Here is a 57,671-nt window from a genome sequence, read left to right as displayed (position 1 = left end):
GTGGTGCAGCAGGGTCGCGGCGGTGCCGACCTCGGCGAGGGCGGCGTGCGCGGCTGCGACCAGGGCGGTGCCGACGCCACCGCCACGACGGCCGCCGGCGACGTGGAGGTCCTCGAGGTAGGCCACCGGGCCGTCCTCGGCGACCGCGCCCGTGACCCAGTCGGCGTGACCGGGCGGCTGCACCTCGCAGCTGCCGACGACCTCGCCGTCGCGCTCGGCCAGCCACGACCAGCCCGGACGCTCGCGCAGCTGCTCGGCGACGGCGTCGCGCAGCAGCGGCTCGGGGTCGGGGTGCGCCGGCACCACCGACGAGGTGGTCTCGAAGCGCTGCAGCCGCACCCGGTGCTCGACCAGCGCCGCGGCGTCGGCCCGGGAGCCGGGGTCGGCCGGTCGCACGACGAGCCCGGGGCAGGGGGCGGCGGGAGACGCCGGGGCAGGGCGACGTACGGCGAGCACGGTCGCGGCCGCGAACCCGGTGTCGAGCAGCGGCCGCACCAGCGGCAGGTCGCGCGACGGGGCCGTCAGGTGCACCTGGACCCCGTCGGGGGCCTCGTCGACGGCCCGGCGCAGCAGCGGCCCCGCCGCTGCCGCGGCGGCGTCGGTGCGGGCCCGCAGCCGCACGCGCAGCACCCGGGGCGCCACCCACAGCGCCATCGTGGTCGTCTGGTCGGCCTCGGCGACGTCGAGCAGCGCGACCGCGTCGCCGTCGTCGGACGTCAGCACCCGGGTGCCGGGCTGCAGGTCAGCGGGCTGGATCCGCGTCACCGGGTCGTGCCGGCCGACCCGTCGCTGGTGCTCGTCGAGCCACGGGGGCAGGGCCGCTGCGGGGTGGTCCACGGCCGCGACGCTACTGCCGCCCGTTAGGACCACGACACCCGTGGAGGTATGGTTGCGGGCGGTGGTCACACAGCCGAGCGCTCGTCCTGCGCCCACGCGGACGTGCGTCGGGTGCCGGCAGAAGGCCACCGTAGGAGAGCTGTTGCGGGTGGTCGCTCGCTCGGGGGAGTCGCCCCAGGATTCCTGGTACGCCGCCCCCGACCCGCGCCGCCGTGCTCCAGGCCGTGGGGCGCACCTGCACCCCACGGAGGCGTGCCTGGCTCGGGCCGAGAAGTCCCGGGCCGTGCCGCGCGCGCTGCGTCACGACGCGGCGACGTACGGCCCGCTCGACCTGGAGCCGCTGCGCCAGCACGTCCTGACCGCACCGCACACCGCACCACCCACCACACCCCGACCGGACGACACAGGGAGCACCAGCTCATGAGCCTGCGATGAGAACTTCGCGATGAGCCTGCACTTCAACTAACGGTTCGGCCCTCCTGGGCTCGGACCAGGAGGACACACACACGTGGCAAACACTCGAGTCAGCGACCTCGCCAAGAAGTACGGCGTCCCCAGCAAGGAAGTCATCTCCCTGCTGAACGACCTCGGCGAGTTCGTCAAGGCGCCGTCGTCGGGCATCAACCCGCTCGTCGAGAAGCGCTTCAACGACACCTACGGCTCCGACCTCACGGCCAAGGCCGAGGCCGCCGCCGCCAAGAAGGCCGCCAAGAAGGCGCCGGCCAAGAAGGCCGCCGCCGAGGCCGCCGCGACCCCCGCCGAGGCTCCGGCCGCAGCGGGAGCACCGGCCCCCGCCGAGGCCCCGGCCCAGCCCGAGGCCCCGGCCGTGCCCGAGGCTCCCGCTGCACGTTCCGACGAGGACGGTGACCGTCCCGGGCCCCGTCCTGCTGCTCCCGGCGGCGCCGGCCAGCCCACCCCCGGTGGTGCCGGCTTCAAGCCCGGCCCGCGACCGCGCGCCGGCGCTCCGCGACCCGGCAACAACCCGTTCAGCTCCTCGCAGGGCATGGGTCGGCGTCCCGCCGCGCCCCGTCCCGGCGGCGCCCCGGCCGGTGACGACCAGCGTCCGCCGCGTCCGGGCGGCGGCGGCGGCATGCCGCGGCCCAACCCGGCGATGATGCCCAAGTCCCCGGCCGCCTTCGGCCAGGGTCCCGGCGGTCGTGGCCCCGGCGGCCCCGGCGGTCGTCCCGGTGGTCCCGGCGCCCGTCCGGGCGGCCCCGGTGGTCGTCCTGGTGGCGGCGCCCCGGGCCGCGGCGGCTTCGGCGGCGGCCCCGGTGGCCCCGGTGGTGCGCCCGGTCGTCCCGGCGGTGGCCCCGCCGGACGCGGTCGTCCCGGCCAGCGCGGCACCACGCAGGGCGCCTTCGGTCGCCCCGGTGGTCCCTCGCGCCGCGGTCGCAAGTCCAAGCGGGCGCGTCGTCAGGAGTTCGAGGCCATGCAGGCCCCGACCATCGGCGGCGTCCGCGTCCGCAAGGGCGACGGCGAGACCGTGCGCCTGGCGCGCGGTGCGTCGCTGACCGACTTCGCCGAGAAGATCGGCGTCGACCCGGCCTCGCTGGTGCAGATGCTCTTCCACCTCGGTGAGATGGTCACCGCGACCGAGTCGGTCAACGAGGCCACCCTCGAGCTGCTCGGCGAGGAGCTCAACTACGTCGTGCAGGTCGTCTCGCCCGAGGACGAGGACCGCGAGCTGCTCGAGTCGTTCGACCTCGAGTTCGGCGCCGACGAGGGCGGCGAGGCCGCCCTGGTCTCCCGGCCCCCGGTCGTCACCGTCATGGGTCACGTCGACCACGGAAAGACCAAGCTGCTCGACGCCCTGCGCAGCGCCAACGTCGTCGACAAGGAGGCCGGCGGCATCACGCAGCACATCGGTGCCTACCAGGTCGCGACCGAGGTCGACGGCGACGACCGTCGCATCACCCTGATCGACACCCCCGGTCACGAGGCGTTCACCGCCATGCGTGCCCGCGGTGCGCAGGCCACCGACATCGCGGTGCTGGTGGTCGCGGCCGACGACGGCGTGATGCCGCAGACGATCGAGGCGCTGAACCACGCGAAGGCCGCCGAGGTCCCGATCGTGGTCGCGGTCAACAAGATCGACGTGCCGGCCGCCGACCCGACCAAGGTCCGCGGACAGCTCAGCGAGTACGGCCTCGTGCCCGAGGAGTACGGCGGCGACACCATGTTCGTCGACGTCTCCGCCAAGGCGCAGACCAACCTCGACGGTCTCCTCGAGGCCGTCGTGCTGACCGCCGACGCCTCGCTCGACCTGCGCGCCAACCCGGGGCAGGACGCCCAGGGCCTCGTCGTCGAGGCGCACCTCGACCGCGGTCGCGGTCCGGTCGCCACGATCCTGGTCCAGCGCGGCACGCTGCGCGTGGGCGACTCGATCGTCGCCGGTCCGGCCCACGGTCGTGTCCGCGCGATGCTCGACGAGCACGGCGACAACATCGAGGAGGCCTCGCCGGCCCGTCCCGCGATGGTGCTCGGTCTGTCCGGAGTCCCCGGCGCGGGCCAGAACTTCATCGTGGTCGAGGACGACCGCATGGCCCGTCAGATCGCCGAGAAGCGCGAGGCCCGCGAGCGGGCGGCCATGCAGGCCAAGCGCCGCGTGCGCCGCAGCCTCGAGGACTTCATGGCCTCCATGGAGAAGGGCGAGAGCCAGGAGCTCAACCTCATCCTCAAGGGCGACGTGTCCGGCTCGGTCGAGGCCCTCGAGGACTCGCTGGCCCAGATCGACGTCGGCGACGAGGTGTCGCTGCGCGTCATCGACCGCGGTGTCGGTGCCATCACCGAGACCAACGTCGACCTGGCCGCCGCCTCCGACGCCATCATCATCGGCTTCAACGTCCGCCCGCAGGGCAAGGCGACCGAGATGGCCGAGAAGGAGGGCGTGGAGATCCGCTACTACTCGGTGATCTACCAGGCCATCGAGGAGATCGAGGCCGCCCTCAAGGGCATGCTCAAGCCGGAGTACGAGGAGCAGGTCCTGGGCCAGGCGGAGATCCGCGCGATCTTCCGCAGCTCCAAGATCGGCAACATCGCCGGCTGCATGGTCACCAGCGGCCTGATCCGACGCAACGCCAAGGTCCGCCTGATCCGCGACGGCGCCGTCGTCCAGGACAACATGGACCTCGCCTCGCTGCGTCGCGAGAAGGACGACGCCGCCGAGGTCCGCGAGGGCTTCGAGTGCGGTCTGGTGCTCCGCGGCTTCAACGACATCAAGGAAGGCGATGTCGTCGAGGCCTTCGAGCTCAAGGAGATCCCGCGCGGCTGAGCTGACGGTCTCGACGGGCTCGACCGACGGTCGAGCCCGTCGAGACCTCGTCTCCGTGCACGGGCCCGTCGCCTGACGGGTGAGGAGAGACAAGATGAGCAGTCCACGCGTCCGCAAGATCGCCGACCGCGTCAAGGTGCTGGTGGCCGAGCTGCTGGAGCGGCGGGTCAAGGACCCCCGGCTGGGGTTCGTCACCGTCACCGACGTGCGCGTCACCGGCGACACCCAGCACGCCACGGTCTTCTACACGGTGCTCGGCCAGGACGCCGACCTCGAGGGCACGGCTGCCGCGCTCGCCTCGTCGCGCGGCATGATCCGCTCGGAGGTCGGCAAGCAGCTCGGCATGCGACACGTGCCGACCCTGGAGTTCGTCCACGACGCGCTGCCCGAGACGGCGCGGCACATGGAGGACCTGCTCGAGAAGGTGCGTCAGGCCGACGCGGAGCGGTCCGCCCAGGCGGCGGCCGGGGCGGCGTACGCCGGCGACCCCGACCCCTACCGCAAGCCGCGCGAGGACGACGAGCTGCACGACGAGCTCGACGACCTCGACCAGACGCGCGGGGCGCGACCGGAGTGAGCGCGCGACCGGCCGGTCCCGACGGGCTGGTCGTGGTCGACAAGCCCGGCGGCATCACCAGCCACGACGTGGTCTCGCGGGCGCGGCGCGCCCTCGGCACCCGCAAGGTCGGCCACGCCGGCACGCTCGACCCGATGGCGACCGGCGTCCTGGTGCTCGGCGTCGGCCGCGCCACCCGACTGCTGGGCCACCTCAGCCTGACCGAGAAGGCGTACGACGCCACGGTGCGGCTCGGTGCCGCGACCACCACCGACGACGCCGAGGGCGACGTCGTCTCGATGGCCGCCGTCGACCACCTCGACGAGGCGCGTGTCCGTGAGGCGCTCGCGACGCAGGTCGGCGAGCGTGACCAGGTGCCGAGCGCGGTCAGCGCGGTCAAGGTCGACGGCCGACGTGCCTACGAGCGGGTGCGCGCGGGCGAGCAGGTCGAGCTGGCCGCCCGCCGGGTGCGCATCGACGCCCTCGACGTGACGCGCGTCGAGCTGCCCGACCTCGACGTCGCGGTGCGCTGCTCGAGCGGCACCTACGTGCGCGCGGTCGCGCGTGACCTCGGCGCCGACCTCGGCGTCGGCGGCCACCTGGTGGCGCTGCGGCGTACCTCGGTCGGGCCGTTCGGGCTCGACGTCGCCTGCCCGCTCGACGACCTCGAGCCGGGTCGGCTGCTCACGATGGAGCAGGCCGTGCGGCTGGCGTTCCCGGTGCTCGAGCTCGACGAGCAGCAGGCCACCGATGTCGGGTTCGGCCGCCGCATCGAGGTCGACCTGGGCGCCGACGGCCCCGTCGCCCTGCTCGCCCCCGACGGCCCCTTCCTCGCGCTCTACCGCCAGGACGGCCCCCTCGCCCGCGCCGTCGCCGTCTTCACCGGCTGACCGTCATCCGCTCGATGTCAGGTCTCGGTCGTCCGGGGCCGGCTTCGCCGACCCGATCCTGACAGCGAGCGGCGGATTACCCGGTCAGGCGGGTAATCCGTGCGTCGCCGTCAGGAACGGGTCGCTGCGGTCACGGTCGGGCGACCCGATCCTGACAGCGAGCTCGCCCCTCGACGTACGACGACGCCCCCCGGCCCGGGGTGACCGGGACGGGGGGCGTCAGGGGTGGTGCGGGGTCAGACCTTCGCGACCGCGGGGGTGCCCGGGGCCGCGGTGGCCGTGCGGTTGGCGCCGATCTGCTTCAGGGCGATGACCGCGGCGGTGGAGACGAGCACACCGGCGACCAGGCTGATCAGGAAGCCGATGATGTTGCCGACCGCGAACAGCACGAAGATGCCGCCGTGGGGCGCCCGCAGGGTGACGTCGAGCGCCATCGAGAGGCCGCCGGTGACGGCGCTGCCGAGCATGATCGAGGGGATCACGCGCAGCGGGTCGGCCGCGGCGAACGGGATGGCGCCCTCGGTGATGAAGGACAGGCCGAGCGGGAGCGCCGCCTTGCCGTTCTCGCGCTCGACGGGGGTGAAGAGCCGGGAGCGGACCAGCGTGGCCAGGCCGAGCGCCAGCGGCGGCACCATGCCGGAGAGCATGACGGCCGCCATGATGCGCAGCTCGGGGGAGTCGCCGCCCGTGACGGCGGCCGCGGTACCGACGCCGGCGGCGGCGAAGGAATAGGCCGTCTTGTTGAGCGGGCCACCCATGTCGAAGGCCATCATCAGGCCGAGGATGACACCGAGGATGATCGCGGAGCCGCCCTCGAGGCTGTTGAGGCCGTTGGTCAGCGCGGACTGCAGGTTCGACAGCGGCCGGGCCAGGACGACGACCATGAGGAAGCCTGCGATCAGGGTCGCGAACAGCGGGATCACCACCACCGGCATCAGGCCGCGGGCCCAGACCGGCACCTTGATGCGCGAGATGTAGAGCGCGACGACACCGGCGAGCACGCCGCCGACGATGCCGCCGAGGAAGCCGGAGTTGATGACGCCGGCGATCGCACCCATGACGAAGCCGGGGGCGATGCCCGGACGGTCGGCGATGGCGAAGGCGATGTAGCCCGCCAGGGCCGGCACCAGGAACGAGAACGCCGTGCCGCCCAGGGTCAGCAGCAGCGCGCCGAGGTAGACGAGCAGCGGGCCGCGGGTGAACTCCGCGCCGTTGGCGAACTCGTACGCCGAGACGTCGGGCAGGTTGAACAGCGTGGAGTTGGTCGCGATGTGCTGCGCGGTGTTGACCGCGGCACCGTCGAAGGTCGAGCCCAGCGCGATCTCGTAGCCGCCCAGCAGGAACGACAGCGCGATCAGCAGACCGCCGGCCGCGACGAACGGGATCATGTAGGAGACACCGGTCATCAGCACGCGACGGGTGCGCGCGCCCCACGACTCGGTGTCGCCGCTCGTCGTGGTGGCGCTGTCGCCACCGTCGCCGTCGGCGGCCACGCGGGGGGCGTTGGGGTCGCCGGCGTACGCCAGGGCTTGCGCGACGAGGGCGTCGCCGTCCTCGATCGCCTTCTTGACGCCGGTCGAGACGACGGGCTTGCCCGCGAAGCGGTGCTTCTCGCGCACCCCGACGTCGACGGAGAAGATCACCGCGTCGGCGCGCTCGATGACCTCACGGGGCAGCGGGGTCGAGCCCGCGGAGCCCTGGGTCTCGACCTGGATCTCGACGCCGGCCTTCGTGGCCGCCGCCTCCAGGGCCTCGGCGGCCATGTAGGTGTGGGCGATGCCGGTGGGGCACGCCGTGACCGCGACCAGGCTGCGGGTCCGCGACTCGGCCGCGGGGGCGGCAGCGGCGGGGGCGGCAGCGACAGCGGGGGCGGACGCCGTCGGGGCCGGGGCCTCCGCGGCGGGGGCCGGCTTGTCCTCGACCACCGAGCTCACCAGCTCGGCGGCCTCCTCGGGGGTCTGCGCCGCACGCAGGGCCGCGGTGAAGTCGGGCTTGACCAGCGAGCGGGCCAGCTTGGTCAGCACCTGGAGGTGCGTCTGCCCACCGCCCTCGGGGGCCGCGATGAGGAAGACGAGGTCGGCCGGGCCGTCCTTGGCGCCGAAGGCGACCGGCGTGGCCGGCCGGCAGAAGACGAGCGTCGGGACCTCGACGGCCGCGGTGCGGCAGTGGGGGATCGCGATGCCGCCGGGCAGGCCGGTGGCGGCGGTCTTCTCCCGGTTGAGGGCGTCGGTGGTGAGCCGCTCGGGGTCGGCGGTGCGCCCCCCCTCCGCGGCGTACGACGCCAGCGTGCGGATCGCCGTCTCCTTGTCGGGGCCGAGGTCGGCGCCGAGGCGGACGAGCTGCGGGGTGAGCAGGGGCTCGGACATGGTGTTCTCCGGTGTCGTGAAGAGGTGGATCAGGCGTCGAGGTCGCGCTCGACGAGCTCGGCGATCGTGGCGACGGCGGCCTCGTCGTCGCCTGAGACCTCGACGGTGGCGCCGTTGCCCGCGCCGAGGGTCATGATGAGCAGGGCGGACGAGGCGTCGACGGGCTCGTCACCGGGCAGGCCGATGGTGACCTCGGAGTCGAGCTCGGCCGCGGCCTCGCTGATGATGGCGGCGGGGCGGGCGTGGAGACCGACGGCGGATCCGACGACGACGCTCTTGGTGGCCATGTGGGGTGTCCTCTCAGGGGGTGGGGGGAGTGCAGACCTTGCCGTGCTCAGACGGCGCTGGCCAGGGGGCCGACCGTGACGCGGTCGACGTGGACCTGCGAGGGGTCCGGGATCGTGGTGCCGGGCAGGGTGACCGCGGCGTTGCCGTAGGCGACGGCGAGCACGAGCCGCTCGGGTGCGGCGAGTCCGCGGGCGTGGCCGAGCAGGTAGCCGAACAGGCTGGAGTCGCCGGCGCCGACGGTGCTGACGACCTCGACCGGCGGGGCGGTCGCGTGCCAGGCGTCGTCGGCGGTGACGAGCACCGCGCCGAGCCCGCCGAGCGTGACGAGCACCGACTCGACGCCGCGCGCGCACAGGTCGCGGGCGGCGTCGGTGGCGGCGACGGGGTCGGAGTCGACGGGCCGCAGCGAGCCGGTCACGGCCGCCAGCTCCTCGCCGTTGGGCTTCATCAGGTGCGGGGCCGCGCCGGGAGCCAGGCCCTCGACGAGTGCGCGCAGGGGGGCGTCGCTGGTGTCGACGGCCACGCGGGCCGGGGTGCTCGCCAGCTCGCGGACGAGGCCGGCGTACCAGTCGTCGGGCGTGCCGGGCGGCACCGAGCCGGCCAGCACCACCCAGTCGTCGGTCGAGCACCGGGCCGCCTGCTCGAGTAGGGCGTCGGCGAGGCGGCGCAGGTCGTCGCCGCCGACGGGGTGGCCGGGGGAGTTGAGCTTGGTGGTGGTGCCGTCGGGCTCGGTGATCGACAGGTTGATGCGGACGTCGCCCGCTGGCGCCACCGCCACGACCGGCACGGACGCCGCCCGCAGCTCCTCGGCGTACGGGTCGTGGTCGCGGACCGGCAGCACGGCGGCGGTCTCGACGCCGGCGGACACCGCCGCCCGGCTGATGTTGACGCCCTTGCCGGCCGCCTGCATGGTCACCGACTCGAGGCGGTGCACGGCGCCGCGCACGAGGGGGGACCCGGCGGCGCCGAGGGCGACCGTGCGGTCGAGGCTCGGGTTGGCGGTGAGGGTGACGATCACGCGACCACCACCGAGACCCCGGCCGCCTCGAGGGCGGTGACGTCGCGGTCGCGCACGCGGTCGTCGGTGACGACGGTGTCGACCTCGCTGACATCTGCGAACCGCACGGTGTGCTCCTCTCCGATCTTGTCCGCGTCGGCCAGCAGGACGACGCGCTCCGCGGCGCGGACGACCGCGCGCTTGGCGGCGGCCTCCTCGACGTCGGGGGTGCTGAGGCCGTGGGCCACGGTGAGCCCGTTGGTGCCGAGGAAGGCGATCTCGACCCGCAGCTGCGAGAGCGCCGCGACCGTGTCGGCGCCGACGGCGGCCTGCGTGCTCTGCCGCACGCGGCCCGGCAGCAGGTGCAGCTCGACGTTGCCGGACTGGCCCAGCCGGGTGGCGGCCGGGAGGGCGTGGGTGAAGACCACCAGGCGGCGGTCGACGGGCAGGTGGGCGGCGAGCCGGCCGACGGTGCTGCCGGCGTCGAGCACCATCGAGACCTCGGTCGGGGGGAGCAGCCGCACGGCGGCCCGGGCGATGCGGGTCTTCTCCTCGGTGCGCGACTCGTCGCGCTCGGCGAGGCGGGGCTCGGTGATGGTGCGGCTCGGCACGGCCCCGCCGTGGACGCGTCGCACGAGCCCGACCTGCTCGAGGGAGGAGAGGTCGCGGCGCACGGTCTCGGTGGTGACCTCGAACGTCGCCGCGAGCTCGGTCACCGAGACGCGACCGCGACGCATCACCGACTCGGCGATGGCCTGCTGGCGCTCCTCGGCGTACACGTCCGCTCGCCTCCTCGGGGGCTCGGGCCACGACTGGTGTGGCTTCGGTTGGCTTCGGACCTGTTTTTATGTCCGAACGTGTTGACTTGTCAAGGGCGACACCCGTTAGGTTGTGGTCATGGTCACCTCCACCCCTGTCTCGAGCTCCACCGACGTGCTGCGTGGCACCCCCGTCGTCGCGGGCGTGGTGCACGCGCCGGTCGTGGTGGTGCGCACCGACCTCGACCCCGACGCCGTCGCTGCGTTCCGTGCGCGCACCGACCTCGACGCCGACGCCGCGCTGGCGGCGTACGACGAGGCGGTCGCGGCCGTCGCCGACGGCTTCTCGCGTCGCGCCGACAAGGCCGAGGACGCCGCCGCCGAGGTGCTGACCGCGAGCGCCGGGCTGGCCCGCGACAAGGGGCTGCGCACGATGGTCCGCAAGAACCTCTCGGCCGGGGCGTCGCTGCTCGACGCGCTCGACGACGCCGTCGAGCACTTCGCCAGCATGTTCACCACCATGGGCGGGCTGATGGCCGAGCGCGTCACCGACCTGCGCGACATCGGGCGTCGTACGACGGCCCACCTCGTGGGCCTGCCCGAGCCCGGCGTGCCGCAGCCCGAGCGCCCGTCGGTGCTCGTCGCCGACGACCTCTCGCCGGCCGACTCCGCGGGCCTCGACCCGGCGATGGTCGCCGCCCTGGTGATGGAGCGTGGCGGGTCGACCAGCCACACCGCGATCATCGCCCGCCAGCTCGCCATCCCGTGCCTGGTCGGCGTCACCGGTGCCCTGGCGCTGCCCGACGGCGCCGTCGTCCTGGTCGACGCGGCGGCCGGGGTCGTCGAGACCGACGTCGACGAGGCGTCGGCGGGGGAGCGCGTCGAGCGCTACCGCGTCGAGCGCGAGGAGCTCGACTCGTGGACCGGCCCTGCCGCCACCGCCGACGGCGTCGCGGTCAAGCTGCTCGCCAACGTCGCCGACGGCGCCTCCGCGTCGTCGGCCGCCGAGGGCCCGGTCGAGGGCGTCGGTCTCTTCCGCACCGAGCTCGCCTTCCTCGGGAGCGCCAAGGAGCCCAGCGTCGAGGAGCAGGCCGACCTCTACGCCTCGGTGCTGCGTCCCTTCGGCGCCGAGCGCAACGTCATCACCCGCACCCTCGACGCCGGCTCTGACAAGCCGATCGCCTACGCGACCCTCGAGGGCGAGGAGAACCCCGCCCTCGGCGTCCGCGGCTACCGGCTCGCCACCGAGAAGCCCACGCTCATCGAGCACCAGCTCGACGCGCTGCAGCAGGCCGGCGAGGCCGTCGGCACCACCCCGTGGGTGATGGCGCCCATGATCGCCACCGCCGAGGAGGCCGCCGAGTTCGCCGGCCTCGCCCGGTCGCGGGGCCTGGTGCCCGGCGTGATGATCGAGGTGCCGAGCGCGGCCCTGCTCGCCGACCAGATCCTCGAGCAGGTCGACTTCGTCTCGATCGGCACCAACGACCTCACGCAGTACACGATGGCCGCCGACCGCATGGCCACCCCGCTGGTGCACCTCACCGACCCGTGGCAGCCCGCCGTGCTCCAGCTCGTCTCGGTCACCGCCGCGGCCGGCCAGCGGGCCGGCAAGCCCGTCGGCGTCTGCGGCGAGGCCGCCGCCGACCCGATGCTCGCCTGCGTGCTCGTCGGCGTCGGCGTCACGTCGCTGTCGATGGCCGCCGCCTCCGTCCGCGCCGTCGGCGCCCAGCTCGGCCGCGTCACCCTCGAGCAGTGCACGGCGGCCGCCGAGGCCGCCATGTCCGCCCGCGGCCCCCAGGCCGCCCGCGACGCCGTCCGTGAGGTGCTGGCCGGCTGACCAGCCGGGCCTGAGCACGACGAACGGGGAGGACCACCCGCACCTGGTGCGGGTGGTCCTCCCCGTTCTGCGTCGTGCGCCGGCCCCGGCTCGTGGCCTACGTGAGGTGACTCGTGAAGGCTTCGAGGCTCGCGCTGCAGACCCTCACTCCGTTCGGGCCTGCAGCCCTCGCACCTCAGCCTCCCGGTCTCGCGTAGTCCGTCGCTCCGCTCCGGACTACGGCTCGACCGTGACCTTGATGGCTTCGCCGGCCTTGACGATCCGGAAGGCCTCGAGGGCGTCATCGAGGGGGACGTGGCGGGTGATGAGGTCCTTGACGGGGACCTGGCCGGTGGAGATGTACTCCAGCGCCCGCTTGTTGTGCTCGGGGGCGGAGCCGTTGGCGCCGTGGATGTGCAGCTGGCGGTAGTGCACGACGTTGGAGTCGCAGGTGATGGTCGGGTCGGTCTTCGGCAGGCCGCCGAAGAAGGAGATCCGGCCGTTGCGAGCGGCCATGGCGATGGCCTGCTCCTGGGTGACGTTGGCGGCGGTGGCGGTGATGATGACGTCGGCACCCCGGCCGCCGGTGAGCTCCATGACGCGCTCGACGACGTCGACCTCGGCGCCGTTGATGATCTCGTCGGGCTGCACGGCGTCGGCCGACATCTGCAGCCGCTCGGCGTTGACGTCGACGAGGTAGACCGGGCCCGACTGGTGGACGCCACGGGCGATGCGGATGTGCATGCAGCCGATGGGGCCGGCGCCGAAGACGACGACGGTGTCGCCCTCCTCGATGCCGAGCAGCTCCTGGGCGTTGATGGCGCAGGCGAACGGCTCGGCGGCAGAGGCCTCGTCGTACCCCACGTTGTCGGGGATCCGGTTGAGGCCGTCGACCTTGAGCACCTGCTTCGGCACGATCATGAACTCGGCGAAGCCGCCGTCGTACTGGTAGCCGACCGAGGTCTGGTTCTGGCAGACGGCCATCCAGCCCTTGCGGCACTCGTGGCACTCGCCGCACGGCACGGCGGCGATGACCTGGGCGCGGTCGCCGACCTCCCACGAGGAGCCGTACGTCGCGTTGACCTCGGAGCCCACCTCGACGACCTCGCCGGCGATCTCGTGGCCGATGGTGCGCGGCGGGGTGAGGTTCTGGTGGCCGTTGTGGAAGATCTTGACGTCGGTGCCGCAGGTCGAGCAGTTCTTCACCCGCAGCTTGACCTCGTCGGGCCCGCACTCGGGCTCGGGGACGTCCTCGATCCGGACGTCCTCGGGGGCGTAGAACCGCAGTGCCTTCATGTGTTCCTCCAGTCGAGCGGGGTGAGGTGTCGTGTGCGTGACGCTAGCGTCCGTTCCCACAAAAAGCCACAGGCTCAAAAAAACGTCGTGCCCGAACGCTTGGCAACGTGCCCGATTGTTTGCATACTGAGGCGCAGCGGCGTGACGGCGGTCACGGCGTACCCATCGCACGAGATCGAGAGGGGCCGACGATGGCCACCACCACAGCGTCCTCGGAGACCGGGGTCCGGAAGGCGAGCTCCGGTGGCGCTCGCCTGAAGGTCCAGCGCTTCGGCACGTTCCTGTCCAACATGGTGCTGCCCAACATCGGCGCCTTCATCGCGTGGGGCCTCATCACGGCCCTGTTCATCCAGACCGGCTGGATCGCCCTCATCGGCGAGCAGTTCGGGGCGGACCCCCAGACCGACGGCTTCGGCTTCGTCTCCAAGCTCGGCGCCTGGACCTTCGCCGACGGCACCCCGATGCACCCCGACTTCGGCGGCATCGTCGGCCCGATGATCACCTACCTGCTGCCGCTGCTGATCGGCTACACCGGCGGCCGGATGATGTACGACGACAACCTGCGCGGCGGCGTCGTCGGCGCCATCGCCACCATGGGTGCCGTGACCGGCGCGAGCGTGCCGATGTTCCTCGGCGCGATGGTCATGGGCCCGCTGGGCGGCTGGTCGATGAAGAAGCTCGACGCGCTGTGGATGCACAAGATCCGCCCCGGCTTCGAGATGCTCGTCAACAACTTCTCGGCCGGCATCTGGGGTGGCTTCCTCGCCATCATCGGCTTCGTCGTGGCGGGTCCGTTCGTGCAGGCGTTCAGCACGCTCGCCGGCAACGTCGTCGACTTCCTGGTCGTCAACAACCTGCTGCCGCTGACCTCGGTCTTCATCGAGCCGGCCAAGATCCTGTTCCTCAACAACGCCATCAACCAGGGGATCCTCACCCCGCTCGGCACGAGCGAGGCCCAGGAGGCCGGCAAGTCGATCCTGTTCCTGCTCGAGGCCAACCCCGGCCCCGGTCTCGGCCTGCTGCTCGCCTTCATGGTCTTCGGCCGCGGCGTCGCCAAGGCCTCGGCCCCTGGCGCGATCCTGATCCAGTTCGTCGGCGGCATCCACGAGATCTACTTCCCCTACGTGCTGATGAAGCCGATCCTCGTGCTGGCCGTCATCGCCGGCGGCATGTCGGGCGTCGCGGTCAACGTCGCCTTCGACTCCGGCCTGCGCTCCCCGGCCTCGCCCGGCTCGATCATCGCCGTCTGGGCCGCCGCGCCGCCGAGCAGCCTGCTGGGCGTGACCCTCTCGGTCGTCGTCGCCGCGGGCGTCTCCTTCCTGGTGGCGAGCTTCCTGCTCAAGATCGACAAGAGCACCGACGACGGCGACCTCGCCGGCGCCACGGCGGCCATGGAGGCCAACAAGGGCAAGAAGTCCTCGGTCGCCGGCATGCTCTCCGGTGCCGCGACCCAGGGCGGTCCCATCACCGCGATCACCTTCGCCTGCGACGCCGGCATGGGCTCCTCGGCCATGGGTGCCTCGGTGCTCCGCAAGAAGGTCCACGACGCCGGGTTCACCGACGTCACGGTCGTCAACAAGGCGATCTCCAACCTGCGCGACGACCAGGACGTCGTGGTGACGCACCAGGACCTCACCGACCGGGCGCGCCAGCGCAGCGGCTCGGCGGTCCACGTGTCGGTCGACAACTTCATGGGCAGCCCCCGCTACGACGAGATCGTCGAGCTGGTGCGCGAGCGCAACGGTGGCGGCAGCGGTGCGGCGGTGCCGTCGCAGCGCTCCGCCGAGGGCGAGGCCGCTGCGCCCGCCGGGTCCGACGTGCTCGCCCGCGAGTCGATCGTGCTCGCCGGCAGCGCCACCACGCGTGACGAGGCCATCGAGGAGGCCGGGCAGCTGCTCGTCGCCCGCGGCGCGGTCGACGCGTCGTACGTCGCCGCGATGCACGAGCGGGAGCAGTCGGTCTCGACCCACATGGGCAACCTGCTCGCCATCCCGCACGGCACCAACGAGTCCAAGGGATCGATCTCGCACTCGGCGCTGAGCTTCGTGCGCTACCCCGAGGGCATCGACTGGAACGGCAAGGAGACCAAGTTCGTCGTCGGCATCGCCGGCGAGGGCGACGACCACCTGGCGCTGCTGCGCCAGCTGGCGGGGGTCTTCTCCGACAAGTCCCGGGTCGCCGAGCTCGAGGCCGCGCAGTCGGCCGACGACGTGCTCGCCGTGCTGCAGGGTGTCGCCGTCTGAGTGGAGGCGGACGGCGAGGGTCCGTGGCCAGGGCCGAGGCGCCCCGTCGCACCACCCGCGAGGGTGGGGCGGCGGGGCGTCGCCGCGTCCGGCAGCCCCACTAGGGTGGCCCGCGTGACCGTCTGGCGATCGTGGGAGGCCGTGCCCGACGACCTGGGCCGCACGGTGGTGACCATCGGCAACTTCGACGGCGTCCACCTCGGGCACCGCGCTGTCATCGGCCGGGCGCGCGAGCTCGCCGACGACCAGGGCTGGCGCCTCGCCGCCGTCACCTTCGACCCGCACCCGATGCAGGTGCTGCTGCCCGAGCGGGCCCCCGTCCGGTTGACCGACGTCGAGACGCGCTGCCGGCTGCTGGCCGAGGCGGGTGTCGACGACGTGCTGGTGCTGCCCTTCAGCCGCGAGGTGGCGTCGTGGACGCCCGAGGAGTTCGTCGGGCGCGTGCTCGTCGACGCGCTCCACGCCGGCGCGGTCGTGGTCGGCGAGAACTTCCGCTTCGGCCACCGTGCTGCCGGCGACGTCGCGCTGCTGCAGCGGGAGGGCGAGCGCCACGACTTCACCGCCGAGGGCCTCGACCTCGCGGGCGGCGCGCACACCTTCTCCTCCACCTACATCCGCCAGGCGCTGGCCGAGGGTGACGTCGAGGCCGCCGCCGAGGCCCTCGGTCGCCCCGTGGTCGTCACCGGCACCGTCGTGCGCGGCGACCAGCGCGGGCGCGAGCTCGGCTACCCCACGGCCAACGTCCCGGTCGGCGAGGGCATGGCGCCCGCCGACGGGGTGTACGCCGGCTGGCTCGAGGTGGTGGGTCGTCGGCTGCCGGTCGCCGTCAGCGTCGGCACCAACCCGACCTTCGAGGGCGAGCGCGAGCGGCGCGTCGAGTCCTACGTGCTCGACGCCGAGCCGGGGCTCGACCTCTACGACCGCGAGGTCGCGGTCACCTTCGTGTCCCGGGTGCGCGGCATGGAGCGCTTCGACTCCGTCGAGGAGCTCGTCACCCAGATGGACGACGACGTGGCCCGCACCCGCACGGTGCTCGGGCTGTCGGCGGCGTGAGGCGCCGTCCGCGCGAGGACGTCCTCGCCACCGCCGACACGTGGTTCCGCGGCAACGGCCTGCCCTACTTCGTCCCCGAGGAGCGGGCCGAGGAGAGAGCGGCCCTGCGGCCCGGCCGGCTGTGGCCGGTCCTGCTCGTGCTCGGCCTCGCCGGGCTCGGGGGCGGGGCGGTGCTGGCGTGGCTCGCCGACACCTTCAGCCTCGCGCCCGCCCTGCTGCTCGCGCTGCTGGTGGGCGGGGGCGTGCTCTACGCCCTGACCGCGCTGCGCGCCCGGCCGATCGTGGGGTGGGCGCTCTCGCACACGCTGGTGAGCCTGCGCTCGCTGCTGCCGATGCTGAGCCGCGCGCTGCCGCTGCTGCTGCTCTTCGTGACGTTCCTGTTCATCAACGCCGAGGTCTGGCAGATGAGCGCCTCGCTGTCGCCGGGGCAGCTCTGGCTGGTGGTGCTGCTCTTCGTCGCGATCGCGGTCGCCTTCCTGCTGGTGCGGCTGCCCGAGGAGGTCGACCGGGTCGACGACGACGTCGACGAGGTCTTCCTGCGCCGTGCCTGCCGCGGCACGCCGGTGGAGGCCGAGTGCGAGCGGCTGCTCGCCGACCCGGCCGTCCGCCCGCAGGACCGCGCCGAGGTCTTCGGCTTCGAGCGTGCCAACCTCGTGCTCGCCCTGCTCGTGGTGCAGGCCGCCCAGATCGCGCTGATGGCGCTCGCGGTGTTCGGGTTCTTCCTCGTCTTCGGGGCGCTGGTGATGGACAACGACGTCGTCGGTGCCTGGATCGACACCGAGGGCCCGGTCCTGGCCTGGCGCTACCTGCCCACCCTCTCCGTGCAGCTGGTGCAGGTCGCGATCTTTCTCTCGGCCTTCTCCGCGCTCTACCTCACCGTCTCCACGGTCACCGACGAGACCTACCGTGCGCAGTTCTTCGGCGGCGTGCAACGTCACCTCGAGCGCGCCGTCGGCGTCCGCGCCGTCTACCTCGCCCTGCGCGACGAGCGCGAGCGCACCGCCGTGATCCCCGTGGTCGACGAGGACGGGGGAGCGGGCGTCAGCCCGCGGTGAGCCAGAGGGCGCCGTACGCCGGGACGCCGATCGCCCAGTGGTCGGCGTCGGGGTGGGAGCCGGTGAGGCGGTCGACGACGTGGGCGGGGTCGAGGCCGACGGCGTGGAGCACCTCGAGCGGGAGCGGGCGCGGGGTGTCGGTGACGTTGTAGGCGCCGAGCATCGGGCCGAGCGGGTGCCGGCGGAGCACCAGCAGCACGCCGGGGTCGCGCGGCTCGAGCACCTCGGCGGGCACGGACGCGTGCAGGTGCGGGGTCGCTGCGCGGGCGGCGACGAGGCGGCGGGTGTCGTCGAGCACCGCCTGCTGGGCGGGCGTCGGGGTGGCGGGGAGCACGGGTCGGTGCGCCCAGCGGTTGTCCTCGGCGTGGGCGGGGTCGGCGTCCCAGTCGGGGTCGTTGAGCAGCCCGAGCTCGTCGCCCGACCACAGCACCGGCAGCCCGCCGAAGCCGAGCACGATCGCGTGCGCGAGCCGCACCCGGTCGGCCCCGAGCGGGTCGCCCGCCTCGAGGCCGGCGAGCGACGCCAGCGAGCCCGAGATGCGACGGTCGTGGGTCTCGGGGTTCTCCTGGAACACCAGGCCGCGGGCCCACGAGCCCGGGAACTCCCCGGAGTAGAAGTCGGAGAGGAAGGCGCGGTGGGCCTGGCCCGAGATGCCGTACGCCGCCGCGTCGCCGTCGTCGACGGCCCAGCCGATGTCGTCGTGGCAGCGGGCGTAGGTGATCCACGCGGTCGTCGACGGGGGAGCGGGCAGCCGCCGCAGCGCCAGCGAGGCGAGCCCGACCTCGCGGCTGGCCATCATCGACCAGACCTGCACCATGAGGCTGTTGTGGTAGGCCAGGTCGCTGACCTTGCCGTGGTGGCGGCCCGTGCCCAGGTAGGGCATCAGGTCGCGCGGCCCCACGATCGCCTCGGCCTTGAACAGCACCGCCGGGCAGGCGATCCGGGCGACGGTGCGCAGCGCCTGGGTGAGGTCGTGCACCTCGGGCTGGTTCTGGCAGCTGGTGCCCTGGCGCTTCCAGGTGAACGCGATGGCGTCGAGCCGGAACACCTCGACGCCGTGGTTGGCGTGCAGCAGCACCAGGTCGGCGTACTCGCACAAGACGTCGGGGTTGGACCACGCGACGTCCCACTGGTAGTCGTTGAAGGTCGTCCAGACCCAGGCGTCGAGGTCGTCGTCCCAGGTGAAGTTGCCGGGCGCGAAGTCGGGGAAGACCTCGGGCAGCGACGCCTCCCACGCGTCGACCTCGGCGCGGTCGTCGAGCACGTGGAAGTAGTCGCGGTAGCGCGGGTCGCCGCCGCGTGCCTTGACCGCCCACTCGTGCTCGCGGGCGACGTGGTTGAGCACCAGGTCGAGGCACAGGCTGATGCCCCGCTCGCGCAGCGTGGTGGTCAGCGCGGCGAGGTCGTCGACGGTGCCGAGGTCGGAGCGCACCGTGCGGTAGTCCTGCACGGCGTAGCCGCCGTCGCTGGGGGCCGGGCGCGGCGTGAGCAGCGGCATCAGGTGCAGGTAGCGGACCCCCAGCGACTCGAGGTACGCCGCCCGCTCGCCGACGCCGCGCAGGGTGCCGGCGAAGCGCTCGGTGTAGGCGGCGTAGCCGACGACGTCGGGCCGCTGGAACCAGTCGGGGGCCAGCGAGCGTCGCAGGTCGAGGTCGTGCAGCTCCTCGGACCGGGCGGCGTAGGCGCGAGCGGCCAGCACCAGCAGCCGGTCGCGCACCTCGGCCGCGGCGGCGTACAGCCCCGACAGCGCCTCGTCGAGGTCGGGCGTCCAGCGCTCGGCGCGCGCGGCGAAGAGCCGGCGACGGTGCTCGGGCAGACCGGCCAGCTCGTCGAGCGCGGCAGGCGGCAGGACGGGCGGCAGGACGGGCGGCGTCACCGAGCGGCCTCGACCTGCACCGGCACGCCGGAGAACGCCGCGTTGCCCGAGACGTCGAGCCGCGTCGGGTCGGTCAGGTCGTTGATGCTGACACCGGCGACGTGCGCGGCGGTGCCGAGGCGGGTGCCGGGGACCTGGTGGCCGTATCCGTGGGGGAGGGAGACCACGCCCCGCATCATCTCGTCGGTCGACCGGACCTCGGTCGTCACCCTCCCCACGCGGGAGCTCACGGTGACGGCGTCGCCGTCGGCGAGCTGCCGCGCGGCGAGGTCGTCGGGGTGCATCAGCAGGTGGTGGCGCGGGCGCCCGCGCGTCAGCCGCGCGGAGTTGTGCATCCAGGAGTTGTTGTCGGAGCGGTGCCGTCGTCCGACGAGCACGAGCCCGTCGGGGCCCTCGGCCACGAGGGCGGCGAGGTGCTCCTCCAGGCGCGGCAGGTCGTCGAGCACGAGCCGGGAGGCGAGGTCGACGCGGCCGTCACGCGTCTGCAGCCGCCCGGGCAGGCAGGGGCGCAGCGGTCCGAGGTCGACCCCCTCGGGGTGGCGGCGCAGCGCGCGCATCGTGGTGCGCCGGCTCGCCAGCAGCAGCCCCGTGACGAGCAGCCGCGGGTCGGCGGAGAGGGCGGCGACGTCGGTCAGCCAGCGCAGCCGCTGCGTGACGCTCGACCAGCCGAGCCGGGAGACGGTGCGGGTCGCGAGCTCGCGGTAGATCTCCCAGTCGTGCATCGCGCCCGCCGGCTTGGGCAGCACCGCGGGGGTGAAGCGCGCGGTGTCGCGCACGGCGAGGTGGTGGAAGACGAGGTCGTAGTGGTCGCGCTCGAGCGCGGTGGTCGGCGGCAGCACGACGTCGGCGTGCCGCGTCGTCTCGTTGAGGTAGAGGTCGACGCTGACCATGAAGTCGAGGCCCTCCATCGCGCGGGCCAGGCCCGCGCCGTCGGGCGTCGAGAGCACCGGGTTGCCCGAGAGGGTCACGAGCGTGCGCACCTGGCCCTCGCCGGGCGTCTCGACCTCCTCGCGCAGCGCGCTGACCGGCAGCTCGCCGCCGGACTCGGGCAGGCCGCGCACGCGGCTGCGCCACTTCCCGTGGTGACCGCGGCCCAGGATGCCGAGCCGCACCAGGTCGACGGCGGGCTGCGGGAACATCGAGCCGCCCTCGCGGTCGAGGTTGCCGGTGAGCACGTCGAGGCACTGGATCGCCCACTGGCACACCAGTCCGAAGCCCTGCGTCGAGACACCCATGCGGCCGTAGACGACACCCCCGGGGCCACGTCCGGCGGCCGCCAGCTCGCGGGCGAGGCGACGCGTGACGTCGGCCGGCACGCCGCTGACCTGCTCGGCCCGCTCGGGGGTGTGGCCCTCGACGGCCGCGCGCACGGCCTCGACCCCGTCGACGTACGGCGCCGGCCGCTCGAGGCCCTCCTCGAGCACGACGTGCAGCATCGCGAGGAGCACCGCGGCATCGGTACCGGGCCTGACGAAGTGGTGCTCGTCGGCGACTTTCGCGGTCTCGGTGCGACGCGGGTCGAGCACCACCATGCGACCGCCGCGCGCCTGCAGCTCGCGCAGCCGTCCGGGGAAGTCGGGCGCGGTCATGAGCGAGCCGTTGGAGGCCATCGGGTTGCCGCCGACGACCAGCAGGAACGACGTGCGGTCGAGGTCGGGCACCGGGATCAGCAGCTGGTGGCCGTAGAGCTGCCACGCCACGAGCTGGTGGGGGAGCTGGTCGACGGAGGTGGCGCTGTAGGTGTTCTTGCTGCGCAGCGTCTTGACCAGCCGCGTGCCGTGGGTCATCGAGCCCAGCGAGTGCACGTTGGGGTTGCCGAGGTAGACGCCCACGGCGTCGCGCCCGTGGTCGCGGATCGTGCTGGCCAGGGCGTCGGCGGTGAGGTCGAGGGCCTCGTCCCAGGTGATCTCCTCCCAGGTGGCGTCGGCGCCGGAGCCGTGGCGTCGTACGGGACGTCGCAGCCGGTCGGGGTCGGCCTGCACGTCGGGCAGCGCCACGCCCTTGGGGCAGAGGTGGCCCCGCGAGAGCGGGTCGGCGTCGTTGCCGCGGACGCCGGTCACGGCCGGACCGTCGGGTCCGTCGGTGACCGTGAGGGTCAGGCCGCAGATGGCCTCGCACAGGTTGCAGACGCCGGTGACGGTGCGGGGCGTGTCGGAGGTGGTCGGCACCGCGCGATCCTCCCACGGCTCCCGGACGGCCGTGGCCCGACGGAGCGGACGAGCAGCTGCCGACCACGACGGCCGGACCGGCTGGTCGAGGTCGCTCGGCGCCCGGACCCAGAGCGGCCCTCGGGTCGTGCCGTCTTTCCAGACGGTCGCTGCGCGACCTCCTCAGGAGCCCTCTCGCCACCTCGATCCACATGAGAACCGTGAGGTCCGCGTGAGACCCCTCTCATGCGGGCCTCACGCGCACCTCACGTCCCACCTGCACTGTCTTCCTCGTCAGGCACCAACCCCCTCACGAAGAAGGTGAACCCGCATGGCTCGCTCCACGATCCTCGCCTCGCTCGCCCCGGCGCGCGTCGCCCGCGCCGGACGTTCCGACAGCACCGACGACCGCCGCGCGCGCCGTCGGCGCCGGGCCCGTCGGCTCCGGGCCCGTCGTCGTCGCCGGGCCCGTCGGACCAGCAACAGCCGGACCAACTGACGCGACCGCCTCCGGCGACGACGCGGGCGGGCGGCTCCTCGACGGAGCCGGCCGCCCGCGTCGTACCGGCACGAGAGGACCACCATGAGCCGCTGGACCCGGGCGACCGCCCTGCTCCGACCCCAGGTCGACGACGCGCCGGTGGTCGACGAGGCGCCCCCGATGACCCTGCTCGAGGTGGCGCGCCGGTTCTGGCCCGACCTGCGCCCCTTCCGGGGCTGGATCGCCCTCAGCCTGCTCCTGCTGGCCGCGGTCCCGGCGATCTCGGTGGTCGAGGTGCTGCTGTTCCAGCGGCTCGTCGACGACGTCCTCGTGCCGGCCGACTTCGGGCCGCTGCTCGGCATCGTGGCGCTGTACGTCGGCCTCAACCTGCTCTCGGCAGTCCTCTCCGGCGCCGACGACTACCTCGGCACCTGGATCACCCAGACCTTCCTGCTGCGCCTGCGCGGCCGGGCGTTCCGTCACGCCTTGTCGCTGCCGCTGCCCGTGCTCGCGCGCAAGCGGCTCGGCGACGTGCTGCAGCGGCTCTCCAGCGACGTCGCGCAGGTCGAGCGCTTCATGGTTGCCCAGCTCACCGACGGCTTCTCGGCCGCGGTGCGGCTCGTGCTCTACGTGGGCGCGCTGTTCTATCTGTCGTGGGAGCTCGCGCTCGCGGCGCTCGTCGTGGTGCCCGGCTTCTGGTGGGTCTCGACGTGCTTCGCGCGGTTCGTCCGCGACCTCTCGCGCGAGGGCAGCCGCCGCCGCGGCGCCCTGGGCTCGGTCAGCGAGGAGACGCTCGGCAGCGCCGCCCTGGTGCAGACCGTCGGCGCCGAGGGCCGCGCCCACGCGTCGTACCACCGGCAGAACGCCGCGATGCGCGAGACGGCCCTCGCCTCCAGCCGGGTCCGGGCGGTCTTCGTGCCGCTCGTCGACCTGGTCGAGCTGCTCGGCGTGCTCCTCGTCGTCACGCTCGGCGTCTGGACGCTGTCGACCGACCGGCTCACGCTGGGCGGGCTGCTCGCCTTCATGACGCTGCTCGTGCAGTGCTACAAGCCGGCGCGCGAGGTGGGCGAGCTGCTCCCCGAGCTCTTCGCCGCCACCGCCGGGGTCGAGCGGGTCGTCGAGCTGCTCGACGAGCCCGCCCCCGCCGACCGGCCCGGCGCCACCGCGCTGCCCGTCACCGGCCTGCCGCTCGCCCTCGCGCTGCGCGGCGTCGCGGCGGCGTACCCGGGCAGCGAGCGGCGCGTGCTCGACGGCGTCGACCTCGACGTCGCGGCGGGGGAGCGGGTGGCGCTCGTCGGCGCCTCCGGCCTCGGCAAGTCGACGGTCGCGCACCTGCTCACCCGCCACCTCGACCCCGTGGCCGGCGCGGTGCTGATCGACGGGCACGACCTCGCCGACCACACGCGCGCGTCCGTGCGCGACGCGGTCTCGGTGGTGCTGCAGGAGCCGCTGCTCCTCGACGCCTCGGTGCGCGACAACCTGCTGCTGGCCCGGCCCGACGCCGGCGACGCCGACCTGTGGCGGGCACTCGGCGCCGCCGGGGCGGACTTCGTGGAGGACCTCGACGACCGGGTGGGTCAGCGCGGCCGGATGCTGTCCGGCGGCCAGCGGCAGCGGCTGTGCGTCGCCCGCGCCCTGCTCCGCGAGAGCGCCGTGCTCGTGCTCGACGAGCCCACCACCGGCCTCGACGACGACGCCGCCCGACGGCTGCTCGAGCCGTTGACCCGCAACCGCGACCGCACCGTGCTGGTGCTCACCCACGACCCCCGCGTGCTGCCCCACGTCGACCGGGTCGTCGACCTCGCCGACCTGCTGGCCGCCGGGCGCGAGCCCGCACCCACCGCGCCGTACGCCGTCACCGGCGGTGCGCTGTGAGCCGCTGGCGGCGGGCCCGCACCGACAGCGGGTCGCTCGACGCCACCGGTCTCGCCGACGCCGGCGTGGTGGTGGCGCCGGGGGAGGAGGTGCTGCCCGGGCACGAGGTCGTGGCGCTGCTCGCCCACGGCCGCCGGATGGACACCTACGACACCTGGAGCCGCGAGCGGGAGTGCCGCTGCGTCGTCAAGGTGCTCCGGGCCGACCGGCGCGACGAGGCGCGGGCCGTCGAGGCGGTGCGGCGCGAGGCCGAGGTGCTGACCACGTTGGCCCACCCGCACCTGGTGCGGGCCTACGAGGCCAGCGAGGAGCCGCCCGGCGTGGTGCTCGAGGTGCTCCCCGGCGCCACGCTCGACGCGCTGGTCGAGGACGAGCCGCTCGACCTCGCCGACGCCGCCGGGCTCGCCCTGCAGCTGGCCTCGGTGCTGGGCTACCTGCACCGCCACGACTGGCTGCACCTCGACGTCAAGCCCGCCAACGTCGTGGTCGACCACGGTCGCGTCACGCTGATCGACCTGAGCCTCGCGGCGCGACCGGGCACGGGACGCCGCGGAGCCGGCACCCGCGGCTACCTCGCACCGGAGCAGGCCCGCGGCGACGTCCTCGGCCCTGCGGCCGACGTGTGGGGTCTCGGCGCGACCCTCGTCGACGCCCTCACCGGCGAGCTGCCGTACGGCGACGAGGCGACGTGGGACTCCCGGCGTCGGCTGCCGCTGGTGCACCGCCCCGACCCCGGGGCCCCGCGCTGGCCCGCCGGCCCGCTGCCCACCGACGTCGACGCGCTGCTGCGCGCCTGCCTCGACCGCGACCCCGCCGCCCGGCCGTCGCTGGCGCAGGTGCGCGACGCCCTGGCGCCGCACGCCCACGGGTGAGCGGCGACGGTCCACGTGTCGCAGGTCGGGAGGCTCGGTCTCCCTGCGCGACGTGGACCGTCGCCCCAGCGTGCGTAGGAGCCGGGCTCAGCCGGGCCGGCTCCCGCTGGCGCGCCGCACGAAGTCGGCGAGGTCGGCGCTCTGCTGCAGCCGCGACGGCTCGTGGACGTACATCATGTGGCCGGCCTCGTAGTAGGCGTGCTCGATGTTGTCGCGCAGCCCGGCAGGGATGCGCAGGTGGGCGACGACGTCCTCGGCCGCGAAGTGCGGCGTGGCGCCGTCGAACCAGCCGTAGGCGACGTGCACCCGCAGGTGCGGGTTGGCCCGCATCGCCCGCTCGAGCAGCGGGGTGACGTCGACGGGCCGGCCCTCGAAGTCGCGGTAGGACCACGGCCGCACCTTCGGGCTGATCTGCTCGTAGTGCAGGTCGTTGGCGTAGCCGAGCTCGTCGCGCACGTAGTGGTTGAAGGCGGTGGCGTAGGGACCGCTGATGGCGTCCATCGACGGGTCGGCGTCCATGTGCTCGGCGATCGCGGAGGCCGCAGGCCCGGTGAAGCGGCCGTCGAGGCGCCCGGTGACCAACCGCTGGTCCCGCAGCAGCTCGCCGAAGAAGCGCCAGTGCTCGATGCGCAGGTCGGCACGGTCGACGTAGTCCTCGCTCAACCCGGTCAGCGCGGCCAGCCGCGTCACGGCCTCGGCGCGTTGGTCGGGGGTCAGCCGGTCGCCCCGGCCCAGCACCCACGGGTAGTCGCGGGCGGCGTACTCCTCGGCGGCGGCGACCGCGTCGGCGACGGAGGTGGCGCCGAGCCGACCGTGGTAGGCCGCGACGGCGGCGTACGTCGGGAGGTAGAGCGCGTGCGCGCGGTCGTTGCGCTGGTCGGCGAAGGAGATCGACGACATGTCGAGCACGCTCGAGATGAGCGCGAGGCCGTTGACGTACATGCCGAAGCGCGACTGCAGCCGCTCGACGAGCGCCGCACCACGCAGGGTGCCGTAGGACTCGCCCATGACGATCTTGGGCGACATCCAGCGGCGGTGCCGGGTCGTCCACAGCCGCACCAGCTCGGCGACCGAGTCGAGGTCGCCGGCGTAGCCGTGGAACTGGTCGGGCTTGCGGCCCACCACGGCGCGGGAGTAGCCGGTCGAGACCGGGTCGATCAGCACCAGGTCGCTGACGGCGAGCAGCGACTCGGCGTTGTCGGCCAGGGCGTACGGCGGCGCCAGCAGGTCGCCCGCGTCGCCCATCAGCACCCGGCGTGGGCCGAGCAGGCCGAGGTGCAGCCACACGCTGGAGCTGCCCGGGCCGCCGTTGAAGGCGAAGGTGACGGGCCGCAACGTGTCGGGCTCGCCGTCGACCGTCACGACGTACGTCGTCAGCGAGATCTCGGCGCGCGCCTGGTGGCCGACGAAGACGCCGTCCTCGAGCACCTCCTCGCGCAGCACGACCCGACCGGTGGTGGCGGTGTAGTCGAGGGTGCGCCCGTCGGCGACCGTCAGCGTGTGGGTCGTCGTGACCAGGTCGTCGGTCGGCTCCGCCGGCTTCGTCTCGACCGCCGTCGTCGTGGTCCGCGTGGTCGTCCGGTCGGCGTTCTCGGGGGTCTCCTCGCTCACGCCGGCCACCCTAGGGCGGGCCCCCGGCGGTGGTCGCGCCCCTCGTGACGCCCGCTCGTCCCTCGCGGGCTCCTCGGGGAGCGGAGCAAGGCTCCCGAGGTGCGGGCGGGTGTCCGCTCCTTGAGGTGCAAGCGGAGCGGGCGGGTGTCCGCTCCCCGAGGTGCGGGCGGGCGTCCGCTCCCCGAGTTGCGAGCGACGCGAGCGGAAGTCCGCTCCCTGAGGTGCGAGCGGTGCGGGCGGGGGTCCGCTCCCTGAGGTGCGAGCGCAGCGAGCCACGAAGGGCGCGGATTAGGGGAGGGGTCGGGCGCGCTGATAACCTCGGACAGTTGTCCGGGCCCGTCGTGGCCCGTGACCACATCGCCGTACGAACGGCCGCGGACCCAGAGTGCCCGGGTGGATGTGCCCCGGCGCGCCGCGCAACGAGACGAGAGGTAGTCAGACGTGTCGATCGGTACCGATGCCGAGACCAAGAAGAAGATCATCGCCGAGTACGCCACCGGCGAGGGCGACACCGGTTCGCCCGAGGTGCAGGTCGCGTTGCTGACGCACCGCATCTCGCACCTCACCGAGCACCTCAAGACCCACAAGCACGACCACCACAGCCGCCGCGGCCTGCTGCTGCTCGTCGGCCAGCGTCGTCGGCTGCTGAACTACATGGAGAAGAGCGACATCGAGCGCTACCGCTCGATCATCAGCCGCCTCGGCCTCCGACGCTGATCTCTCACCAACGGCCCATCCGCCTCGCGGGTGGGCCGTTGTGGTGAGATGGCGACAACTGAACAACCCACTCACAGGAGCGAGCCGCGGCCCACGTGCCCGGTCTCCGGTAGTGGCCCCCCGATCAGCCCCTCGGCGGCCGGTCGGTGTGCCTCGATCGAAGATCGGACGTGGCGTGAGGATCGCGGGTCGTCCCGCACAAGAAAGCGACGACTCTTTGTCTGACAACATCCCCGACGTCCTGGCCGTGGAGACCGTGCTCGACAACGGCTCCCACGGACAGCGCACCGTGAAGTTCGAGACCGGCCTCCTGGCCCGCCAGGCCGCCGGCTCCGTCACGGCCTACCTCGACGACGAGACGATGCTGCTCTCGGCGACCACCGCCGGCAAGCAGCCCAAGGACCACTTCGACTTCTTCCCCCTGACGATCGACGTCGAGGAGCGGATGTACGCCGTGGGCCAGATCCCCGGCTCGTTCTTCCGCTCCGAGGGCCGGCCGGGCGAGGACGCGATCCTCACCTGCCGCCTCATCGACCGTCCGCTGCGCCCCACCTTCAAGAAGGGCCTGCGCAACGAGGTCCAGGTCGTCATCACCGTCCTGGCGCTCGACCCCAAGCAGCCCTACGACGTGCTCGCGATCAACGCGGCGTCCGCCTCGACCCAGCTCTCCGGCCTGCCGTTCTCCGGCCCGGTCGGCGGCACCCGCGTCGCCCTGATCGGCGACCAGTGGGTCGCCTTCCCCTCCCACGAGCAGCTCGAGGAGGCCACCTTCGACATGGTCGTGGCCGGCCGCGTCACCGAGACCGGTGACGTCGCCATCATGATGGTCGAGGCCGAGGCCACCGAGCAGACCTGGGAGCTCGTGCGCTCCGGTCGCAAGGCCCCCACCGAGGAGGTCGTGGCCAGCGGCCTCGACGCCGCGAAGCCCTTCATCAAGCAGCTGTGCGAGGCCCAGGCCGAGCTCGCCGCCCAGGCCGCGAAGCCGGTCGAGGACTTCCCGATCTTCCTCGACTACGAGGACGACGTGTACGCCGCGGTCGAGGCCGCCGTGCGCGACGACGCCGCTGCGGCGTACCAGATCGGCGACAAGCAGGACCGCGAGGACCGGCTCGACGAGATCAAGGCCGGCCTGCTCGAGAAGGTCAGCGGCCAGTTCGAGGGCCGCGAGAAGGAGATCGGCGCGGCGTTCCGCTCGCTGAGCAAGTCGCTGGTGCGCGAGCGCGTGCTGCGCGACAAGGTCCGCATCGACGGCCGCGGCCTGACCGACATCCGCACGCTCTCGGCCGAGGTCGAGGTCATCCCGCGGGTGCACGGCTCGGCGCTGTTCGAGCGGGGCGAGACCCAGATCCTGGGCGTCACCACCCTCGACATGCTCAAGATGGAGCAGCAGCTCGACACGCTGTCGCCCGAGAAGCACCGCCGCTACATGCACAAGTACGTCTTCCCGCCCTTCTCCACCGGCGAGACCGGCCGGGTGGGCTCGCCCAAGCGCCGCGAGGTCGGCCACGGTGCGCTCGCGCGCCGCGCGCTGCTGCCGGTGCTGCCGACCCGCGAGGAGTTCCCCTACGCGATCCGCCAGCTCTCCGAGGCCATGGGCTCCAACGGCTCGACCTCGATGGGCTCGGTCTGCGCCTCGACGCTGTCGCTGCTGCAGGCCGGCGTGCCGCTGAAGGCCCCCGTCGCCGGCATCGCGATGGGCCTGATCTCCGGCCAGGTCGACGGCAAGGACGAGTACGTCGCCCTCACCGACATCCTCGGTGCCGAGGACGCCTTCGGCGACATGGACTTCAAGGTCGCCGGCACCAAGGAGTTCGTGACCGCGCTCCAGCTCGACACCAAGCTCGACGGCATCCCCGCCGAGGTCCTCGCCGGGGCGCTGACCCAGGCGCGCGACGCCCGCCTGGCGATCCTCGAGGTCATGGCCGAGGCCATCGACGGTCCCGAGGAGATGTCGGTGCACGCGCCGCGCATCCTCACCGTCAAGGTGCCCGTCGACAAGATCGGCGAGGTCATCGGTCCCAAGGGCAAGGTCATCAACCAGATCCAGGACGACACCGGCGCCTCGCTGTCGATCGAGGACGACGGCACCGTCTACATCGGTGCGACCAACGGGGAGGCCGCCGAGGCCGCGCGCGCCGCGGTCAACGCGATCGCCAACCCGACGATGCCCGAGGTCGGCGAGCGCTACCTCGGCACCGTGGTCAAGACGACCAACTTCGGCGCCTTCGTCTCGCTGCTGCCCGGCAAGGACGGCCTGCTGCACATCAGCAAGCTGCGCGGCCTCGCCGGCGGCAAGCGCGTCGACAACGTCGAGGACGTCGTCTCGGTCGGCCAGAAGCTCCAGGTCCAGATCGCCGAGATCGACGACCGCGGCAAGCTCTCGCTGGTGCCGGTCGTCGAGGAGTCCGAGGGCTCCGACGAGGTCTCCGACGCTCCCGCCGAGGACGTCTCCGCCGAGTGACGAGCAGCTCCACGCCCCTCGACGGCGGCGTGCCCCCCGGCGTACGTCGCACGGTGCTCCACGGTGGTCTCACCGTGGTCACCGAGCACGTGCCCGGGGTGCGCTCGGCCGCCGTCGGGGTGTTCTGCCAGGTCGGCTCGCGCGACGAGACCCCCACGCTGGGGGGCGCGTCGCACTTCCTCGAGCACCTGCTGTTCAAGGGCACGCCGACCCGGTCGGCGATGGACGTCTCGGCGGCCTTCGACGAGGTCGGCGGCGAGTTCAACGCCTACACCGCGCGCGAGTACACCTGCTACCACGCGCGCGTCCTCGACGAGGACCTCCCGATGGCCCTCGACGTGCTCGGCGACATGATGACCAGCTCGCTGGTCACGCCCGACGACGTCGAGGCCGAGCGCGACGTCATCCTGGACGAGATCGCGATGCACGACGACGACCCCGACGACGTCGTGCACAACCTCTTCGCCGCGACGGCCTGGGCCGGCACCCCGCTCGCCCGGCCGATCGCCGGCACCGCCGAGTCGATCGAGGCGCTCACCCGCGCCCAGATCCACCGGTTCTACCGCGCCCGCTACACCGCCGACCGGATGGTCGTCGCGGTCGCCGGCAGCCTCGACCACGACGAGGTCGTCGAGCGGGTGCGTACCGCCTTCGCCGGTCGCGGCTTCCTCGAGCGCGACGTCGCCCCTGCCGGGCCGCGGCTCGCCGCCCGGCCGCGGACCGTGCGACGGGGCGACGTACGCACGGAGCGGCCGTTCGAGCAGGTCAGCGTCGTGCTCGGCATGAAGGGCCTGACCCGCTCCGACGAGCGCCGCCAGCTGCTCGGCGTGCTCAACAACGCCCTGGGCGGCGGGCCGAGCTCGCGGCTGTTCCAGGAGGTGCGCGAGCGCCGCGGGCTGGCGTACTCGGTCTACTCCTTCGGCCTGGCGTACTCCGACGCCGGCATGGTCGGCGTCTCCGCCGGCTGCCTGCCCGGCAAGGCCGCCGACCTGCTCCGCGTCGTGCGCGAGCAGCTCGCGCTGGTCGCCGAGCACGGCCTGTCCGAGGAGGAGGTCGCGCGCGGTCGCGGCCAGTCGCGCGGCGGCCTCGTGCTCGGCCTCGAGGACACCGGCGCCCGCATGACCCGCCTCGGCGAGGCCGCGCTCTTCCAGCGCCGCCTGCTCCCCGTCGACGAGGTGCTCGAGCGCATCGACGCCGTCACCCCCGACCAGGTCCACGCCCTCGCGAAGGACCTCTACGCCCGCCCCGCCACCCTCGCCACCGTCGGCCCCGCCACCTGATCGCCTCCGGCCGAGGGGTCAGTGCCTGACGGTCGAGGGGTCAGTGCCTGACGGTCGAGGGGTCAGTGCCTGACGGTCGAGGAGTCAGTGCCTGACGGTCGAGGGGTCAGTGCCTGACGGTCGAGGGTCAGTGCCTGACGGTCGAGGGGTCAGTGCCTGACGGTCGAGGGGTCAGTGCCTGACGGGCTGCGGACGCGAGTGATCGGCGCGAGTCCGTGAGTGACTCCTCGCGCGTCAGCGAGTGACTCCTCGCGCGTCAGTGAGTGACTCCTCGCGCGTTAGTGAGTGACCTCTCGGCCGTCAGGGAGTGACTCCTCGCGTGTCAGTGAGTGACTCCTCGGCGGGGCGGCGGCGGGGGTCAGAGCCAGCCGCGGTCCTGGGCGACGCGGGCGGCCTCGACGCGGGTGGAGGTGCCGGTCTTGCCGATGGCCGAGGAGAGGTGGTTGCGGACGGTCCCGGGGGAGAGGTGGAGCCGGGCGGCGATGCGGGCGACGGGGGAGCCCTCGAGCGCGGCGCGCAGCACCTCGGTCTCGCGGTCGGTCAGCGGGCTGGTGCCGCCCAGCAGCGACTCGGTGGCCAGCGCGGGGTCGACCACGCGCAGGCCGGCGTGGACCCGTCGTACGGCGTCGACGAGCTGCGCGGCGGGCGTGTCCTTGACGACGAACCCGGCCGCCCCCGCGTCGAGCGCGCGGCGCAGGTAGCCCGGGCGGCCGAACGTCGTCACCATCAGCACCCGCGCCGTCGGTACGGCGGCCCGCACCTGCGCCGCGGCCTCGACGCCGTCGATGCCGGGCATCTCGATGTCGAGCAGGCACACGTCGGGCCGGTGCTCGCGGGCGGCCGCCACGACCTCGTCACCGCGGCCCACGACCGCGACGACCGAGAGGTCGGCCTCGAGGTCGAGCAGCGCGGCGAGTGCGTCGCGCACCAGCACCTGGTCGTCGGCCAGCAGCAGCCGGATCGGTGAGCCGGTCACCAGCGCACCTCCAGCCGCGTGCCACCCGCGGGTCCCGGGCCGACGGAGAACCGGCCGCCCGCCGACTCGACGCGCTCGCGCAGGCCGCGCAGGCCGTTGCCGGGCCCGCGGGCGAGGTCGACGCCGCAGCCGTCGTCGGTCACGGTGAGCGCCGCCTCCTCGAGCCGTACGACGCAGCGCGACGCCCGGCTGTGGCGCACGACGTTGGTGACCGCCTCGCGCAGCACCCAGCCCATGACCGGACGGTAGCGGGGGTCGGCGGTGCGCACGTCGTCCGGCAGGTCGGCCTCGATGCCCCGGCCGGCGAGGGCGGAGCGGGCGGCGGCGACCTCGTCCTCGAGGCGGGCCGCACGGAGCCCGCCGACGGTGGCGCGCACCTCGCCGAGCGCCTCGCGGCTGAGCCGCGAGATGTCGGCCAGCTCGGCCTTGGCGCGATCGAGGTCGGTGTCGACCAGGCGCGAGGCGAGCTCGGCCTTGATCGACAGCACGGTCAGGCTGTGGCCGAGCACGTCGTGCACGTCGCGGGCCACCCGCTCGCGCTCCTCGGCGACGTCGCGGCCGCGGACCGCGGTGCCGTAGGCCTCGCTGTGCTCGCCGAGCAGCCGTCCGGCGACGGCGGCGGCGGTGACTCCGACCAGGATGAAGACGAGGGTCAGCTCGTCGGTGCCGAGCACGGTGACCACGGCGACGGTGGTGGCGACGACCAGCGCTGCGGCGAACCACCAGCACACCGGCCGCGGCAGCCCGAACACCGCGAACGACTGCACGAACGGTACGAACGACAGCGCGGCCGGCCCGATCACCGTCGTGGACACCACGGCGATCGCCACCAGCACCGCCAGCGCGAGCCACGGCTCCGGCACGGGCAGCCGGGCCTGCTGGTCGCGGGTCAGCCGCAGCACCTCGACGACGTACACCGCGGCGAAGGCGAGCACCAGCCCGACGCCGACCGCCCGGGCCCACCACGGCCGGTCAGCGGCGAGGGCCGCGGCGAGCGGGAAGCCGAGGAAGACCAGCCACCCCGACCACATCAACCAGCCGAAGCGGTCCCACGGGTCGCGTGGGGCGGCCTGCGGTGCGGTGTGCGCGGCGCTCACTGCCGCGACCGCCCGCGGCGGACCAGCAGCGTCGCGACGACGGCCAGCAGCAGGGTCCACGCCCCGACGTTGGCGACGGCGACCCACAGCGACTCGGTGGTGGTGGCCTCGCTGCCGGAGACCACGACGCCCTCGGTCACGGGGTAGCGGGCGAGCGTGACGTAGCCGTACAGCGGGGTCCACCGCGCGATGTCGAGCAACGTGCCCGACAGCGGCACGAAGATGTTGCCGAGGAAGCCGAGCACCACGACGCTGCCGCTGGCCGCGCTGAGCGCCGCCTCGGAGCGGAACGCCAGGCCGAAGCACAGCCCGTAGAGAGCGAAGACCGACGCCCCGACGAGGATCACCACCGCCGACAGCACCCAGGCGCTCGCCTCGGCCCGCGCCCCCGAGAGCGCACCCAGCACGAAGACCAGCGCGATGGGCAGCGCCGCGACGAGCACGGCGACGACCGCCTTGGTGGCGACGTACGTCGAGTCGCGCAGCGGCGTCAGGCCCAGCTGCCGGCCCCAGCCCTGCATCCGCTCGAGCGCGGCCGTGCCGCCGGTCGAGACGGTCGCCGTGACCGCGCCGTACGCCGCCATGGAGACCATGATCATCATCGCGATGTTGCCGTTGCCGATCGGCTCGTCGGCGTAGTCCTGGGTGGCGCCGAAGATGACGTAGAAGAAGCCCGGCAGCACGGTGGTGAAGAAGAGCGTGGCGCGGTCGCGCGAGAGCCGCTTGAGCTCCAGGCGCAGCAGCGTCGGGTTGATGAGCCCTCGGCGGCGGGGCGTGCGCGTGGCGGTGGGCGTCGTGGTCATCGGGTCTCCTCGGTCGGGCTGGTCAGGTGGACGAAGGCGTCCTCGAGGGAGCCCGTGACGACCTCGAGCCCGCGACCGCCGAGCTCGCTCAGCAGGGTCAGGGCGACCAGGTCGGCGTCGGTGCTGCGGACGCTCACGCGGCCGGCGTCGAGGTCGACCTGGGTGACGCCGGGCAGCGCGCGGAGCCGCTCGAGCGCAGCGTCGGTGGTTGCGGGGTCGAGGTCGGCGTGGACCACCCGGCCGGTGGCGTGGGCGCGCACCTGCGCGGTCGGGCCGTCGGCCACGACGCGGCCCCCGGCGACCAGCACGATCCGGTCGGCGAAGGCGTCGGCCTCCTCCAGGTAGTGCGTCGCGAAGACGACCGTGCGCCCGCGGGCGGCCTCGTCGCGCATCGTGGCCCAGAACTCGCGTCGCGCCGAGACGTCCATGCCCGCCGTCGGCTCGTCGAGCACCAGCAGGTCGGGGTCGGGCAGCAGCGCGAGGGCGAAGCGGAGCCGCTGCTGCTCGCCGCCGCTGCACTTCGAGACCAGCCGGTCGGCGATCTTCTCGAGGCCGGCGCGGGCGACGACGTCGGCGACCGGCGCGTGGTCGTCGTAGAAGGAGGCAACCATCTCGACGGTCTCGGCCACGCGCAGGTCGCGGAGCAGCCCGCCGGTCTGGAGCACCGCCGACACCGCCCCGGCCGCCACGGCCTCGCGGGGCGGGGCGCCGTACACCTCCACGGTGCCGCTGCTCGGCGCGGTCAGCCCCAGCACCATGTCGAGGGTGGTCGTCTTGCCCGCGCCGTTGGGCCCGAGCAGGGCGACGACCTCGCCGCTGCCGACGGTCAGGTCGATGCCGTCGACGGCCCGCACCTCGCCGCCCACGGAGGGGAAGGTGCGCACGACGTCGCGCAGCGCGATGGCGGGGGGCCCGGTGCGGTACGGCGCCTCGGCCGGCGCGGTGGTCTCGGTGCTTCGCATGGCCCCAGCCTGCTGCCTCGGCCCCCGCGGCGTCTCGGCCCGACGTCACGACCTCGCCGTGACAGGTGTCATCCGCGACGGGGTCCGTGGCCCGGCGGGCGGCTGGCTAGCCTGAGCGGCATGACGCTGCGCGTGGGAGTCCTGGGGGCGCTGGGCAAGGTCGGACGGGAGGTGTGCGACGCCGTCGCCGGGGCCGACGACCTGCAGCTCGTCGCTCGGGTCGACGCCGGCGACGACCTCGCGGTCCTCGTCGACCAGGGCGTCGAGGCGGTCGTCGACTTCACCCACCCCGACGTCGTGATGGCCAACCTCGAGCACTGCGTGCGCCACGGCATCCACGCCGTCGTCGGCACGACCGGCTTCGACGACGAGCGCCTCGACGTGCTGCGCGGCTGGCTCGACGACGCTCCCGGCACCGGCGTGCTGGTCGCGCCCAACTTCTCGGTCGGCGCGGTGCTGATGATGCGCTTCGCCGCCGAGGCGGCCCGGTTCTACGAGTCCGTCGAGATCGTGGAGCTGCACCACCCCGACAAGGCCGACGCGCCCTCCGGCACCGCGCGGCGTACGGCGCAGCTCGTCGCGGCCGCGCGCCGCGAGGCCGGCCTGCCCGACCCGCCCGACGCCACCTCGACCTCGCTCGAGGGTGCCCGCGGTGCCGACGTCGACGGCGTCCGGGTGCACGGCCTGCGGGTGCGCGGCCTGGTGGCGCACCAGGAGGTCCTGCTCGGCGGGGTGGGGGAGACCCTGACCATCCGCCACGACTCGCTCGACCGGCTCTCCTTCACGCCGGGCGTGCTGCTCGGGCTGCGTCGCGTCAGCGACCGCCCCGGCCTCACGGTCGGCCTCGAGGCCTTCCTCGACCTCGACTGACGTCTCGGCAGGTCTCCGCGCCGTTGCACTTTCCTGCAACGCAGGTCTGTGAAGCCGCGGGCGTGTGGTTCGTCCCCCTGCGGACGGGCAGCATGGAGGTGTGCCACCACAGTGGCCACGACGGGCAGCAGGGCCCGTCCGCCCACGTCCCTCTGATCTCGCACGTGTGGCGACTGCGCGTTCGCGCCGGTCGCCACGTCCTGACCGCCTCCCCCCAGGTCGGTCAGGTTCCCCGGTGCTGGGGGGCCCGTGCTGGGCACACGGGCCTCCCAGCCCATCACCCACGACCGCCGTGGTCCGGAGCCCGTCTCGGGGCGCCCCGGACCCGGCGGTCGAGGCGCGTCCGGGGCCGCCGTCCGCTCAGTCGACCAGCGCGGTGTGCAGCCGCACCTGCTTGACGGTGGTGGAGCCGTCGCCCAGGAGGTCGAGCGTGCGGTGGGCGCCGTCGGCGGCCCAGCCGGTGTCGGTGAGGAAGGCGCGCAGGGCGTCGTCGGCGGACGGCACCCAGGTGACGGCGCGCACGAACCGGTCGGCCACGAGGGTGTCGACGGCCGCCTGCAGCAGCCGCGAGCCGTGGCCGACGCCGCGGTGGTCGGGGTCGACGGTCAGGTCGCTCAGCTCGCCGGTGGCGATCGGGTCGCAGTCGGGATCGGTGGCCGGCGCGGTGACGACGAAGCCGCGCACCGTCGCGTGCTCGAGCCCCACGAGCACCCGTTGCCGGGCGTCCTGCGGCCGGGTCAGCGCCTGGAACCACCCCGTCGCGAGCTCGCCGGGGTCGAGGGTGTCGAGCACCTCGGCCGGGAGCAGGGCGACGTACGACGCCCGCCACGCGCGCACCTGCACCTCGGCGACGGGGGCGGCGTCGGCCCCCTGGGCGACGCGGGCGGAGACGTCGGCTGCGACCACGGTGATGAGGGTAGTTTGGCCGCCATGCAGGCCTACCTCGACCTCCTCCGCCGGGTCCACGACGAGGGGGTCGAGAAGTCCGACCGCACGGGCACCGGCACCCGCAGCGTCTTCGGCCACCAGCTGCGCTTCGACCTCGCCGAGGGGTTCCCGCTGGTGACGACCAAGAAGGTGCACACCCGCTCCGTGGTCGGCGAGCTGCTGTGGTTCCTGCGCGGCGACACCAATGTGAAGTGGCTGCAGGACCGCGGCATCACCATCTGGGACGAGTGGGCCGACGCCGACGGCGACCTCGGTCCGGTGTACGGCGCCCAGTGGCGCTCCTGGCCGACGCCCGACGGCGGCCACGTCGACCAGCTCGCCCGCGTCGTCGAGCAGCTGCGGGCCGACCCCGACTCGCGCCGCCACGTCGTCTCGGCCTGGAACGTCGCCGACATCCCGCGGATGGCGCTGGCGCCGTGCCACGCGCTGTTCCAGTTCTACGTCGCGCCACCCGCCCCGGGGGGGTCGCGCGGGCGGCTGTCGTGCCAGCTCTACCAGCGCTCGGCCGACGTCTTCCTGGGCGTGCCGTTCAACATCGCCTCCTACGCCCTGCTCACGCACATGGTCGCCCAGGTGGTCGACCTCGAGGTGGGCGACTTCGTGCACACCCTCGGCGACGCCCACCTCTACCTCAACCACCTCGAGCAGGCCCGCACCCAGCTCGCGCGCGAGCCCCGGGCGCTGCCGACCCTGCACCTCGACCCGAGCGTGAGGGCCCTCGACGCCTTCGACCTCGAGCACGTCGAGATCCGCGGCTACGACCCCCACCCGGGCATCAAGGCCCCCATCGCCGTATGACCCGGGTGTCGCTGGTCGCCGCCCGGGCCCGCAACGGCGTCATCGGCGCCTCCGGTGGCATCCCGTGGCACCTGCCCGCCGACTTCGCGCACTTCAAGGCCACCACCCTCGGGCATCCCCTGGTGCTGGGGCGCACCACCTTCGAGGGGATCGGCCGGCCCCTGCCCGGCCGGCAGAGCATCGTCGTGACCGGCGACCCGGCCTGGTCGCACGACGGCGTGCTCGTGGCCCGGTCGGTCGAGCAGGCGGTGCAGCTGGGTCGCGACCTCGACCCCGAGGTGGTGCACGTCGGCGGGGGCGCCCGCGTCTACGCGGCGGCGTACGACCTCGCCGACGAGCAGGTGCTGACCGAGGTCGACCTCGCGCCCGAGGGCGACACGCACTACCCCGACTTCCCCGAGGCCGACTGGCGCGAGGCCAGGCGCCAGGAGCACGCGGCGGAGGCGGGGCGCCCGGCCTGGGCCGTGCGCTGGTTGGTACGCCGCTAGGCCAGCGGGCGGCCGTCGGCGTCGGGCACCTTGCGCAGCGCGATCAGCACGAGGTCGACCAGCCACCAGATGCCGAGCCCGCCGAGCGTGACCAGCTTGAGGATGCCGAGGCCGATCTGGCCGAGGTAGAACCGGTCGACGCCGAGCTGGCCGAGGAACACCGAGAGCAGCAGCGTGACCAGCCACTCGCGGGTGGAGAACAGCCCGGGCAGCTGCTGGGCGGCGAACCACCCGCCGCCGGCCAGGTCGCGCAGCTGCGCGTCGCCGCGCAGCCGCCCGGCGAGCGCCATCTGCTGCAGCTCGCCGGGGCCGTAGGGGCCGTACTCCTGGCCGAGGTGGGCGAGCATGTAGCTGCCCCCGCGCACGCCGCTCGCGCCGCGTCCGGGGCCGCCCGGGGCCGGGGTCCACGTCATGGCCACGACGGTAGCCGGGACGCCACGCGCGGCACCCGCGAGGGCGGGGCGGGCGACGTCGCAGGACAGATAGCCTGGGCGGCATGAGCCTGCCTGCCGCACCCTTCGGCCGAATGCTGACCGCGATGGTCACGCCCTTCGACGACGACGGGGCGGTCGACCTCGACGGCGTGGCGAAGGTCGCGGCCCACCTCGTCGACCACGGCCACGACGGCGTCGTCGTCAGCGGCACCACGGGCGAGTCGCCGACCACCACGGTCGCCGAGGACACCGAGATCCTGCGGGCCGTCAAGGACGCCGTGGGTGACCGCGGCAGCGTCGTGGCCGGGGTCGGCACCAACGCCACCGCCCACTCCGTCGAGCTCGCCGCGCAGGCCGAGAAGGTCGGCGTCGACGCCGTGCTGCTGGTCGCGCCCTACTACAGCAAGCCCGGCGCGGCCGGCATGCTGCACCACTTCACCGAGGTCGCCCACGCGTGCGACCTGCCGGTGATGCTCTACGACGTGCCCGGGCGCACCGGCCAGGCGATCTCGCTGCCCACCTACGAGGCCGCCCGGCGGCTCGACAACGTCACCACCGTCAAGTCCGCCACGGGCGACCCCACCCAGACCATCGCGCTGCGTCAGCTCGGCTACGAGGTCTACTGCGGCGACGACGCCCTGCTGCTCGGCTACCTCGCCCACGGTGCGTGCGGCCTGGTGTCGGTGGCTGGCCACGTCGCCGGCCGCGAGCTCGGCCGCGTCATCGAGCAGTACGACGCCGACGACCCGGGTGGCGCGCTCGAGACGTTCACGGCGCTGGTGCCCGTGGTCACGGCGGTCATGGGGGTGCCCAACTACGGCGCGACCACCGCCAAGGCGGCGATGCAGCTGCTCGGCGTCACCGGCAACCGTCACGTGCGGGGGCCGCTGGTCGCGCTCGACGACGACGAGGTCGCGGCGCTCCGCGCCGCCCTGGAGACGGCGGGCCTGCTGTGAGCCACGCCCACCCCGAGCTGTCGTCGCCCCCGGCGCTGCCCTCCGACGGCCTGCGGGTCGTCGCGCTCGGCGGCCTCGGCGAGGTCGGCCGCAACATGACGGTCTTCGAGCACGCCGGCCGTCTGCTGGTCGTCGACTGCGGCGTGCTGTTCCCCGAGGAGAACCACCCCGGCGTCGACCTGATCCTGCCCGACTTCGACTTCATCCGTGACCGCCTCGACCGGGTCGAGGCGCTGGTGCTGACCCACGGCCACGAGGACCACGTGGGAGCCGTGCCCTACCTGCTGCGCGAGCGCGGGGACATCCCGCTGGTCGGCTCCAACCTCACGCTGGCGCTGGTCGGCTCCAAGCTGCGCGAGCACCGCCTGCGCGACACCGTCAAGGCGATCGTGTCCGAGGGCGACCGGCTCTCCTTCGGGCCCTTCGACCTCGAGTTCGTGGCGGTCAACCACTCCATCCCCGACGCGCTCGCCGTGATGATCCGCACCCCTGCCGGCAACGTGCTGCACACCGGCGACTTCAAGATGGACCAGCTGCCGCTCGACGGCCGCATCACCGACCTGCGGGCCTTCGCCCGGCTGGGGGAGGAGGGGGTCGACCTCTTCCTGACCGACTCCACCAACGCCGAGGTGCCGGGCTTCACCACCTCCGAGGAGCAGATCGGCCCCGTCCTCGACAACGTCTTCCGCACCAGCCAGGGCCGACTGATCGTGGCCTGCTTCGCCTCGCACGTGCACCGGGTGCAGCAGGTGATGGACGCCGCCGCGGCCCACGGCCGCAAGGTCGCCTACGTCGGACGCTCGATGGTGCGCAACATGGGCATCGCCCGTGACATGGGCTACCTCACGGTGCCGCCCGACCTGCTGGTCGACGCCAAGCAGCTGGCCGACATGCCTCCCGAGAAGGTCGTCATGATCTCGACCGGCTCGCAGGGCGAGCCGATGTCGGCGCTGTCGCGGATCGCGCAGCGCAACCACAACTTCGTCTCCATCGAGCCCGACGACACGGTGGTGCTGGCCTCGTCGCTGATCCCCGGCAACGAGAACGCCGTCTACCGCGTCATCAACGGGCTGTCGCGGCTCGGCGCGCGCGTCGTGCACAAGGGCAACGCCCTGGTCCACGTGAGCGGGCACGCCAGCGCGGGCGAGCTGCTCTACTGCTACAACATCGTGCGGCCGCGCAACGTGATGCCGGTGCACGGCGAGATCCGGCACATGCTCGCCAACGCGGCGCTGGCCCGCAAGACCGGGGTCCCGGCCGACCGCGTCGTGGTGGCCGAGGACGGCGTGGTCGTCGACCTCGTCGACGGACGTGCCTACATCACCGGCAAGGTCGACTGCGGCTACGTCTTCGTCGACGGCAGCTCGGTGGGCGACCTCACCGAGAGCTCCCTCAAGGACCGCCGCATCCTGGGCGAGGAGGGGTTCATCTCGGTCGTCGTGGTGGTCGACTCCCAGACCGGCAAGGTCGTCAGCGGTCCCGAGATCCACGCGCGCGGGTTCGCCGAGGACGACACCACGTTCGACGCCATCCGCCAGCCCATCGTCGACGCGCTCGACCGGGCCCGGCAGGAGGGGGTCGACGACACCTACCAGCTGCAGCAGACCATCCGGCGCACCATCGGCCGCTGGGTCAGTGGCACGCACCGTCGCCGGCCGATGATCATCCCGGTCGTCCTCGAGGCGTAGCGGGGTCCGCGTGCAGTGGTCTAGGCCGGTGGGGCGTCCGGGGGGAGCGCTGCCCGTTCGTCCGGACGAATGCGACATCCCCGCCTACACTGGACATGCGCGATCGACCCACGCCCAGCCCCGGGTCGCCCGTGCGTCCCTCGGGTGCCGCCCACCGAGCCCCTCGGCGCCTACGCTCACGTCCATCCTCGTCGGAGCCCACGGCGAGCACCGCGCACGCTGCACCTGAGAGCCAGGCCCATGCAACTCACCGAGTCGCCTCGCGCCGAGGGGATCCGACGGCTGTACGAGCTGATGCTGCGCGTGAACGCCTCGACCGACCTCTCCGAGGTGCTCGACGAGATCGCCCGCGGCGTGGTCGAGGTGCTCGGCTACGGCATCGCGGCCATCGCCCGCCTCGAGGGCGAGGTGTTCGTCATGACGACGGTGGCGGGCTCGGAGGAGGTGCGCGAGCAGATCATCGGCCGTCGTACGCCGGTGGCCTCGATCTTCAACGAGTTCGCGCAGGCCGACGAGTGGGGCGTGCTGCGCTTCGTGCCGCACGACCGGATGCCCGACGCCCTCGAGGAGTCGGCCTGGGTGCCCGAGTTCGAGCCCGACGCCGGCCCCGACGCCTGGCACCCGCTCGACGCGCTCTACGCCCCGCTCTACTCCGCCACGGGCCAGCTGCTCGGCAACATGTCGGTCGACCTGCCGCCGGGCAACCGCATCCCGAACCGCGAGGAGCGCGAGCTGCTCGAGATGTTCGTGGTGCAGGCGGGCCTGGCGATGTACAACGCCCAGCAGCGCGAGCGCCTCGGCGACCAGGTGCGCATGGGCGAGATGCTGCGGGCCGTCTCCTCGGCGGGGCAGCTGGCCTCGCTCGACGTCTCGCTGCGCGAGGCGGCCCAGGCCATCGGGCGCGGCCTGCGCACCGAGCACCTGTGGATCCGCTGCTTCCCCAGCGGTGACGTCACGCAGGTCGACGGCACGGCGGCCTGGCCGGTCGACGACGTCGAGCCCTCGCCCGGCACCGTCCTGGTGCTCCACCAGCTCGCGCTGCGGGCGTCCCGGCTGGGCCGGCCCCTCGTCATCGCCGCCGGCAGCGCGCTCGACCTCGACACGGGCCTGCCCGCCGAGCAGGTCGCCGACCTGCGTGCGCTGGTGCAGGAGCACCGCGAGGCCGCGGTGCTGCTCGCCCCGCTCAGCGTCGGCCGCGAGGTGCTCGGCTACGTCCTGCTGGCCCGCGAGCTCGACCGGCCGTGGAGCCTCGACGAGCAGCACGCCGTCATGGAGGCGGGCCGCACCCTCGGGCGCGTGGTGCTCAACGCCCGCCTCTACGACCGCGAGCGCCAGCTGGTGGGCGAGCTGCAGGAGCTCGACCGCTACAAGGGCGAGCTCATCGCCACCATCAGCCACGAGCTCAAGACCCCGCTGACCTCGATCATCGGCCACGTCGAGCTGCTCGAGGACCTCGACACCGGCATCGACTCCGTCGACGCCATCTCGCGCAACGCGGGCCGGCTCAACCGGCTGGTGCAGAACCTCCTCAACTACTCCCAGCTGCAGGACCGCCGCACCTCCGTACGACGCCCGGTCGACGTATGGTCCCTGGCCGAGCAGACGATCGACCTGGTGGCCATGTCGGCCGAGCAGGGCGACGTCGACGTGCGGCTCGAGCCCGCCGACCCCGACGAGCCCCCCGTCGAGGTCAACGCCGACCCCGACGAGCTGGGCAAGGTGCTCGACAACCTCGTCGGCAACGCCGTGAAGTACACCCAGTCCGGCGGCTGGGTGCGGGTCCGGATCCTCTCCGAGGGCCACTACGCCGTCGTCGAGGTCGCCGACGACGGGCTCGGCATCTCCGCAGCCGACCAGGTGCAGCTGTTCTCGGCGTTCCACCGCTCCAGCAACCCCGAGGCGCTGTCGATCCCCGGCACCGGCCTGGGCCTGGCGATCTCGCGCCGCATCGCGCAGATGCACGGCGGCGAGATCACCGTGGCCTCCGAGCTGGGCAAGGGCAGCACCTTCCGGCTGCGCGTGCCGCTGCTCGGCGGCGACGACGGGCCCTGACCTCGGCCTGACTCGCGGCCTGACTCGCGGCCTGGCTCGCGGCCCGACTCCCGGCCGGTCCGGTCGGCGTGTGACGCCAGGGGCAGGAGTGGCGCGCCGGTAGTTTGGCGAGCATGGCGACCCGTACGTCTTCCCCGGCGGCGTCGCGCAGCAAGGCCGGTGGCTCCAAGGCTGGTGGCTCGAGCACGCGCAGCCGATCGTCGGGGACCCAGAGGAAGACCCCCGCGAAGGCTCCGGCGAAGCGCAGCAGCGGCGCGCGCGGGGGTGCCAAGCGCGTCCCGCCGCGTGCCGTCCGCAGTGGTCCGGGGCCGGTCTCACGACTGTCCTGGGCCGTCGGACGTGCCGTGTTCGCCGCCTGGCTGGGCCTGGCCCACGCGGTCGGGGGCGGCGTGCGCCGCATCGGCCACACCGCCGCCGAGCTCGAGCCCGAGCAGCGTCGCGACGGCGCCGGCCTGCTGCTGATCGGTCTCGCCGTGGTGGTCGCCGCCGCGGTGTGGTGGCAGCTGCCGGGCGGCATCGGCGAGGTCGTCCGGGCGGTCGTCGCCGGCTCGGTCGGCGTGGTCGCCTACCTGGTGCCCGTGCTCCTCGGTGTCGTCGCCTGGCGCAACCTGCGCGACCCCGAGCACAACGGCCCCGTGGGTCGGCAGGTGATCGGCTGGCTGGCGCTGCTGTTCGGCGTGCTCGGCCTGGTCCACCTCGCCAACGGCTCGCCCGCCCCGGTCGCCGGTGACACCGGCCCGCTCCAGGACGCCGGCGGGGCGCTCGGCTACGTCGTGGCCAAGCTGCTCACCGACCTGCTCCAGACGCCGTACGTCGTCGCGCCGCTGCTGGCGCTGCTCGCGTTCTTCGGCCTCCTCGTCATCACCGCCACCCCGGTGCACCAGGTGCCCGCCCGGCTGCGCGAGCTGGGGGAGCGGCTGACGGGCGTCCCGCCGCACGACGTCGACGGTGAGGACGCCCCGGCCCGCGGGCGTCGTACCGACCTCGACATCGACCCCGACATGGGTGACCCCGCCTACGACAGCCCCGTGCTGGAGGACCGCGAGGTCGGCAGGCGCCGCCGTCGCGGCAAGGTCGAGCCCGACCAGGTCGACGTGCCCCTCCACGACCCCGCCATGCCGTTCGACGCTGTCGCCGACGCTTTGGCCGAGGGCCACGACGACGCCGCGGGCAAGGAGTCGCTCGAGCCGCCGCCGCACACCCCGCTGCCCGAGCGCGTCGAGCAGCTCGCGCTCTCGGGCGACATCACCTACACCCTGCCGACCAGCGAGATCCTCAAGCCCGGCTCGGTGCACAAGGCCCGCTCGAAGGCCTCCGACGACGTGGTGAGCCGCCTGACCCAGGTGCTCGAGGAGTTCGACATCGACGCCCAGGTCACGGGCTACACCCGCGGCCCGACGGTGACCCGCTACGTCGTCGAGCTCGGTCCGGCGGTCAAGGTCGAGAAGATCACCGGCATCCAGAAGAACATCGCCTACGCGGTGGCCTCGGCCGACGTGCGGATCCTCAGCCCGATCCCGGGCAAGTCGGCGGTCGGCATCGAGATCCCCAACAGCGACAAGGAGATCGTCAGCCTCGGCGACGTGCTGCGCAGCCCCGTCGCCCGCAACGACCAGCACCCGATGGTCGCCGGCCTCGGCAAGGACGTCGAGGGCGGCTTCGTGGTCGCCAACCTGGCCAAGATGCCCCACCTGCTCGTCGCCGGCGCCACCGGCTCGGGCAAGTCGTCGTTCATCAACTCGATGATCACCTCGCTGCTGATGCGGGCCACGCCCGACGAGGTGCGGATGATCATGGTCGACCCCAAGCGGGTCGAGCTGAACGCCTACGAGGGCGTGCCGCACCTGATCACGCCGATCATCACCAACCCCAAGAAGGCGGCCGAGGCGCTGCAGTGGGTCGTGCGCGAGATGGACCTGCGCTACGACGACCTCGCCAACTTCGGCTTCCGCCACGTCGACGACTTCAACAAGGCGGTGCGCGCCGGCAAGGTGCAGGTGCCGCCGGGCAGCGAGCGGGTGCTGGCGCCGTACCCCTACCTGTGCGTCATCGTCGACGAGCTCGCCGACCTGATGATGGTCGCGCCGCGCGACGTCGAGGACGCCATCGTGCGCATCACCCAGCTCGCGCGCGCCGCCGGCATCCACCTGATCCTCGCCACCCAGCGGCCCTCGGTCGACGTGGTGACCGGCCTGATCAAGGCCAACGTGCCGTCGCGGCTCGCCTTCGCCACCAGCTCGCTCGCCGACAGCCGGGTCATCCTCGACCAGCCGGGCGCCGAGAAGCTGGTCGGCCAGGGTGACGGGCTGTTCCTGCCGATGGGGTCCAGCAAGCCGCTGCGCGTGCAGGGCTCCTGGGTCACCGAGGCCGAGATCGCCCAGGTGGTCGCGGCCTGCAAGCAGCAGCTCGAGCCCAGCTACCGAGAAGACGTCACCGCCCCGGCGGCGTCGAAGCGCGAGCTCGACGACGACATCGGCGACGACATGGAGCTCGTGGTGCAGGCCATCGAGCTGGTCGTCTCCACGCAGTTCGGCTCGACCTCGATGCTGCAGCGCAAGCTGCGCGTCGGGTTCGCCAAGGCAGGTCGCCTGATGGACATCCTCGAGAGCCGCGGCGTCGTCGGCCCGAGCGAGGGGTCGAAGGCCCGCGACGTGCTGATCAAGCCCGACGACCTCGACGAGGTCGTCGCCGCCATCCAGGGGGAGCAATGAGCACCACGCACCACGAGCCCGGTCCCGATGCCACCCGCGTCAGCGACGTCACCGACGACCAGGGGCTCGTCGAGCACGACCTAGCCGAGGGCGGCGGCCCCGTCAGCGTGTCCGTCCACCACGACGTGCGCTGGCCGGTGCTGGTCGCGCTCGCGTGCGCCGTGCTCACCGTGCTCGGCTTCTCGCGCGCGCTCTCGAGCGGCGACCCGCTCGACTGGGCGGTCACGGCGGTGCCGGCCCTGGTCGGGGTGCTGATGCTCGCGCTGCTGCGCGACGCCCGCGCCCCCCTGCTCGTCGCCGACGACGAGGGCGTGCGGGTGCGCCGCGGCGCCACCTGGACGGGGCTGCGCTGGAACGACGTCGCCTCCGTCGAGGTCCGCAGCCGCTCCGGGCTGCGCGACGGCTCCCTGGTGCTGCACCTGGTCGAGCCCGAGCCGACCGCCCTCGACGACGACGGCGAGCCGGTCGCCGCCGAGGTCCGCGCCCCCCGCGAGGTGAGCGTGCCGCTCGGCGTCGGCACCCGCACCGAGGTCGAGGGCCTCAGCGGCAACCTCGTCGAGGACCTCGCCTCCCTGGCCGCCGACCGGGTCCCCGTGCGCGTGATCGCGGCGCCCGAGCCTGCGCTCGAGCCGGAGCCCGAGCCGGAGCCGGTGCTGCAGGCCGAGGAGCCGGTCGAGGAGCCGGTGGAGCAGCCGGTCCGCACGGAGGCGGCGGTCGAGCCCGACGATGTCGTCACCGAGCAGATCCAGGTCGTCGTCCTGCCCAGCGGCCGCGACGACGTGCTCCCCGAGCAGCTCGGCCCCGACGACGCGGCCGACACCGCTCTGGAGCCCACCGTCGACGTGACCGACGGGATGGTCGAGCGCGACGAGGCCCCGGGCGAGCCCACCGAGGGCGTGGCGCCCGCGGCGCCGTACGTCGCCGGCCTCGAGCCCACGCGCCCGACCCGCGGTGCCGCGCGCGCCGAGGTGGTGCGCGAGGGCGCCCGCCGGCTGCCCGACCCGCCCGCGATCCCGGCGCAGCGCAGCTCGGGCGTCGAGGTGGTGACCGCTCGCATCGAGGACGTCGTGGCCGAGACCGGCCCGCAGCCGGCCGCCGACCCCGTCATCGGGCCGGTCGTCGCCGCCGCTCGTCATCGCGCCCGGCTCTCCATCGACACCCTGAGCGAGCGCACCCGGATCCGTCCGCACGTGCTCGAGTGCATCGAGGTCGACGACTTCGCCCCGTGCGGCGGCGACTTCTACGCCCGCGGCCACCTCCGCACGCTGGCCCGGGTCTTCGGTCTCGACGCCGACGAGCTCGTCGCGTCGTACGACGCCCACTACGCCCAGCCCGAGATCGAGGCCAAGCAGGTCTTCGAGGCCGAGCTCGCCAGCGGCGTGGGCGGCGGGCTGCGCACCACCTCCACCGGGCCCCGGTGGAGCCTGCTGGCCGCCTCGGTGCTGCTGCTCGTCGGCATCTGGGGCACCGCCCGCGTCTTCGCCGACGACCCCCAGGAGCTGGTCAGCCCCGCTCCCGACGTCGTCGACACGGCCGGTCTCGCCGGTGACGACGGTGAGGCGCCGACGCTGGCCCTGGCAGCGATCAACGTCACGGCGACGGGGGCGAGCCCCCAGGTGGTGGTCCGCGACGCCGAGGGCAAGATCCTGTGGTCGGGCCAGCTCGGCGAGGGCCAGTCGACGCAGGTCATCGGCACCGCGCCGTTCGACGTGACGGCCAGCAACGGCCAGGCGGTGCAGGTGGAGTACCTCGGCAAGGACCGCGGCACGGTGGGTGACAGCGAGGCGGCCGACAACCGTCGATTCGGATGAGCCATGGCGGGTCGGTCATACTCGACCACGGCCATGACGACTCCTGCTGACACCACCACCGCCCCGTCTGACGCAGCTCCCGGCGGCACCACGACCGTCGCGCTCGTGCGCCTCGGGTGCGCCCGCAACGACGTCGACGCCGAGGAGCTGGCCGGCCGGCTGGAGGCCGGGGGGTTCGCCCTCGTCGACGACCCCGCCGACGCGGAGGCCGTGGTGGTCAACACCTGCGGCTTCGTCGAGCAGGCCAAGAAGGACTCCGTCGACACGCTGCTCGCCGCCGCCGACCTGAAGGACGACGGCCGCACCCGCGCCGTGGTCGCGGTCGGGTGCCTGGCCGAGCGCTACGGCTCCGAGCTGGCCGACTCGCTGCCCGAGGCCGACGCCGTGCTCGGGTTCGACGCCTACCCCGACGTCGCCGAGCGGCTGCGCGGCATCCTCGACGGGGAGCGGCCCGAGGCCCACACGCCGACCGACCGGCGCCTGCTGCTGCCGATCAGCCCGGTCGACCGCGCTGCCGCCGAGGCCTACCAGCCCGGCCACGGCGAGCGCCGCCGCCTCGACGACGCGCCGTGGGCCTCGCTCAAGCTCGCCTCCGGGTGCGACCGCCGGTGCAGCTTCTGCGCCATCCCGAGCTTCCGCGGCTCCTTCGTGTCGCGCCGACCCACCGACGTGGTGGCCGAGGCCCGCTGGCTGGCCGAGCAGGGCGTGCGCGAGCTGTTCTGCGTCAGCGAGAACTCCACCTCCTACGGCAAGGACCTCGGCGACCTGCGGCTGCTCGAGGCGCTGCTGCCCGAGCTGGCCGCCGTGCCCGGCATCGAGCGGGTGCGGGCGTCGTACCTGCAGCCGGCCGAGATGCGACCCGGCCTGGTGCGCACCATCGGGGCCACCGACGGTGTCGCGGCCTACTACGACCTGTCGTTCCAGCACGCGTCGGGCCCCGTGCTGCGGCGGATGCGTCGCTTCGGCGACGCCGAGCAGTTCCTCGGGCTGCTGGAGCAGGCGCGCGCGGTCGCCCCGCTGGCCGGGGCCCGGTCCAACTTCATCGTCGGGTTCCCGGGCGAGAGCGAGGCCGACCTCGAGGTGCTGTGCGACTTCCTGGCCGAGGCCCGGCTCGACGCGATCGGTGTCTTCGGCTACTCCGACGAGGACGGCACCGAGGCCAAGGGGTTCGGCGACAAGCTCGACCCCGACGAGGTCGCGGCCCGCACCGCCCACGTCAGCGAGCTGGTGGAGGAGCTGGTCGCCCAGCGCGCCGAGGAGCGCCTCGGCGAGCAGGTGCGGGTGCTCGTCGAGCGTGCCGAGCCCGGGCCCGACGGCCTCGAGGTCGAGGGGCGCGCCGAGCACCAGGGCCCCGAGGTCGACGGCACCACCACCGTGCGCGGCGTGCCCGCGGGCGTGCGGGTCGGTGACATGATCACCGCGACGGTCGTGGCCACCGAGGGCGTCGACCTGGTCGCCGAGCCGCAGGACGGGGGAGAGTCGTGAGCCACGACGCCGCCCCCCGCCAGAGCAACTGGAACGTCCCCAACGCCCTGACGCTGCTCCGCATCGTCGTCGTGCCGTTCTTCGCGTGGGCACTGCTGGTCGACGGCGGCAGCGACACGACGTGGCGCTGGGTGGCGTTCGCGCTGTTCGCCGGGGCGATGGCCACCGACAAGATCGACGGCGACCTCGCCCGCAAGCACGGCCTGGTCACCGACTTCGGCAAGATCGCCGACCCCATCGCCGACAAGGCCATCACCGGCATGGCCCTCATCGGCCTGGCGATCGTCGCCGACTTCCTGCCGGCCTGGCTGTGGTGGACCGTCGCCGTCGTCGTGCTGGTGCGGGAGTGGTCGGTGACCTTCGCGCGGCTGTCCATCGCGAAAGACGTCGTGATGCCGGCCAAGCAGAGCGGCAAGGTCAAGACCACGCTGCAGGGCCTGGCGCTCGGCGGCTTCGTGGCGCCCTTCGGCCTCTACGACGGCGCCTGGTCCTGGCTGGTCCTCCTCTGGTGGGCCTCGGCGATCGCGCTGGCCGGCGCGGTCGTGCTCACGATCACCTCGGGGCTGGAGTTCGCCCGCGACGTCGTCGCCCACCGCCGCTCGCGCAGCGGCCTCGGCGCCTGACGCCCGCCAGGTGCACGTCGGTGTCAGGTCTGGGTCGTTGCAGCACCCGCCGGACGACCGAGACCTGGCAGCGAGCAGCCGCGACGGCTCAGTCGGCCCGCTGGCGGTCGCGGTGGGCGCGGACGTGCTCGCGGTTGCCGCAGCCGGGCGCGCCGCCCTTCGTGGCTCGCTGCGCTCGCACCTCAGGGAGCGGGCGTGCTCCTTCGGACGGCGCGAACCTCAGGGAGCGGGCCCGCACCTTCGGGGAGCGCACACCTCGGGCAGCACGCCGCTCCCTGAGGAGCCCGCGAGGCACGAGTGGGCGTCACGAAGGGCGCCGTACGTCAGTCGGCCCGCTGGCGGTCGCGGTAGGCACGAGCGGGCGTCACGAAGGGCGCCGTACGTCAGTCGGCCCGCTGGCGGTCGCGGTAGGCGCGGACGTGCTCGCGGTTGCCGCAGCCGTCCTCGCAGAAGCGGCGGGAGCGGTTGCGGGACAGGTCGACCACGACGTTGTCGCAGTCCTCGCCCGCGCAGCGCTTGAGCCGGTCGAGCTCGCCGGCGCGGACCACGTCGGTGAAGGCCATCGCGGCCTCGACCAGCATCCGCTGGTCGAGCGGGGCGTCGCTCGGCACGGCGTGGAAGTGCCAGCCGAGGCCGTCGTGGTCGACGAGCTGGGGGAGGGCGTGCTCCTCGGCCAGCGTCCGGTTGACCTCGTCGACGAGGTCGCCCTCGTCGAGGTCCCACCACGTCCTCAGCCGGGGCCGCAGGGCGCGGACGCGCGCGAGCTCGTCGTCGTCGCCCCGCCGGTTGCCCGACCAGCGGAAGTCGTCGAGGTAGCGCACCAGCTGCTCGCGCGAGGTCAGCACGTCACCGTCGTCGCTCGTCTCGCTGTTGACGAGGTCGGCGGCCGCGCGCAGCGCCAGCTCGGTGTCAGCACCGAACGTCATGTTGACTCCTGTCGTCGGTTGTTCCTAGAGTAATCGGTGTCAGGCAATTTGACTCCTGACACCCTGATCGACGTCGACCCCTCGAAGGGTGGTGACCCATGTCCGCCTCCACCTCGACCACCGTGGCCCCCGCGCGCCACGGCTCGGCCGGCCTGGTGGCCGCGCTCGTCGCGGCGGCCGCGTTCGGCTCGTCCGGCGCCTTCGCCAAGAGCCTGCTGGAGACAGGCTGGACCCCCGGGTCCGCGGTCTTCGTGCGCATCGCCGGCGCCGCCGCCCTGCTGCTGGTGCCCACCGTGCTCGCGATGCGGGGTCACTGGCACCTGCTGCGACGTGGCTGGCCGCAGGTGCTGGTCTACGGCGGCAGCGCGGTCGCGCTGCCCCAGGCGGCGTACTTCTTCGCGGTGCAGCACCTCTCCGTCGGGGTGGCGCTGCTGCTGGAGTACCTCGGACTGCTGCTCGTGGTCGTCTGGGTGAGCCTGTCGCAGCGGCGGCTGCCCAGCCGCGCCACGCAGCTCGGCGTCGTGCTGGCGGTGGCCGGCCTGGTGCTGGTGCTCGACCTGCCCGGCCTGCTGCTGAGCGGCGAGACGTCGTTCAGCCTCGTCGGCCTGGGCTGGGGACTGCTGGCCGCGGTGGGGCTCGCGTCGTTCTTCGTGCTCTCGAGCAGCAGCCACGAGGCCTCGCTGCCCCCGATGGCGCTCGCGGGGGGCGGCCTGCTCGCGGCGACCGTGCTGTTCGCGGTGCTCGGGGTGACCGGGCTGCTGCCGATGACCTTCGCCACCGACGACGTCGCGCTCGCCGGCCTCAGCCTGCCCTGGTGGGTGCCGGTGCTGGAGCTCGCCGCCGTGGCCGCGGCGACGGCGTACGTCGCCGGCATCTGGGCCGCGCGCTGGCTCGGCGCCACCGTCGCGTCGTTCCTGGGGCTGGGCGAGGTGCTGTTCGCGGTGCTCTTCGCCTGGCTGCTGCTCTCCGAGCTGCCCACCCTGGTGCAGCTCGCGGGCGGGGCTCTGGTGCTCGCCGGGGTGGTCGTCGTCCGGCTTGAGCAGGTGCGCGCCGACGCCCGCAGGGCGCACGAGACCGCCGGCGCCCCGACCGACACCGGTCACGTGCTCGCCGGCTGAGCCGCCCCACGCCCTAGCCTGGGGCGATGGCCGAGGAGCAGCCCGACGAGGCGACCGAGGCGGTGCTCGCCGCCGCCGAGGAGCTGTACGCCGGCCCGGTCGACGCGTTCGTGCCGCGGCGCACCGCGCTGGCCAAGGAGGTCGCCGCCGCCCACGACAAGGCCACGGGCCAGCGCGTCACCCGGCTCAAGAAGCCCTCGACGGCAGCCTGGGCGGTCAACCTGCTGGTGCGCCGCGAGGCCGAGCAGATCGACCAGGTGCTCGGCCTCGCCGAGTCGTTGCGAGCCGCTGCCGAGGCCCTCGACGGCGCTGAGCTGCGGGCCCTGACCAAGCAGCGTTGGCAGCTCACCACCGCGCTCGCCACCACCGCCCGCCGTCGTGCTGCCGACGCCGGCACCCGGCTCTCCGAGGCCGTGGTCGACCAGGTCGAGGGCGTGCTGACCGCCGCCATGCTCGACCCGGTGGCGGCCCGGGTGGTGCGCACCGGGCGGGTGCTGACCGCCTTCGGCGCCACCGGGATGAGCGAGGTCGACCCGGAGGCGGTCGTTGCCGTTCCCGAGGCGCTCGGGCGCACCGCCGTCGCCGCGGCCGGCGACGACGACGACGACGAGCCTGCCGCTCCGCCGTCGCTCACCCTCGTGCACGACGACGGCGCCCGTCTCCGCGAGGCCGAGGAGGCGCTCGAGGAGGCCGAGCAGGAGGTGGAGGCGGCCGAGTCCGAGCGCGACGAGGTGCGCGCCTCCGTGCAGGACCTCGACGCCCGGCGGCTGCAGCTGCGTGGCGAGGTCGACGAGCTGCGCCGCCGCGTGGCCGAGCTCGAGGACCAGGCCGACGAGGTCGACGACGAGCACGAGGAGGCCTCGGCCGCGCTCGACGACGCCGAGCACGTGCTCGCCGAGGCCCGCGAGGTCGCCGACAGGGCCCGCCGGGCGGTCGAGGAGCTCCGCTAGCCGCCGAGCGTCGGTGCGCCGGCGTACGGTGCCGAGATGGCCGGCCCGACCCCCACTCCCGTGATCGACCCAGCCGCGCCCGACCAGGCCGAGCTGCTGCTCCGCTACCTGCAGCGGGCCCGCGAGCAGCTGCTCGCCACGCTCGACGGGCTGACCGAGCACGACGTGCGTCGTCCGCTCACGCCGACCGGCACCAGCCTGCTGGGGCTCGTCAAGCACGTCGCGACGGTCGAGGCGGGCTACCTCGGCGAGCGCGTCGGCAGGCCGTTCCCCGAGCCGATCGCCTGGGACACCGAGGCGGCGTACGACGACGGTCTCGACATGTTCGCCGCGGCCGACGAGACCCGGGAGCAGCTGACGGGGCTCTACCGGCGGGTCTGGGAGCACAGCGACGCGTCCGTGCGCGCGCTCGGTCTCACGGCGCCCGCGCGGGTGCCGTGGTGGCCGGCCGAGCGCCGCGAGACCACGCTCGGGTGGCTGCTGGTGCACCAGCTCGACGAGACGGCGCACCACGCCGGGCACGCCGACATCCTGCGCGAGGGCCTCGACGGGGCGACGGCCCACGGCGGCGACGGTCGCGACCCCGCCTGGTGGCCGGCCCACCTCGCCCGCGTCCAGGCCGCCGCCGACGCCCACGCCTGAGTGCTCTCGACCCGTCCCCGCATGTGTGGAACGATCCAATGCGTTTGAGCCCCCAGACCGAGGAGAGCAGATGCGCGTCGGAGTCCTGACCGGAGGCGGGGACTGCCCCGGCCTCAACGCCGTCATCCGGGCCGTCGTCCGCAAGGGCGTCGGGGAGTACGGCTACGACTTCGTCGGGTTCCGCGACGGCTGGAAGGGCCCGCTCGAGGGTGTCACCACCGAGCTCGGCATCGCGCAGGTGCGCGGCATCCTGCCCCGCGGCGGCACCATCCTCGGCTCCTCGCGCACCAACCCCTTCAAGGTCGAGGGCGGCGTCGAGCAGATCAAGAAGAACCTCGCCGACCTCGGCGTCGACGCGCTCGTCGCCATCGGCGGCGAGGACACCCTCGGTGTCGCGACCAAGCTGCACGACCTCGGTGTCAACGTCGTCGGCGTGCCCAAGACGATCGACAACGACCTCAACGCCACCGACTTCACCTTCGGCTTCGACACCGCCGTCAACATCGCGATGGAGGCCATCGACCGCCTGCACACGACGGCCGAGTCCCACCACCGGGTGCTCGTCGTCGAGGTCATGGGCCGTCACGCGGGCTGGATCGCGCTGCACTCCGGGATCGCCGGTGGCGCCAACGTCGTGCTGATCCCCGAGCAGCCCTTCGACATCGAGCAGGTCTGCGCCCACGTCGAGGCCCGCTTCGAGAAGCAGTACGCCCCCATCATCGTCGTCTCCGAGGGCGCGGTGCCGAGGGAGACCGAGGGCGAGGACGGCATGACGCTGGTCTCCGGCGAGAAGGACGCCTTCGGCCACGTGCGTCTCGGCGGCATCGGCGACCGGCTCGCCAAGGAGATCGAGGACCGCACCGGCAAGGAGGCCCGCGCGGTCGTCCTCGGCCACGTGCAGCGCGGCGGCACCCCGACCGCCTTCGACCGTTGGCTCGCGACCCGCTTCGGCCTGCACGCCATCGACGCCGTCCACGACGGCGACTTCGGCACCATGATGGCGCTGCGCGGCACCAACATCGCCCGCGTCCCCCTGGTCGAGGGCACCGGTGAGCTCAAGCTCGTCGACCCGCGCGAGTACGCCGAGGCCGAGGTCTTCTTCGGCTGACGCCGCGCCGGTGGTGCTTTTCGTTCGAAAAGCGCCACCGGGGCTGACCGCGAGAGCGAGCTAGCCGGCGAGGTGGGCCCAGTCGCGGCGGAGCCGAGACCAGGGGCCGTGGGCGGCGACGCGGCCGTCGCGGAGCACGACCACGGAGTCGGCCAGGGCGAGGGCGGCGGCCTTGGAGGTCGCGCCGAGCACGGTGGTGCCGCGGGCGCGCAGCGCCTGCCACAGCTCGATCTCGGTCGTCGCGTCGAGGGCGGAGCTGACGTCGTCGGCGAGGAGCAGCTCGGCGTCGGTGGCGAGCGCGCGGGCCAGGGCGAGGCGCTGCACCTGCCCGCCCGAGAGCCGTACGCCGCGGTGCCCGACGACGGCGTCCGGCCCGCCGGCCTCCTCGAGGTCGCGGCCGAGCCGGGCGTCGTCGACCGCGGGGTGCAGCGAGCGGTCGGCGTGGTCGAGCAGCACGTTGTCGGCGAAGGTGCCCGAGAGCACCCGGGGCACCTGGGCGACGTGGGCGACCCGACCGGGACGCAGGAAGGTCTCGGGGTCGTCGACCACGGTGTCGTTCCACCGGATCGTGCCGGTGTGCTCGACGAGGCCGGCCAACGACCCGAGCAGGCTCGACTTGCCCGATCCCACCTGCCCGACGACGAGCACGAGGTCGCCGCGGCGCAGCTCGAGGTCGACGTCGGCCACGCCGAGCGTGCCGTCGTCGTGGACCGCGGCGACGCGCTCGAGGCGGAGCCGCTCCAGCCGCTCGGTGGGAGCAGGCGCCGGCGGGGGAGCGGTGCCGGCGACCAGGTCGACCTGCGGCGGCAGAGCCATGAGGTCGCCGCCGCCGGCGAGCCGCGAGGTGACCCGGGCCCACTCGCGCACGCCCGGCGCCTCGGTGATGGCGCGGGCCGCGACCTGGCCGAACCAGCCGAACCCCGAGACCACGCTGGAGACGAGCAGCGCGGTGGCGAGGTCCCAGCCGCCGGCGAGCAGCACGCCCCAGGCGACCACGACGCCGACCTGCACCATGACCACTGGCACGCCCTCGAGCAGCGCGAGCACGCGGTGCTCGCGCACCGCGGCGTCGACCCGGCCGCCGTCGACGCGCGCGAGGTGGCGACGGGTGTCGTGGGTCGCGGCGGCGAGCTTGAGCGTGCGGGCCGAGTCGAGGCACGAGACCAGCGACCGGCCGAAGGCGGCCCGGCTCGCCGAGGCGCTGGCGGACGCGGCGCCGGCGCGCGGGGCGCCGAGGACCGAGGCCACGGCGGAGACGGCCATCACCGCCAGCAGCACCGTGCCGGCCCACACGTCGAGGCCCAGGGCCGCCGTCGCCACGGCGACGAGCAGGCCGTTGGTCACGTCGACCCACCGGTCGGCGTAGCGGGCGAGCCGGTCGGAGTCCATGGCCCGCGCCACGATCTCGCCGGGCGGGGTCCGGGGGAGCCGACGCTGCGCGGTCTGCCCGGCCAGCACCGAGGTGCGGACCCGCAGCATCACCGCGATCCACCACCGGGGGTAGCCGCGGATCGCCTGTGCGACGACCACAGGCGCGGCCAGCAGGGTCACGGCGACCAGGCCCACCCACCCCCAGGGCACGGTCCCGCCCTGCTCGAGCTGTTGCACGGCGCGGCCCCAGGCGAAGGCCGTGAGGGCGCCGTAGGCCCCGAGGAGCACGGCGAGGAGGAAGAGCGCGGCGGTGGCCAGGCCCCACCGCGGGTGGATCGACAGCACGCGCAGCGTCAGCCGGGCGAGCGAGAGCCCGCCGCCGGGCTCGGGCCGTGGCGGCGGCGTGGTGGTGCGGCGGGCGCCACCGATCGCGACCGGGCCCCCGGTCTCCGAGACGGGGGCGGGCGGGGCCTCGACCTCGGCGCCGTACCCCTCGGGGAAGCCGGCGGCCGTCAACAGGTCACGCAGCGGCCCGTCGACCTGGGCGAGCTCTCGCCGGGGCCCGTGCTGCGAGACCCGACCGGCCTCGAGCACGACCACGTCGTCGGCGCGGGCGATCGTCGAGAGCCGGTGGGCGACCAGGACGCCGGTGCGGCCGGCGAGCAGCCGGTCGGCGGCCCGCACGACCTGGGCCTCGGTGTGGGGGTCCATGCGCGCGGTCGCCTCGTCGAGCACGACGAGACGCACGTCGCGCACCAGCAGCCGGGCGAACGCGACCAGCTGCTCCTCGCCCGCCGACAGCGTCACGCCGCCGGGTCCGAGCGGGGTGTCGAGACCCTCGGGCAGGCCCGCGACCCAGCCCTCGAGGCCGAGCTCGGCGACGGCCGCCTCGACGCGGTCGCGCCCGACGTCGGCGAAGAGGGCGACGTTGTCGGCGAGCGACGCGGCCAGGACCTCGGTGCGCTGGCTGACCACGCCGACGGCTCGGCGCAGCGCGTCGAGGTCGACGTCGAGCACGTCGCGGCCGCCGAGCATCACCGAGCCGCGCTCGGGCTCGACGGCTCGCGAGAGCAGGGAGACCAGGGTCGACTTGCCGGAGCCGGTGCGGCCGACGACCGCGAGCGTGCGGCCGGCGCGCAGCCGCAGGTCGACGCCGTCGAGGGCGAGCCCGTGCCCGCCCGGGTAGCCGAAGCGCAGGTCGCGCAGCTCGAGGTCGAGCGAACCCTCGGGCAGGTCGAGCCCGCCCGCGGGCTCGGGCGGGGACTCGAGCAGCTGCCGCAGCCGCACCACGGCGCCGAGGCCCGCCTGCAGGTCGGGCAGCTGCTCGGCGAGCCGGGCCACCTGCCCCACGAAGGTCGAGGTGACGAGGAAGAGGGTGACGAGCGCACCCACTCCCAGGCGGTCGGCGGCCACGAGGGCCACTCCCGCGACCACGATGCCGGCCAGCAGGGCGTGCAGGACCAGCCCCGCGCGGCGGGTGACCCGCACCTCGACCCGCAGCACCTCGTCGAAGCGGGCGTGCACGGTCGCGGCCAGCTGGCCCGTACGGCGCAGCAGGTGCGGCCGCCCGAGGCTGGTGCGCAGGTCGTCGCGCCCGGCGATGCCCTCCTCCATGGCGGCGGCGTGGTCGGTCCAGGCCATCTCCTCGACCACGCGGCGGCGCCGGATCTCGGGCAGCATCCCCCGCACGGCCAGCAGCGCGACGGTCGCGGCGACGGGGAAGAGCACCCACATCGGCCACCACGTGACGCCGGCGACGACCCACAGCGGGAGCGACACCAGCGCGGTGCGCAGCGCCTCCCAGGCGGCCGTGCGCAGCAGGGTGCCGATCTCGTGGGTGTCGTCGTCGACCCGGTCGAGGACCTCGCCGACGGCCTGCTCCGAGAGCGCCGACAGCGGCTGCGCCAGCGCGGCGGTGACGAGGTCGGCCCGCAGCCCACCCTCGGCGCGGTCGACCACGACCGACCACACCACCCGGCCGGCGGTGTCGAGCAGGGCGCCGCCGACGACCGCCAGCGCGAGCAGCGCCACCAGCGCGCCCGTCGGCCCCTCCGCCAGCCGGCCGGCCAGCACGCTCCCGGCCGCCTGCCCGACGGCCCCGAGGGCGG

General features: G+C 73.9%; 45 protein-coding genes (1 of these 45 running past the window's edge). 28 read left to right on the top strand and 17 right to left on the bottom strand.

The genetic code is table 11. From position 1 onward, the window contains the following. A protein-coding gene (locus ACYU8I_RS09690) for a GNAT family N-acetyltransferase (protein WP_460840022.1) crosses the window boundary here: on the bottom strand, window positions 1–837 show its 5' portion. 114 nt of this gene lie to the left of the window's left edge; the window shows 837 of its 951 coding nt (coding positions 1–837); it begins with the start codon at window positions 835–837; its stop codon lies off the left edge, out of view. Between ACYU8I_RS09690 and ACYU8I_RS09685 the strand changes: the two genes are divergently transcribed. The 4 genes from ACYU8I_RS09685 (at window position 728) to truB (ending at window position 5,554) form a co-directional block, all read left to right on the top strand. Then, window positions 728–1,261 (top strand): YlxR family protein, encoded by a 534-nt coding sequence (locus ACYU8I_RS09685; RefSeq protein ID WP_460840021.1) that lies wholly within the window; start codon window positions 728–730, stop codon window positions 1,259–1,261. The two genes, ACYU8I_RS09690 and ACYU8I_RS09685, sit on opposite strands and share 110 nt — an antisense overlap. An 84-nt stretch (window positions 1,262–1,345) precedes the next feature. Continuing rightward, window positions 1,346–4,108, top strand: a complete 2,763-nt coding sequence (infB, locus tag ACYU8I_RS09680; protein ID WP_460840019.1) for a translation initiation factor IF-2 — start codon at window positions 1,346–1,348, stop codon at window positions 4,106–4,108. A 94-nt stretch (window positions 4,109–4,202) separates the two neighbouring features. After that, window positions 4,203–4,685, top strand: a complete 483-nt coding sequence (gene rbfA / locus ACYU8I_RS09675; RefSeq protein WP_460840017.1) for a 30S ribosome-binding factor RbfA — start codon at window positions 4,203–4,205, stop codon at window positions 4,683–4,685. Further along, entirely contained in the window at window positions 4,682–5,554 is an 873-nt protein-coding gene (gene truB, locus ACYU8I_RS09670; RefSeq protein ID WP_460840014.1) for a tRNA pseudouridine(55) synthase TruB, read from the top strand. The genes rbfA and truB overlap by 4 nt, the downstream gene beginning before the upstream one ends. A gap of 236 nt (window positions 5,555–5,790) precedes the next feature. Here the strand turns inward: truB and ACYU8I_RS09665 are convergent, their stop codons facing one another. From ACYU8I_RS09665 to ACYU8I_RS09650, 4 genes are read right to left on the bottom strand one after another with little or no spacing between them, the layout of a single operon-like run. Next, the gene (locus ACYU8I_RS09665; RefSeq protein WP_460840011.1) at window positions 5,791–7,920 is read right to left on the bottom strand and encodes a PTS fructose transporter subunit IIABC; all 2,130 of its coding nucleotides are present in this window, start codon (window positions 7,918–7,920) and stop codon (window positions 5,791–5,793) included. A gap of 29 nt (window positions 7,921–7,949) precedes the next feature. Further along, on the bottom strand, window positions 7,950–8,207 hold the full coding sequence (locus ACYU8I_RS09660) for an HPr family phosphocarrier protein (protein ID WP_460840009.1): 258 nt from the start codon (window positions 8,205–8,207) through the stop codon (window positions 7,950–7,952). Between the two features lie 47 nt (window positions 8,208–8,254). Beyond that, window positions 8,255–9,226 carry a 1-phosphofructokinase family hexose kinase gene (locus ACYU8I_RS09655; RefSeq protein WP_460840006.1) on the bottom strand — a complete coding sequence of 324 codons (972 nt, stop codon included), beginning with the start codon at window positions 9,224–9,226 and terminating at the stop codon, window positions 8,255–8,257. Further along, window positions 9,223–9,984: a DeoR/GlpR family DNA-binding transcription regulator gene (locus tag ACYU8I_RS09650; protein ID WP_460840004.1), complete on the bottom strand. Its 762-nt coding sequence runs from the start codon at window positions 9,982–9,984 to the stop codon at window positions 9,223–9,225. The genes ACYU8I_RS09655 and ACYU8I_RS09650 overlap by 4 nt, the downstream gene beginning before the upstream one ends. Before the next feature lie 118 nt (window positions 9,985–10,102). On the opposite strand from ACYU8I_RS09650, the gene ACYU8I_RS09645 reads away from it, so the two are divergent. Continuing rightward, on the top strand, window positions 10,103–11,800 hold the full coding sequence (locus tag ACYU8I_RS09645) for a putative PEP-binding protein (protein WP_460840002.1): 1,698 nt from the start codon (window positions 10,103–10,105) through the stop codon (window positions 11,798–11,800). Window positions 11,801–12,016: 216 nt separating this feature from the next. Here ACYU8I_RS09645 and ACYU8I_RS09640 read toward each other — a convergent pair whose 3' ends face one another. Then, window positions 12,017–13,075 (bottom strand): zinc-dependent dehydrogenase, encoded by a 1,059-nt coding sequence (locus tag ACYU8I_RS09640; protein ID WP_460840001.1) that lies wholly within the window; start codon window positions 13,073–13,075, stop codon window positions 12,017–12,019. A 191-nt stretch (window positions 13,076–13,266) separates the two neighbouring features. Between ACYU8I_RS09640 and ACYU8I_RS09635 the strand changes: the two genes are divergently transcribed. From ACYU8I_RS09635 to ACYU8I_RS09625, 3 genes are all read left to right on the top strand, one after another. Continuing rightward, window positions 13,267–15,318, top strand: a complete 2,052-nt coding sequence (locus tag ACYU8I_RS09635) for a PTS mannitol transporter subunit IICBA (RefSeq protein ID WP_460839999.1) — start codon at window positions 13,267–13,269, stop codon at window positions 15,316–15,318. Window positions 15,319–15,432: 114 nt separating this feature from the next. Further along, window positions 15,433–16,371, top strand: a complete 939-nt coding sequence (locus ACYU8I_RS09630; RefSeq protein ID WP_460839997.1) for a bifunctional riboflavin kinase/FAD synthetase — start codon at window positions 15,433–15,435, stop codon at window positions 16,369–16,371. Next, entirely contained in the window at window positions 16,368–17,426 is a 1,059-nt protein-coding gene (locus ACYU8I_RS09625; protein WP_460839995.1) for a hypothetical protein, read from the top strand. The genes ACYU8I_RS09630 and ACYU8I_RS09625 overlap by 4 nt, the downstream gene beginning before the upstream one ends. Here the strand turns inward: ACYU8I_RS09625 and ACYU8I_RS09620 are convergent. Continuing rightward, window positions 17,413–19,302 (bottom strand): alpha-amylase family protein, encoded by a 1,890-nt coding sequence (locus ACYU8I_RS09620; protein ID WP_460839993.1) that lies wholly within the window; start codon window positions 19,300–19,302, stop codon window positions 17,413–17,415. The two genes, ACYU8I_RS09625 and ACYU8I_RS09620, sit on opposite strands and share 14 nt — an antisense overlap. Beyond that, a complete protein-coding gene (locus ACYU8I_RS09615) occupies window positions 19,299–21,470 on the bottom strand; it encodes a molybdopterin-dependent oxidoreductase (RefSeq protein ID WP_460839991.1) in 2,172 nt (723 codons plus the stop codon). Before ACYU8I_RS09615 ends, ACYU8I_RS09620 begins: the two co-directional genes overlap by 4 nt. Window positions 21,471–21,780: 310 nt before the next feature. On the opposite strand from ACYU8I_RS09615, the gene ACYU8I_RS09610 reads away from it, so the two are divergent. The 3 genes from ACYU8I_RS09610 (at window position 21,781) to ACYU8I_RS09600 (ending at window position 24,677) form a co-directional block, all read left to right on the top strand. Then, the gene (locus tag ACYU8I_RS09610; RefSeq protein WP_460839990.1) at window positions 21,781–21,948 is read left to right on the top strand and encodes a hypothetical protein; all 168 of its coding nucleotides are present in this window, start codon (window positions 21,781–21,783) and stop codon (window positions 21,946–21,948) included. Between the two features lie 84 nt (window positions 21,949–22,032). After that, the gene (locus ACYU8I_RS09605; RefSeq protein WP_460839988.1) at window positions 22,033–23,805 is read left to right on the top strand and encodes an ABC transporter ATP-binding protein; all 1,773 of its coding nucleotides are present in this window, start codon (window positions 22,033–22,035) and stop codon (window positions 23,803–23,805) included. Next, entirely contained in the window at window positions 23,802–24,677 is an 876-nt protein-coding gene (locus ACYU8I_RS09600) for a serine/threonine-protein kinase (RefSeq protein ID WP_460839986.1), read from the top strand. Before ACYU8I_RS09605 ends, ACYU8I_RS09600 begins: the two co-directional genes overlap by 4 nt. Window positions 24,678–24,764: 87 nt before the next feature. Here ACYU8I_RS09600 and ACYU8I_RS09595 read toward each other — a convergent pair whose 3' ends face one another. Further along, window positions 24,765–26,288: a S10 family peptidase gene (locus tag ACYU8I_RS09595; protein ID WP_460839983.1), complete on the bottom strand. Its 1,524-nt coding sequence runs from the start codon at window positions 26,286–26,288 to the stop codon at window positions 24,765–24,767. 441 nt (window positions 26,289–26,729) lie between these two features. On the opposite strand from ACYU8I_RS09595, the gene rpsO reads away from it, so the two are divergent. The 3 genes from rpsO (at window position 26,730) to ACYU8I_RS09580 (ending at window position 30,746) form a co-directional block, all read left to right on the top strand. Beyond that, window positions 26,730–27,005 (top strand): 30S ribosomal protein S15, encoded by a 276-nt coding sequence (gene rpsO / locus ACYU8I_RS09590; RefSeq protein WP_460839981.1) that lies wholly within the window; start codon window positions 26,730–26,732, stop codon window positions 27,003–27,005. A gap of 217 nt (window positions 27,006–27,222) precedes the next feature. Beyond that, entirely contained in the window at window positions 27,223–29,466 is a 2,244-nt protein-coding gene (locus ACYU8I_RS09585) for a polyribonucleotide nucleotidyltransferase (RefSeq protein ID WP_460839979.1), read from the top strand. Beyond that, window positions 29,463–30,746 carry a M16 family metallopeptidase gene (locus ACYU8I_RS09580; RefSeq protein WP_460839977.1) on the top strand — a complete coding sequence of 428 codons (1,284 nt, stop codon included), beginning with the start codon at window positions 29,463–29,465 and terminating at the stop codon, window positions 30,744–30,746. Before ACYU8I_RS09585 ends, ACYU8I_RS09580 begins: the two co-directional genes overlap by 4 nt. Window positions 30,747–31,104: 358 nt before the next feature. Here the strand turns inward: ACYU8I_RS09580 and ACYU8I_RS09575 are convergent, their stop codons facing one another. The 4 genes from ACYU8I_RS09575 to ACYU8I_RS09560 are packed head-to-tail and all read right to left on the bottom strand — an operon-like array spanning window position 31,105 to window position 34,584. After that, window positions 31,105–31,725 carry a response regulator gene (locus ACYU8I_RS09575; RefSeq protein ID WP_460840151.1) on the bottom strand — a complete coding sequence of 207 codons (621 nt, stop codon included), beginning with the start codon at window positions 31,723–31,725 and terminating at the stop codon, window positions 31,105–31,107. Further along, window positions 31,719–32,819, bottom strand: a complete 1,101-nt coding sequence (locus ACYU8I_RS09570) for a sensor histidine kinase (RefSeq protein WP_460839975.1) — start codon at window positions 32,817–32,819, stop codon at window positions 31,719–31,721. Before ACYU8I_RS09570 ends, ACYU8I_RS09575 begins: the two co-directional genes overlap by 7 nt. Then, the gene (locus ACYU8I_RS09565) at window positions 32,816–33,622 is read right to left on the bottom strand and encodes an ABC transporter permease (RefSeq protein ID WP_460839973.1); all 807 of its coding nucleotides are present in this window, start codon (window positions 33,620–33,622) and stop codon (window positions 32,816–32,818) included. The genes ACYU8I_RS09570 and ACYU8I_RS09565 overlap by 4 nt, the downstream gene beginning before the upstream one ends. After that, window positions 33,619–34,584 (bottom strand): ABC transporter ATP-binding protein, encoded by a 966-nt coding sequence (locus tag ACYU8I_RS09560; protein ID WP_460839971.1) that lies wholly within the window; start codon window positions 34,582–34,584, stop codon window positions 33,619–33,621. Before ACYU8I_RS09560 ends, ACYU8I_RS09565 begins: the two co-directional genes overlap by 4 nt. 120 nt (window positions 34,585–34,704) lie before the next feature. On the opposite strand from ACYU8I_RS09560, the gene dapB reads away from it, so the two are divergent. Beyond that, complete coding sequence (gene dapB / locus ACYU8I_RS09555) at window positions 34,705–35,454, top strand: 4-hydroxy-tetrahydrodipicolinate reductase (RefSeq protein ID WP_460839969.1); 750 nt, start codon at window positions 34,705–34,707, stop codon at window positions 35,452–35,454. A 360-nt stretch (window positions 35,455–35,814) separates the two neighbouring features. On the opposite strand, the gene ACYU8I_RS09550 is transcribed toward dapB, so the two are convergent. Beyond that, window positions 35,815–36,360, bottom strand: a complete 546-nt coding sequence (locus ACYU8I_RS09550) for a GNAT family N-acetyltransferase (protein ID WP_460839967.1) — start codon at window positions 36,358–36,360, stop codon at window positions 35,815–35,817. Window positions 36,361–36,384: 24 nt separating this feature from the next. Between ACYU8I_RS09550 and ACYU8I_RS09545 the strand changes: the two genes are divergently transcribed. Both ACYU8I_RS09545 and ACYU8I_RS09540 read left to right on the top strand, forming a co-directional pair. Next, window positions 36,385–37,200 (top strand): thymidylate synthase, encoded by an 816-nt coding sequence (locus ACYU8I_RS09545; RefSeq protein WP_460840148.1) that lies wholly within the window; start codon window positions 36,385–36,387, stop codon window positions 37,198–37,200. Next, window positions 37,197–37,688, top strand: coding sequence for a dihydrofolate reductase (locus ACYU8I_RS09540; protein WP_460839965.1), 492 nt, complete (start codon window positions 37,197–37,199; stop codon window positions 37,686–37,688). Before ACYU8I_RS09545 ends, ACYU8I_RS09540 begins: the two co-directional genes overlap by 4 nt. On the opposite strand, the gene ACYU8I_RS09535 is transcribed toward ACYU8I_RS09540, so the two are convergent. After that, window positions 37,685–38,101: a TM2 domain-containing protein gene (locus ACYU8I_RS09535; protein ID WP_460839963.1), complete on the bottom strand. Its 417-nt coding sequence runs from the start codon at window positions 38,099–38,101 to the stop codon at window positions 37,685–37,687. The genes ACYU8I_RS09540 and ACYU8I_RS09535 overlap by 4 nt on opposite strands. Before the next feature lie 83 nt (window positions 38,102–38,184). On the opposite strand from ACYU8I_RS09535, the gene dapA reads away from it, so the two are divergent. The 7 genes from dapA to ACYU8I_RS09500 all read left to right on the top strand — a co-directional run bounded on the left by dapA (window position 38,185) and on the right by ACYU8I_RS09500 (window position 49,448). After that, entirely contained in the window at window positions 38,185–39,078 is an 894-nt protein-coding gene (dapA, locus tag ACYU8I_RS09530; RefSeq protein WP_460839961.1) for a 4-hydroxy-tetrahydrodipicolinate synthase, read from the top strand. Continuing rightward, window positions 39,075–40,766 carry a ribonuclease J gene (locus ACYU8I_RS09525; RefSeq protein ID WP_460839959.1) on the top strand — a complete coding sequence of 564 codons (1,692 nt, stop codon included), beginning with the start codon at window positions 39,075–39,077 and terminating at the stop codon, window positions 40,764–40,766. The genes dapA and ACYU8I_RS09525 overlap by 4 nt, the downstream gene beginning before the upstream one ends. Window positions 40,767–41,006: 240 nt before the next feature. Continuing rightward, complete coding sequence (locus tag ACYU8I_RS09520; RefSeq protein WP_460839958.1) at window positions 41,007–42,818, top strand: ATP-binding protein; 1,812 nt, start codon at window positions 41,007–41,009, stop codon at window positions 42,816–42,818. A gap of 113 nt (window positions 42,819–42,931) precedes the next feature. Continuing rightward, entirely contained in the window at window positions 42,932–45,529 is a 2,598-nt protein-coding gene (locus tag ACYU8I_RS09515; protein ID WP_460839955.1) for an FtsK/SpoIIIE family DNA translocase, read from the top strand. Beyond that, the gene (locus tag ACYU8I_RS09510; protein ID WP_460839953.1) at window positions 45,526–47,340 is read left to right on the top strand and encodes a helix-turn-helix domain-containing protein; all 1,815 of its coding nucleotides are present in this window, start codon (window positions 45,526–45,528) and stop codon (window positions 47,338–47,340) included. Before ACYU8I_RS09515 ends, ACYU8I_RS09510 begins: the two co-directional genes overlap by 4 nt. Before the next feature lie 33 nt (window positions 47,341–47,373). Further along, on the top strand, window positions 47,374–48,825 hold the full coding sequence (locus tag ACYU8I_RS09505) for a MiaB/RimO family radical SAM methylthiotransferase (RefSeq protein ID WP_460839951.1): 1,452 nt from the start codon (window positions 47,374–47,376) through the stop codon (window positions 48,823–48,825). After that, a complete protein-coding gene (locus ACYU8I_RS09500; RefSeq protein ID WP_460839949.1) occupies window positions 48,822–49,448 on the top strand; it encodes a CDP-alcohol phosphatidyltransferase family protein in 627 nt (208 codons plus the stop codon). The genes ACYU8I_RS09505 and ACYU8I_RS09500 overlap by 4 nt, the downstream gene beginning before the upstream one ends. Before the next feature lie 383 nt (window positions 49,449–49,831). On the opposite strand, the gene ACYU8I_RS09495 is transcribed toward ACYU8I_RS09500, so the two are convergent. Then, window positions 49,832–50,374: a CGNR zinc finger domain-containing protein gene (locus ACYU8I_RS09495; RefSeq protein WP_460839947.1), complete on the bottom strand. Its 543-nt coding sequence runs from the start codon at window positions 50,372–50,374 to the stop codon at window positions 49,832–49,834. A 98-nt stretch (window positions 50,375–50,472) separates the two neighbouring features. Between ACYU8I_RS09495 and ACYU8I_RS09490 the strand changes: the two genes are divergently transcribed. The 4 genes from ACYU8I_RS09490 (at window position 50,473) to ACYU8I_RS09475 (ending at window position 54,192) form a co-directional block, all read left to right on the top strand. Next, window positions 50,473–51,492: a DMT family transporter gene (locus ACYU8I_RS09490; RefSeq protein ID WP_460839946.1), complete on the top strand. Its 1,020-nt coding sequence runs from the start codon at window positions 50,473–50,475 to the stop codon at window positions 51,490–51,492. Window positions 51,493–51,518: 26 nt separating this feature from the next. Then, on the top strand, window positions 51,519–52,442 hold the full coding sequence (locus ACYU8I_RS09485; RefSeq protein ID WP_460839944.1) for a hypothetical protein: 924 nt from the start codon (window positions 51,519–51,521) through the stop codon (window positions 52,440–52,442). A 36-nt stretch (window positions 52,443–52,478) separates the two neighbouring features. Further along, on the top strand, window positions 52,479–53,084 hold the full coding sequence (locus ACYU8I_RS09480; protein ID WP_460839943.1) for a DinB family protein: 606 nt from the start codon (window positions 52,479–52,481) through the stop codon (window positions 53,082–53,084). 70 nt (window positions 53,085–53,154) lie between these two features. Then, window positions 53,155–54,192 carry a 6-phosphofructokinase gene (locus ACYU8I_RS09475; RefSeq protein WP_460839939.1) on the top strand — a complete coding sequence of 346 codons (1,038 nt, stop codon included), beginning with the start codon at window positions 53,155–53,157 and terminating at the stop codon, window positions 54,190–54,192. Between the two features lie 60 nt (window positions 54,193–54,252). Here ACYU8I_RS09475 and ACYU8I_RS09470 read toward each other — a convergent pair. Next, a partial coding sequence (locus tag ACYU8I_RS09470) for an ATP-binding cassette domain-containing protein (RefSeq protein WP_460839938.1) occupies window positions 54,253–57,671 on the bottom strand: 3,419 nt, incomplete at its 5' end.

Source organism: Nocardioides marmoraquaticus (assembly GCF_054777915.1).
This window is presented reverse-complemented; position numbering and strand designations above follow the sequence as displayed.

Bases quoted from the DNA above. Each gene is read 5' to 3' on its own strand.
- rbfA (WP_460840017.1), top strand. From the start codon at position 4,203: ATGAGCAGTCCACGCGTCCGCAAGATCGCCGACCGCGTCAAGGTGCTG.
- ACYU8I_RS09665 (WP_460840011.1), bottom strand. From the start codon at position 7,920: ATGTCCGAGCCCCTGCTCACCCCGCAGCTCGTCCGCCTCGGCGCCGAC.
- ACYU8I_RS09660 (WP_460840009.1), bottom strand. From the start codon at position 8,207: ATGGCCACCAAGAGCGTCGTCGTCGGATCCGCCGTCGGTCTCCACGCC.
- ACYU8I_RS09645 (WP_460840002.1), top strand. From the start codon at position 10,103: ATGGTCACCTCCACCCCTGTCTCGAGCTCCACCGACGTGCTGCGTGGC.
- ACYU8I_RS09640 (WP_460840001.1), bottom strand. From the start codon at position 13,075: ATGAAGGCACTGCGGTTCTACGCCCCCGAGGACGTCCGGATCGAGGAC.
- ACYU8I_RS09635 (WP_460839999.1), top strand. From the start codon at position 13,267: ATGGCCACCACCACAGCGTCCTCGGAGACCGGGGTCCGGAAGGCGAGC.
- ACYU8I_RS09610 (WP_460839990.1), top strand. From the start codon at position 21,781: ATGGCTCGCTCCACGATCCTCGCCTCGCTCGCCCCGGCGCGCGTCGCC.
- ACYU8I_RS09605 (WP_460839988.1), top strand. From the start codon at position 22,033: ATGAGCCGCTGGACCCGGGCGACCGCCCTGCTCCGACCCCAGGTCGAC.
- ACYU8I_RS09565 (WP_460839973.1), bottom strand. From the start codon at position 33,622: ATGACCACGACGCCCACCGCCACGCGCACGCCCCGCCGCCGAGGGCTC.
- ACYU8I_RS09560 (WP_460839971.1), bottom strand. From the start codon at position 34,584: ATGCGAAGCACCGAGACCACCGCGCCGGCCGAGGCGCCGTACCGCACC.
- dapB (WP_460839969.1), top strand. From the start codon at position 34,705: ATGACGCTGCGCGTGGGAGTCCTGGGGGCGCTGGGCAAGGTCGGACGG.
- ACYU8I_RS09545 (WP_460840148.1), top strand. From the start codon at position 36,385: ATGCAGGCCTACCTCGACCTCCTCCGCCGGGTCCACGACGAGGGGGTC.
- ACYU8I_RS09540 (WP_460839965.1), top strand. From the start codon at position 37,197: ATGACCCGGGTGTCGCTGGTCGCCGCCCGGGCCCGCAACGGCGTCATC.
- ACYU8I_RS09535 (WP_460839963.1), bottom strand. From the start codon at position 38,101: ATGACGTGGACCCCGGCCCCGGGCGGCCCCGGACGCGGCGCGAGCGGC.
- dapA (WP_460839961.1), top strand. From the start codon at position 38,185: ATGAGCCTGCCTGCCGCACCCTTCGGCCGAATGCTGACCGCGATGGTC.
- ACYU8I_RS09520 (WP_460839958.1), top strand. From the start codon at position 41,007: ATGCAACTCACCGAGTCGCCTCGCGCCGAGGGGATCCGACGGCTGTAC.
- ACYU8I_RS09515 (WP_460839955.1), top strand. From the start codon at position 42,932: ATGGCGACCCGTACGTCTTCCCCGGCGGCGTCGCGCAGCAAGGCCGGT.
- ACYU8I_RS09510 (WP_460839953.1), top strand. From the start codon at position 45,526: ATGAGCACCACGCACCACGAGCCCGGTCCCGATGCCACCCGCGTCAGC.
- ACYU8I_RS09505 (WP_460839951.1), top strand. From the start codon at position 47,374: ATGACGACTCCTGCTGACACCACCACCGCCCCGTCTGACGCAGCTCCC.
- ACYU8I_RS09495 (WP_460839947.1), bottom strand. From the start codon at position 50,374: ATGACGTTCGGTGCTGACACCGAGCTGGCGCTGCGCGCGGCCGCCGAC.
- ACYU8I_RS09490 (WP_460839946.1), top strand. From the start codon at position 50,473: ATGTCCGCCTCCACCTCGACCACCGTGGCCCCCGCGCGCCACGGCTCG.
- ACYU8I_RS09485 (WP_460839944.1), top strand. From the start codon at position 51,519: ATGGCCGAGGAGCAGCCCGACGAGGCGACCGAGGCGGTGCTCGCCGCC.
- ACYU8I_RS09480 (WP_460839943.1), top strand. From the start codon at position 52,479: ATGGCCGGCCCGACCCCCACTCCCGTGATCGACCCAGCCGCGCCCGAC.
- ACYU8I_RS09475 (WP_460839939.1), top strand. From the start codon at position 53,155: ATGCGCGTCGGAGTCCTGACCGGAGGCGGGGACTGCCCCGGCCTCAAC.